The sequence below is a fragment of the Blautia aquisgranensis genome, from assembly GCF_040096615.1.
Classification (GTDB): Bacteria; Bacillota; Clostridia; order Lachnospirales; family Lachnospiraceae; genus Blautia_A; species Blautia_A aquisgranensis.
This window is the reverse complement of the sequence record NZ_JBBMEJ010000015.1, coordinates 1-57,671: the sequence shown is the minus strand read 5'-3', so window position 1 is coordinate 57,671 and position 57,671 is coordinate 1. Positions and strand designations below refer to the sequence as shown.

Below are 57,671 nucleotides of genomic sequence, written 5' to 3'. Positions count from 1 at the left end.
ATATGAAACAGAAAAATGGTGACAAGATCAATAATTCAGTAAATTATATATGGAGGGAAAATCAATGAAGAAAAGAAATCTGATCGCTGCATTACTCTGCAGTGCATGCCTTGTTGCAGGCAGTGTAAATCCTGTACTTGCAGATGCATCAAAGGTTGTAACACTTGGCGCAGACCTTACTGATGCACAGAAGCAGACTATGATGAAATATTTTAATGTAAGTGCTGACCAGGTTCAGGTTATGACGATCACCAACCAGGATGAGCATAACCACCTGGATAATATCGCACCACAGTCCCAGATCGGTACCAGAACCTTAAGCTGTGCATATGTGAAACCGACACAGTCCGGTGGAATTAAAGTGCGTACCGCAAATCTTAACTGGGTAACCGGAAACATGATCGCCACAACACTTTCTACTTCCGGTGTGAAGAACTGCGAAGTTGTTGCAGCCTGCCCGATGGAGGTTTCCGGAACCGGCGCGCTTACCGGTATCCAGATGGCTTATGAGAAGGCCAGCGGACAGAAGCTGGATGAGACCAAGACCAAGCTTGCAAACGAGGAGATGGTAGTAACCGGAAACCTTGCAGACCAGGTTGGCAAGAATGAGGCAACAACGGTTGTGAACCAGTCCAAGATGGATGTGATCCAGAACAACGTACAGAACGCAGATGAGATTCAGAACATTGTTGTGAATGTTGCAGAGCAGAATAACGTATCTGTAAGCCAGGAGGAGATTGACAAGATCGTTTCTCTTCTTGAGAAGATCGCAGAGCAGGGTTATAACTACGACGATGTAAAAGATACTCTGGAGCAGGTAAATGCCAACACAACCGGTCAGGCTGATGAAGCGCTTGACGGAGAAACCAGTGATGATACGGTAGAGGTTGACGGGGACTCTTCAGACGATATTGTGAATAATGTAGATGACAGTGTACTTGGTGATGATGTCATCCAGAGTTCTACAGAGGATCCGACACTTGAGGAGGAGACTGGCGATTCCACAGACGGCAGTGATAATAATGAAACCGGAATCCCGGAAGCAACCGATGACGGAACATATAGTGAGAGTGGCACGGATGAGTCAGCAGGAGATGAGAGCAGCACAGAGGAATCCGCATCAGATGAGAGTGGTGCAGAGGAATCCACAGGCGATGAGAGTGCATCAGATGAGAGCGGTGCAGGGGAATCCACAGGAGATGAGAGCACAGCAGATGAGAGCGGTGCAGAGGAATCAGCAGGAGATGAAAGCAGCTCTGATGAGGCATCAGATGCAGCGGCATCTGACGAGACCGGAATTCCGGAAGCAACAGAGGATGCAGATTCTTCTGAGAACGAGAGCACAGATGAGTCCGCAGCTGCTGACAGCACTGAGATCGATACTTCCGTACTCAGTGAGGATGCAAAGAACAATTACGATAAGCTGGCACTTTTTGCAAAGGGAGAATATCAGGGTGATGCAGATTCTCTCCTGGCAGCAACAGAAGATACCGAAAAAATGGCAACTGTAACACTGGATGAGCAGACAGGAAAGGATCTGGCACAGATCGTTGAGAAGGACTACTATGATATTCTGAAAGACGGAACAGATTCCTATGTAGCAGACGGAACCGAAAGCTTCCAGAGTACTGAGCTGAATATGATGGATAAGAAGCTTAAGAAGCTGTTCGGTATTGACGAAGCAGACAGCACAGAGGACAGCAATGGAGAAGTTGATGAGACAGCAACACTTCTTGCGGATGTTCCACAGGAGGATAAGCAGACCTTATACAGTGATACTATGCAGTTCCTTGCCGGACTTTACGGTGAGAATACAGCTTCTGCAGATGAGTCTGCAGCAGAATAAGCTTCAGATACGATCTTCATTCTGCAGTCAGCAGATGGAAGAATGTGAAGCAGAACTATGATGAATACTTAACTGAATGATAAGAGAACCAGCACAGCAGAGAATTTGTGTATATCTTTGCTGTGCTGTATTTTTTGAGGATTTTTATAAAAATTCTGTGATTTATATTAAGGATTCGGGTAAGCACTGGAAAAATGATTTCTTCTGTGATAGAATTGTGTTTAAATCGGTTTATGAGAAGACAGCGGAAGACGGTGAGAAATAGCCGCTTTTGTCTGTCATGGGAAATGAGAAAGGGAAAAGGTAGAATTTATGAGCCTGGCAGTAGTAACATTAAAAAAAGGCGAAGGCAGATTCCTGAAATCAGGAGGACTCTGGGTATATGACAATGAGATCGCAAGCATCATGGGAAGCTTCAACAACGGAGATATCGTGCTGGTTCACGATTTTGACGGCTATCCTATGGGAAGAGGTTTTATCAATACCAATTCCAAGATCTCAGTCCGTATGCTGACCAGAGATGAACATACAGAGATCAATGAAGAATTTATCAGACAGCGCGTTCGTGACGCATGGGATTACCGCAGGAAGGTGGTAGATACCGGAAGCTGTCGTATTATTTTCGGCGAAGCAGATTTTCTCCCGGGACTTGTTGTGGACAAGTTTTCGGATGTACTGGTTGTGCAGTCTCTGGCTCTTGGAATCGACCGCCTGAAAGAAACTATCATTCGTGTACTGAAGGAGATTCTTGAAGAAGACGGAATCCATATCCGTGGTGTATACGAACGAAGTGACGCAAAGGTACGCCGCCAGGAAGGTATGGAACTTACCAAGGGATTTATCGGAGAGGAATTTCCGACGATCGTCCAGATCGAAGAGAACGGTGTCAAATATGAGGTGGATATCAAGGACGGACAGAAGACAGGATTTTTCCTGGATCAGAAATATAACCGTCTGGCGCTCCAGAGACTTTGTAAGAATGCAAAAGTTCTGGACTGCTTCACACATACAGGATCTTTTGCGCTTAATGCAGGAATTGCAGGCGCCAAGAGTGTTATCGGTGTAGATGCGTCTGAGACAGCTGTTAAACAGGCCAGACGCAATGCAGAACTTAACGGACTGGACGGAAAAGTGAAATTCATCTGTGAAGATGTTTTCGAACTGCTTCCGGAGCTGGAAGAAAAAGGTGAGAAGTTTGACGTGGTCATTCTTGACCCGCCTGCATTTACGAAATCCAGAAGCTCTGTGAAGAATGCAGTAAAGGGCTACAGGGAGATCAATCTTCGTGCCATGCGCCTTGTGAAAGACGGCGGTTTTCTGGCAACCTGCTCCTGTTCTCATTTTATGACATACGAGCTTTTCACACAGACCATCGGCCAGGCGGCGAAGAATGTACACAAGAGACTTCGTCAGGTGGAATACCGTACACAGGCACCGGATCATCCGATCCTCTGGTCTGCTGATGAATCCTATTATCTGAAATTCTACATTTTCCAGGTCTGCAATGACCGATAGTAGTTATCGGAAAAAAACAGCTGAACTTATAGCTGTGGCCGGTAAATGAAAAGGAGACAGATATTATGCGAGACAAATTTAATAAATTCATGCAGGGACGTTATGGAGTGGATGAATTTTCCAGATTTACCATGGGACTTGCTCTGGTTCTGATCATACTGACCATGTTTGTCAGCATGGTGAACCGCAGCCTTGGAAGCATTCTCGATTTTCTTGGAATCGCAGCGATCGTTTATGCATATTTCCGGATTTTTTCCAGGAACATCCAGCAGCGTTATGCAGAAAATCAGAAATATCTTCAGATGACATCGAAGCTCCGTCTTCGTTTCAATAAAGAAAAAAATCTGATGCAGCAGAGAAAAACGCACCATATTTACAGTTGTCCCGGCTGTGGACAGAAGATCCGTATTCCGAAAGGAAAAGGTAAGATCGAGATCGAATGTCCGAAATGCCACACAAAATTCGTAAAGAGGAGCTGACATGTTCGGATATGTGACAGTCAATAAGCCGGAAATTAAATTCAAGGATTTTGATATGTACCGTTCTTTTTACTGCGGTCTCTGCCGTGAACTGCGGGAACGTTACGGAATCAGTGGACAGATTTCCCTGACCTATGATATGACGTTTGTGGTTCTTCTTCTCAGCGGACTTTATGAGCCGCCGACCAGAAAAGGAAAATCCCGGTGCGCGGTACATCCGCTGAAACCACAGCCGGTTCGCAAGAATGCTGTGACAGAGTATTGTGCAGATATGAATGTGATCCTTTCTTATTATAAATGCATGGACGACTGGAAGGATGAACGGAAATATCTTCGCTATGCCTATGCCACACTTCTGAAAAACAGTGGAAAAAAGCACATGTCTGCTTATCAGGAGAAAATGCGCCGGATCAGGGAAGCCCTTGAAGAACTTTCCAGGCTGGAAAAGCAGGGGGAGACGGATGTGGATCTGGTTGCCGGCTGTTCCGGAAGGATCATGGAAGAGGTTTTTGCATTTCACGAGGATGTGTGGGAGGCTTCGTTGCGCCGAATGGGCTTTTATCTGGGGAAATTCATCTACATCCTGGATGCCTATGATGATGTGGAAAAAGATGCAGAAAACGGAAATTACAATCCGTTTCTTGAAAAATATAAGATGGAAGGGTTCGAGGCGGAGGTGCGCGGAATGCTGATTATGATGCTTTCCGAGGCATGCAGGGAGTTTGAGAAGCTTCCGATCATTCGCTATGGAGATATCCTTCGAAATATTTTGTATTCCGGCGTATGGTGCCGCTTTACAGCAATCGGTGAGAAACGCAGGGGAGAACGGGAGAAAGAAAGACAATGTTAGATCCATACAGTGTGCTGGGAGTTCCCAGAAGCGCATCAGATGATGAAATAAAAAAAGCATACCGGAAGCTCAGCAGAAAATACCATCCGGATGCCAATATCAATAATCCGAATAAGGATCAGGCTGAGGAGAAATTCAAGGAAGTCCAGCAGGCCTATGAGCAGATCATGAAGGAAAGAGAGTATGGCGGAAGTTCCGGCGGCGGTTATGGAAGCTATGGAGGCTTTGGTAATTATGGCGGTTATAGTGGTGCCGGACAGAGCACATACCAGGATGAGGAGAGCATGCGAAGGCGTGCGGCAGCCAATTATGTGCAGAGCGGCCACTATCAGGAGGCTATGAATGTGCTGAACTCTCTTGGACAGAAGAATGGCGAATGGTATTACCTTGCAGCCATGGCCAATATGGGACTTGGAAACAATGTGACAGCACTGGATCAGATCCGGGAGGCGGTCAGACAGGAACCGAATAACATGCAGTACCGTATGTTACTTCAGCGTATGGAAGGTGGCGGCGGCTGGTATCAACAGCAGCAGGATCCTTTCGGCGGAATGCCTTCCGCGGGTGGTGATATGTGTGATGCATGCTGCAGGACTATGGCCTGCGCCATGTGCTGGCCGGGTGGAATTTTCTGCTGCTGATAAAAAATGCCTGTAAGACAGATCAGGAAGATCTGTTTTGCGATATAGAGTGCAGAGGGGATTTTTCCTGTCTGCAGAAAAAAAAGAGGAGGAAATCGTTATGAGCATAAGAATTGGAATTTTAGGTTATGGTAACCTGGGACGAGGCGTAGAGTGCGCCATCAAACACAACCCGGATACAGAGTTGGTTGCAGTATTTACCAGACGTGATCCTGAAACTGTAAAGATCCTTACAGAGACCGCAAAGGTTTACTCTGTAAAAGACGCTGAGCAGCATAAAGATGAGATCGACGTTCTGATCATCTGCGGAGGAAGCGCAACAGACCTTCCTGTACAGACACCGGAGTATGTGAAATATTTCAATGTTGTGGACAGCTTTGACACACATAAGAGAATTCCGGAGCATTTTGCAAATGTTGACAAGGCAGCAACAGAGACTGGCCATGTGGGAATCATCTCCGTAGGCTGGGACCCGGGAATGTTCTCTCTGAACCGTATGTACGCAAATGCGATTCTTACAGAAGGAAACGACTACACATTCTGGGGCAAAGGTGTAAGCCAGGGACATTCTGATGCAGTCCGCCGTATCAAGGGCGTAAAAGACGCAAAACAGTACACAATTCCTGTAGAGGCAGCATTGGAGTCTGTAAGAAACGGAGAGAATCCGGAGCTTACCACACGCCAGAAACACACAAGAGAGTGCTTTGTAGTTGCTGAAGAGGGAGCTGATCTTGCCCGCATCGAGGAAGAAATCAAGACTATGCCGAACTACTTTGATGAGTATGATACAACCGTACATTTTATCTCTCAGGAAGAGCTTGACCGTGATCACAGCGGAATCCCTCACGGTGGTTTTGTGATCCGCAGCGGAAAAACAGGCTGGAACAATGAGAACAGCCATGTGATCGAGTACAGCCTGAAACTGGATTCCAACCCGGAATTCACATCCTCTGTTATCGTTGCCTATGCAAGAGCTGCATACCGTATGAACAAAGAAGGACAGAAGGGCTGCAAGACTGTATTTGATGTTGCACCTGCATATTTAAGTGCACTTGACGGAGCAGAGCTTCGCAAAAAATTCCTGTAAGAGGCAGAAGCGAAACCATTGTAAATGCTGATACAAATGCATTAATGATCATATCCCCGGAATATCTGTAAATCGCTTGGATGTTCCGGGGATATTTCTGTATATCACGGAGCGTGGCACTGGTCACAAAATGAACAGTACCCCTGGTTATAGTTATGTGGAAACTGGAAAAAAAGCGGAAAGAGTTGACGGAACGTAAAGAATGTTATATAATATGGACGTAAATTTGTAACAAATTTGTAATGAATGCTGACCGAGAGGTTGGCAGAAGCGAACGATCAGCCGGACTTCAGAAATAGTAAATATCAATTATCTATCAAAGGAAGGTATGTATGCGAAAATTAAGCAGAAATTGGAAACTTTGGGGACTTTTTTTGATCTTGATGCTTTTTGCAGCGGGCGCGACTGTACACACAACAACTACAGAAGTACAGGCAGCGACTAAGAACGGTTTCAAGATAGAGAATGGCAAGTCCTATTATTACAAGAGCGGTAAGAAAGTAAAAGGCTGGCTTACTCTCAATGGCAAGAAGTATTACTTTAATGCGTCCACAGGAGTACAGGTAAAGGGCTGGGTAAAGGATAGTAAGGGCAAACGTTATTTCTATAATGCCAACGGGGCGAAAGGTTATATGGCTACCGGATGGATTACTGACAGCAAGAAGAATACCCGTTATTTTAACAAAAGTACCGGTTATATGACGACCAAGTGGGCTACAATCAGTAAGAAGAAATATTATTTTTACAATGGTTCCGGTATTGCGGCCAAGAGTAAATTTCTTACAGATTCCAAGCAGGTGACCAGATATTTCACAAGTAAGTGTTTTATGGCTACCGGTTGGGCAACAAATTCCAAGTCACAGAAACGTTATTTTGATCCGAGCACAGGTGCGATGTATAAAGGCTTCAAAAAAATTGGCAGCAATACATATTATTTTTACAAAGGAAGCGGATATATGGCCACCGGCTGGGTGGAGAATGAAGCCAAAGGACATAAATATTATTTTGATACTTCTACCGGTGTGATGGCGACAGGTACGAAGACGATTGGCGGAAAACAGTATACATTCAGCAGCAGTGGAATTCTTCAGGTGAATAATAACCCGGGTACGGCGACTTCCACAGGAACAAAGACGATCAAAAATTTCCTGGCTAATGCGCTGAAGCCTGTGGGACAGACCTTGTATGTATGGGGTGGCGGACATAACTGGTCTGATGCGACCCGAAAGGGTGTAAGTTCCAGATGGAAAGAATGGTATAACAGCAATTCCAGTTCCTATAATTACAGATATTATATGGATCTCAGCGAGAGTACAGAGCAGAAAGGTCTTGACTGTTCCGGATATGTAGGCTGGTCTGTTTATCAGATTATGCAGAACAAATCCGGTGGAGTAATGTACACAACAGTTTCAGGAGATATCGGATCGCTGTACACAGGAAAGGGATTGGGAACTATTGTTTCCCAGGCATCGCTTGCAAGCTCAGGATATAAGCTTTATCCTGGAGATATCGGATATAATGATGGTCATACATGGATGGTTCTCGGACAGTGTGCAGATAAGAGTGTTGTAATTCTGCATTGTACACCGAATGCAGGTGTTCAGATTTCCGGTACACCGACACCAAATGGAACCTATGGAAGCCAGGCAATCAAACTTGCAGAACTTTACATGGCCAAGTATCCGGGCGCAGCTAAATATGATTATCATGAGTCAAGCGGCAATTACATTCGTAACGGAGCATATTTCAGATGGAACAGAAACACACTTTCTGATCCGGACGGATATCTGAATAAAACTGCGAATCAGATTCTTGCAGATCTGTTCTGATCTGTACAGATCTTGTGAAAAAATGAAAAAAATATGTAACAAACAAAATGGGAAAATCCTTGAGAAACAGGATTTTTCCATTTTTAATGTCGAAAACATTAATAAATGTTACAAAATTTTAAACTAAATAATAGAAAATCCTTGCAATCCAAATAACACTGTGTTAATATATACAAAGATTGAAACAAGATATTTCAGAAATATTACATGAACTGCTGACAGATGAAATAACAGCAGACATGAATAGGTAGTAGAGCGGATCAGGAATATCCGCCATATAATCAGAATTCAGAATCAGATTGCGAGGGTGAACAGTCATGAAGAAAAGAATATTATGTTTGACACTGGCGCTCATCATCAGCGGAGCACAGGTAGTCAGCGTAAGCGCAACAAGAGAAGATGAAGCAGCACTTCAGCAGGAGATGGATGCAACCAACGAGCAGTTGAATGCAACATATTCCAGACTGGATGAGCTTTCTGCACAGAAATCGCAGATTGAAGGCGAAATTTCAACTCTAGACGCGAATCTTGTAAACGTGATGGTTTCGATTCAGACGCTGGAAGGAGATATCTCCAATAAAGAAGCCGACATTGCATCTACACAGACTAACCTTGAGAAAGCGAAGAATGCTAAGGAGAAGCAGTATGGGGCGATGAAGAAACGTATTCAGTACCTTTATGAGAAAGGTGGAGATGATGCGTGGTTTCAGATGATGCTCAATGCCGAGAATCTGTCTGAGCTTCTTACGAGAGCTGAGTATACACAGAAGACATATGAGCAGGACAGAAAGAGCCTTGAGAAATATTCCAACACAATCGAGCAGGTAGCCAGCCTGGAAGCACAGTATACACAGGAGAAGGCTGAACTCGAGGGAATGAAGCAGGAATATGAGGCAGAGTCCCAGAATCTTCAGGCACAGCTGGATGAGAAACGTGCAACATCTGCAGATTATGATAATGAGATCGCTTATGCACAGCAGCAGGCTACTGATTATGCGAATCTTCTTGCAGAGCAGACAGCAGAGCTTCAGAGATTAGAGGCAGAGCGTATTGCTGCTGAGGAGGAAGCGAGACGTCAGGCAGAAGCTGAAGCGGCTGCAAGAGCACAGGCAGAGGCTGAGGAAGAAGCAAGACGTCAGGCAGAGGCTGAGGCGCAGCAGAATGAAGCAGATGCGAGCGAAGATGTTCAGTACGATGAGGACGGCAATGTGATCGAGAACACAGATGAAGATACGGATGCCGGGGAAAATGAAGATGTTCAGTATGATGAGGATGGCAATGTGATAACAGATGAGTCCGGTAATACTGATGGTGATAATACAGATACAGCAGAAGACAATGCTGATTACGATGAAGGCGGAGAAACAGCAGCAGATGCGTCAGAGGATAATTCAGAAGATACTTCTTCTGACAGCGAAAGCTCTTCTTCCTACAGCAGCGGATCCGGTTCATCTGTTGTAGATTATGCAACACAGTTTGTAGGTAATCCGTATGTATGGGGCGGAACAAGCCTTACCAACGGTGCAGACTGCTCCGGTTTTGTGCAGAGCGTATATGCGAACTTTGGCGTAAGCCTTCCGAGAACATCGTATGAGCAGCAGAATGCAGGTACAGAGGTATCTTACGCAGATGCACAGCCAGGAGATCTGATCTGCTACGGCGGACATGTTGCTATCTATATGGGTGACGGTCAGATTGTTCATGCTTCCAATTCCCAGGATGGTATCAAGGTCAGCAATGACGCTACATACAGAACAATCGTATCTGTAAGACGTCTCGTATAAGAAAAAAGAGACAGATAAATATCAGCCTGAATTAAGAAATACAGCAGCCCGGTGAAAAGCCAAAGCAATTCATCGGGCTGTTTTTGCGTGATTTTATATATTGTTGAAAAACTTCAAAAAAATAAGCAAATGGTATTGACACAGAATTAACATGGTGTTATTATAATGTCAGTATAATTCCATATTGAACATAGCAAGTGCTGAGGGTGTCTGACAGTTATCTGATAATTATCAGAGACCAGCAGAAAAGGGAATCAGGTGAGAAACCTGAGCGATCCGGTCACTGTAACGGAGGAGCGAATCTCAGAATCCATTGTACGTAAGTATGAGAAGGAGAGAGGAGCGATGATCCCGGAGCCAGGAAACCTGCTTGTTATGGCGAGGTTAAACTTCCGTGTAAAGTGTAACAACCATTTCAGGGACTCCGCACCCCTGGAACGTTGTCTACTTTTTTACGAGAGTAGGCATTTTTTTATGGAATGCGCCTGTTCATATGAATTATACATGATTAAATGGCAGGCGATACTACTCCGGATACATTCGTTCCCTCCGCGCACTCATGAACGGATTATATTTCTACCCCGGGGTGGCATCGCTACCTCTTTTTTTATGGGAAAAATCATGAGTGCATAACCTTGGGAGGAGGTTGTGGTCATGGCAAAACCATATTGGGAGGGCAAGGAATTTTCTTATTACAGTCATAAGAAATGTGAGTATTTTCCATGCCATACGGGAGCAGACCCGGACAATTTTAACTGCCTGTTCTGCTATTGCCCGTTATATGCGCTGGGAGATAAATGCGGCGGTAATTTCCGGTTCCTGGACAGCGGCATCAAGGACTGCTCCAGATGTAAGCTTCCACACAGAAGAGAAAATTACGGATATATTACAGGTAAGTATAAAGAACTTGCAGATCTTGTGCGTAAGCAGAGAGAGAATACGGAAGAGAATGTGAAGAAACCGTATTAAGGTATGATAAATATAAGAAGTGGGTATATAAAAGCCAGTGTTGACGAGGAAAAATGTCGACCTGGCTTTTTTGATGCGTTAAAGAATACGAAATATGCTGCAGCATCAAATGAAAAGAGCCGGTACTGACAAAAAAATGTCAGCCTGGCTCTCACAGGACTATTGGAAAATCAGTACAGGAAGCTGCTGAAATTTTTTGCAGAGATTTACAATTGTGAAAGAACAGAATCTTCATGCGTCTGCAAAAATACCTTCAGCCGTGGAAGTTGATTGTTCAGGATCAGACGCTCCGGAAACATGGCCTGATGAACAAAATCAGCAGCATATGTAAAGTCGCCGATGTGTTCCGGCCCGTGGCTGTCACTGGAAAGAAGCAGCGGGAGATCATATTTGCGGCAGCAGCGCAGGATCTCGAAACAGTTTTCTCTGGTATCCCCGCGATATCCGTAAGGCGCCAGGGATGCTTCGTTGATCTCAAAGATCGTGCCGGTTGCTTTTGCGGCTCTGGCAAGGATATCATAATTAACAGGATAATGAGTATTATCACTATGTCCCAGGATCTTGACACAGGGATTTTTCATTACATTGATAAAAGCTTCAGTGTTCTCGTTACGGGTACCACAGCGGTAGTTCCAGCTGTGCATGCTGGCGATTGCATAGTCAAGTTTACCTAATAATTCCTGATTCAGATCTACGGTGCCATTCCGGTCAAGAATGTTCAGCTCGATCCCGTAGAGAAGCTCAACTCCGAAATGCTCCTTCGGAGAGTAGGTGAGACTGCGGAAATAAGAAGAAGTTCCGGCAGCCAGCGTTCCGGGACCGTGATCCGTGATGCCAAGAAGACGGAGCCCTTTTTTTGCGGCAGCCCGCGCCATGTTGGTGATCGTGCATTCCGTGCCATGTCCGCTGGCAATGGAATGGGTGTGCATATCGGAAAGATACATAAAAATACACCTCTTTTACAGTTCGTTTCCTGTATTGGGAACGGATATGTTTTCTAATGAATTCTGATAAAACAAGTATGGCAGAGTGGAAAAATAAAGTCAATAGAAAAAATCTCAATTACACGAAAAACAAATAAAACTCACAGAATTCAACCTACAAAAACCACAAAAACGGCAAGGAATACATGTTGGATTTCGTTGACATCAAAGTGGGGGTAAGGTATAATGAAAGTACATGAGCACATAGCCGGACAGGAGCGGTTCTGGAAGCGTGGAGGCAGACAGATCACCAGAAACAGCCGGTTGTGAGAAAGGAGAATCATGGAGAAATTTCATATAGCAGATATCCCGAAAACAGACAGGATCACGCATCTTGTTGATAATCTTTATGCGAAGATGCCGGTGATCGAATCTGCCAGAGCGAAACTTGTCACAGAGTCTTACAAAGAAACTGAAGATGAGCCGATCATTACGAGAAGGGCGAAAGCTTTTGCTCATATTCTGCGTAATATTCCGATCATCATCCGTGATGAGGAGCTGATCGTCGGAAGTAGTACTATCGCACCGAGAGGATGTCAGACATTCCCGGAATATTCTTTCCAGTGGCTGGAGGATGAGCTGGATACAGTAGCTACACGAACAGCAGATCCATTTTATATTGCGGAGGAGACCAAGGCAGAGCTTCGCGAGGTACATAAATACTGGAAGGGTAAGACTACAAGTGAACTTGCAACTTCCTATATGGCACCGGAAGCGATCCGTGCGATCGATCACAATATTTTTACACCGGGAAACTATTTCTACAATGGCGTTGGCCATGTAACAGTCAAATATGAAGAGGTTCTGGCTATCGGTTATGAGGGAATCATTGCCAAGGCGCAGAAGGAACTGGATGAGTGCAATGTGGGAGATGGAGATTATGCGAAGAAATCACGCTTCCTCAATGCAGTGATCTTAAGCTGTCAGGCTGTTATCGATTATGCACACCGCTATGCGGAGCTTGCAGAGAAGATGGCATATGAGACTCAGGATCCGACCAGAAAACAGGAGCTTCTTCAGATCGCATCCAACTGTACACGTGTACCGGAGAAGGGCGCCCGTAACTTCTATGAGGCATGCCAGTCCTTCTGGTTTGTACAGCAGCTGATTCAGATGGAGAGCAGCGGACATTCTATTTCACCGGGACGTTTTGACCAGTATATGTATCCATATTATAAGAGTGATATGGAGGCAGGTAATCTTACCAGAGAGTTTGCTCAGGAGCTTATGGACTGTATCTGGGTTAAATTAAATGACCTGAATAAATGCCGTGATGCTGCATCCGCAGAAGGCTTTGCCGGCTACAGCTTATTCCAGAACCTGATCGCAGGCGGACAGAATAAGGATGGCGAGGATGTGACCAATGATCTCTCCTTTATGTGTATCCAGGCATCCATGCATGTACATCTTCCGGCACCGTCACTTTCTGTAAGGGTATGGAACGGATCTCCTCATGAATTCCTGATCAAGGCAGCCGAGCTTACCAGAACAGGAATCGGACTTCCGGCTTACTATAACGATGAGGTTATCATTCCGGCACTGCAGAGCAGAGGTCTGACTCTTGCTGATGCCAGAGAGTACAATATCATCGGATGTGTTGAGCCGCAGAAAGCCGGTAAGACAGACGGATGGCATGACGCAGCATTCTTTAACATGTGCCGCCCGCTGGAGCTTGTTTTCTCCAACGGTATGGATAAAGGCGTTCAGGTCGGTATCCAGACTGGTGATGTTACAGAGATGAAGACATTCGATGAGTTTTACGATGCTTATAAGAAACAGATGGAATACTGCATCTCACTTCTTGTAAATGCAGATAATGCCATTGATGTGGCCCATGCTGAGAGATGTCCGCTTCCTTACCTTTCCTGTATGGTGGATGACTGCCTGAAACGTGGCAAATCTGTTCAGGAAGGCGGAGCTGTATACAACTTTACAGGCCCTCAGGGATTTGGTATCGCTAACATGGCTGACTCCCTGTATGCGATCCGCCAGCTCGTATACGAAGAGAAGAAGATGACCATGGAAGAGCTGAAGGAAGCTCTGGCATGGAACTATGGTAAAGGTATTGATGCACAGTCAGCAGCCGATATCACTACCATTGTAATGCAGAAGCTTCAGGAGAATGGCATCAGCGTAAATGCAGACATGGCTAAAGCTGTTATGACAGCAGCTATGGGAACAGAGCCATCTCCGGAGAAGAAAGCAAGATTCGAAGAAATCCACAAGATGATCGACGAGGTTCCGAAATTTGGTAACGATATTCCGGATGTGGATTATTTTGCAAGAGATGTGGCTTATACCTATACAAGACCGATCCAGAAATATATGAACCCGAGAGGCGGCCATTACCAAGCAGGACTTTATCCGGTATCAGCCAATGTTCCTCTTGGCGGACAGACAGGTGCCACACCGGATGGACGTTATGCACATACACCGGTTGCAGATGGCGTTTCTCCATCAGCAGGCAAGGATGTGAAGGGACCGACAGCGGCAGCTACTTCTGTATCCCGTCTGGATCATTTCATCGTATCTAACGGTACACTGTTCAACCAGAAATTCCATCCGTCAGCACTTGCCGGAAGAGAAGGCCTGGAGAAATTCGTGGCACTGATCCGTGGATACTTCGATCAGAAGGGTATGCACATGCAGTTTAACGTTGTCGACAGAGAGACACTTCTGGATGCACAGAAACATCCGGAGAAATATAAACATCTGGTCGTACGTGTTGCAGGTTACAGTGCATTGTTTACAACTCTTTCCCGTTCTCTGCAGGATGACATCATCCGCCGTACAGAACAGGGATTTTAACCGGATTTAAGAGGTAAATTATGGACTATTTGGATACAAAGGGCAGGATCTTTGATGTTCAGAAATATTCGGTGCATGACGGTCCGGGAATCCGTACTATCGTATTCCTGAAAGGCTGTGTCCTTCGCTGTCGCTGGTGCTGTAATCCGGAATCGCAGGAGTACAGGATCCAGAACATGAAAGTACTGGGAGAGGACAAGGTGATCGGCCGTGATGTGACAGTCCGTGAAATGATCGAGGAAGTAGAAAAAGACCGTGCATATTATTACCGTTCAGGAGGGGGAATCACCCTCTCCGGCGGTGAATGTATGTGTCAGGCAGATTTTTCCAGAGATCTGCTACGGGCAGCCAAAGAACGCGGTATCAATACAGCCGTAGAAAGTATGGCCTGTGCCCCGTGGGAAAAGATCGAGCAGGTTCTTCCGTATCTGGATGTATATCTGATGGATATCAAGCACATGAATCAGGAGAAACACAAGGAATTCACAGGACGCGCCAACGGACTGATGCTGGAGAATGCAAGAAAAGTTGCCCTCTATGGAAAAACAAAGCTTGTGATCCGTGTCCCGGTTATTCCTACATTTAATGATTCTGTTGAAGAGATCCAGGCAATCGCCAGATTTGCGGATTCTCTTCCGGGCGTAAATAAGATTCATCTGCTTCCTTATCACAGACTTGGACAGGATAAGTATGAAGGCCTTGGAAGACCCTATTTAATGGAAGGAATTCTTCCACCGACTGCCGAACATATGCAGATGCTTAAGGGTGCTGTGCATGCTGTATGCGGCCTGGACTGCCAGATCGGAGGCTGAAAAACAGCACTTTATAAAGAATGAGATCCTTTTTCAAAAGAAAACATAAAAAACAATAAAAACAACATAAAAAGCAACAAGAAACCAACATAAAACAACGGATTGCCCTTGACTTATTCTGTGGTATGGAGTAAAATATTGACAGAAACAAAATAGTGCAATCCAATGCTCAAGGAGGAAATTAAGCATGGTAAACGAGTTTGAAATCAAAAAACAGCTTTGTGACATCGGTAAAAGAATCTACAACCGTAACATGGTTGCAGCAAATGACGGAAACTTTTCTGTTAAGATCGCAGAGAACGAGTATCTTTGCACACCAACAGGTGTATCTAAAGGTTTCATGACACCAGAGTTCATCTGTAAAGTAGATGGCAAGGGTAATGTAATCCAGGCTAACCCGGGATTCAAACCATCATCTGAGATCAAGATGCACATGAGAGTATATGAGAAGAGACCGGACGTAGGATCTGTTGTACATGCTCATCCGATCTATGCAACATCTTTCGCAATCGCAGGAATTCCGCTTACACAGCCGATCATGCCAGAGGCAGTTATCGCTCTTGGATGTGTTCCGATCGCTGAGTACGGTACACCTTCCACAATGGAGATTCCGGATAACCTTGAGAAATACCTTCCATATTTCGATGCAGTACTTCTTGAGAACCACGGAGCACTTACATGGAGCACAGACCTTAACGCTGCATACATGAAGATGGAGTCTGTAGAGTTCTACGCACAGCTTCTGTATCAGACAAAACTTCTTGGTGGCCCGAAGGAATTCGACAAAGAGAACATCGAGAAACTGTACGCTATCCGTCGTAAATTCGGTATGCCTGGTAAACATCCGGCAAGCCTTTGCCTGAACAAAGACGGAAAGAACTGCCACAACTGCGGCGGCGCATGCCACAATGATGATTACAAACAGTTCCCAGGATATCAGTATGATTTCGTTGGAAAAGACTGTGATAAAGAAGCTGCTCCAGCAGAAGCACCGGCTAACAACGATGCAGAGCTTGTTGCTCAGATCACAAAACAGGTTATGGCTCAGCTTGGCCTGAAATAATCTTTTGACGGAATAATTAAGGAGGACAATCTCATGCCAATAAGTGAGAATATGGTACAGGAAATTGTACAGGAAGTTATGGCAAAGATGCAGATTGCAGATGCTCCGGCCGGAAAACATGGCGTTTTCAAGGATATGAATGATGCTATCGAAGCAGCCAAGAAGGCTCAGTTGGTAGTTAAGACAATGTCTATGGACCAGAGAGAAAAGATCATCACCTGCATCCGCAAGAAGATCAAAGAAAATGCGGAAGTACTGGCACGTATGGGTGTTGAGGAAACTGGTATGGGTAATGTGGGAGATAAGATCCTGAAGCATCACCTGGTAGCAGACAAGACACCTGGAACAGAAGACATTACAACAACTGCATGGTCCGGAGACAGAGGACTGACTCTGATCGAGATGGGACCGTTTGGTGTTATCGGTGCGATCACACCATGCACTAACCCAAGTGAAACAGTTCTCTGCAACACAATGGGTATGCTGGCAGGCGGAAATACAGTAGTATTCAACCCACATCCGGCAGCAGTTAAAACTTCTATTTACGCAATCAATCTTTTAAATGAGGCTTCCCTGGAATCAGGCGGCCCGGATAATATCGCTGTCACAGTTGAGAAACCAACCCTTGAGACAAGCAATATTATGATGAAACATAAAGATATCCATCTGATCGCAGCAACAGGAGGCCCTGGTGTTGTGACAGCAGTTCTTTCCTCTGGTAAGAGAGGAATCGGTGCAGGAGCAGGAAACCCGCCGGCACTGGTTGATGCTACTGCTGATATCCGTAAGGCAGCTCAGGATATCGTAAACGGATGTACATTCGATAACAACCTTCCATGTATCGCAGAGAAGGAAGTTGTTGCAGTATCTTCCGTAGTTGATGAGTTAATGCACTACATGCTTACAGAAAATGACTGCTACCTTGCATCCAAGGAAGAGCAGGATAAGCTTGTTGAAACTGTACTTGCAGGCGGCAAGCTGAACCGTAAATGTGTAGGACGTGATGCGAAGACACTTCTTTCCATGATCGGAGTTCAGGCACCGGCAAACACCCGCTGCATTATCTTCGAGGGACCGAAGGAGCATCCGCTTATCACAACAGAGCTTATGATGCCGATCCTCGGAATCGTAAGAGCAAAGGATTTTGATGACGCTGTAGAGCAGGCTGTATGGCTTGAGCATGGCAACCGTCATTCCGCACATATTCATTCCAAGAATATTGATAACATTACAAAATATGCGAAAGCAATCGACACAGCAATCCTTGTAAAGAACGGCCCGTCCTATTCCGCGCTTGGATTCGGTGGAGAAGGCTTCTGTACATTTACCATTGCAAGCCGTACCGGTGAGGGACTTACAAGCGCAAGCACATTCACCAAGAGAAGACGCTGCGTAATGACAGACAGCCTTTGCATTCGTTAATCAGGAGGAACATAAACAATGGATATGAACAATGTAAATATCGAAGAAATCGTTAAACAGGTTCTCTCCGGCATGACAGGAAACGCTCCGGCTGCAACACCAGCTGCAAGCGCTCCGGCTGCTCCGGCAGGAAATGCTATTCCTAAAAAAGCAAGAGTAGCAATGATGACAGAGAAGAAACATTTTGAGCTTCAGGAGTATGACCTTCCGGAAGTTGGAGATGACGACATCCTTGTAAAAGTTGAGGGATGCGGTGTCTGCGGAACAGATGCTCATGAGTACAAAAATGATCCGTTTGGTCTTATTCCGGTAGTTCTCGGACATGAGGGAACTGGTGAGATCGTAAAAATGGGTAAGAACGTTACCGTTGATACAGCTGGTAAACCAGTTAAAGTCGGCGATAAGATCGTTACATGTATGATCTTCAAAGATGATCCGGAAATCACAATGTTCGACCTCAACAAGAAAAACGTAGGCGGCGCTGACGTATACGGACTTCTTCCGGACGATGATGTTAAATTCAACGGATGGTTCGCTGATTACATCTTCATCAGAGGCGGAAAATTCGGTTCTACATTCTTCAATGTAAGCGACCTTGATCTTGATTCCCGTATCCTCATCGAGCCATGTGCAGTACTTGTACACGCAGTAGAGAGAGCAAAAACAACAGGAATCCTGAAATTCAACAGCAGAGTTGTTGTTCAGGGCTGTGGACCGATCGGTCTTATCTGCATCGCTGTTCTTCATACAATGGGCGTTCATAACATCTGTGCAGTAGATGGAAATGAGAAACGTCTTGAGTTTGCCAAGAGAATGGGTGCAAACACAACAGTTAACTTCATGAACTTCAAGGGTATCGAGGCACTTACTGAGGCTGTTAAAGAGGCTCAGGGTGGACATCTTGCAGATTTCGCTTTCCAGTGCACAGGAAACCCGAAAGCACATGCAAACATTTACAAATTCATCCGCAACGGCGGCGGCCTTTGCGAGCTTGGCTTCTTCATCAATGGTGGAGATGCAACAATCAACCCGCACTTCGACCTCTGCTCCAAAGAGATCAACCTTGTTGGTTCCTGGGTATACAACCTCAGAGATTATGCAACAACATTTGATTTCCTTAAGAGAGCAAAAGCAATCGGACTTCCAATGTCTGAGCTGATCACTGACAAGTATCCGCTGGAAGAGATCAACGAGGCACTTGAGAAGAACCTGTCAATGACAGGTCTTAAGATTGCGGTTGTTAACAAATAACCTTAACGGGAAAGGAGAAGCAACATGGCAGAAGCTGTAGGAATTCTGGAGGTCTTCGGACTTGCGACAGCCTTTGTGGCAGCTGACGCCGGGTGCAAGGCTGCAAATGTCCACCTGGAGGTATTCGATAAGAATAAACCGGCGAATGCGGACAGCCTGCCAGTACCGCTTCTTGTCTGCATCAAGTACCGCGGAAGCGTGTCAGATGTCACGGCAGCGGTAGAAGCCGGCATGAAAGTCGCAGAGAGCATGACAGGTGTGGTACAGCATTACATAATCCCCAACCCGGAACCAGGTACACAGAAGATGCTGAAGATCAGCGCCCTGGATAAAGATTAAAGGATTCCCCTAAGTACACTTTACAAAAGTGTCGGAATCATATATGATAAAAAAGTAACGAATGTAAGATTCAGGAGGATAGAATCATGGCACAGGAAGCATTAGGAATGGTTGAGACAAGAGGCCTCACAGCTGCAATCGAAGCAGCAGATGCAATGACAAAAGCAGCAGAGGTTGCTCTGGTAGGAACAGAGAAGATCGGTTCCGGTCTTGTAACTGTTATGGTTCGTGGAGACGTAGGCGCTGTAAAAGCAGCAGTAGAGAGCGGAAGCGCAGCAGCATCCAGACTTGGAGAGCTCGTAGCTACACACGTAATCCCGAGACCTCATACAGATGTTGAGAAGATTCTTCCGAAGCTCTAATTCAGGCTTTGAGAGAAACAGAAATTAGTTAAGGAGTTCGCTCATGGGAAAATCATATGGATTTATAGAAATCACTGGTGTGGTTGCGGCAATCAATGCCCTGGACATCATGTGCAAAACGGCAGACGTTGAGCTGGCGTCATGGGAGCGTAAGCTGGGCGGACGACTGGTGACCCTGATCGTACAAGGCGATGTATCAGCAGTTACAGCAGCTGTAAATGCAGCGGTTGAGCAGGCCATCAAGAAGCCTGCAAGCTATGCGGTAATTGCGAATCCTCACGAGGAGATCGTCAAACTGGTTGAGCTGAGTGCAAGCCGGTGGAAGAAGAAACAAGAGAAGCCGGAAGCTGCACCGAAGAGCAAAAACAGCAGCAAGAAATAAGCGGCTGCACCAGATCAGAAGTAAATACGAAATAAAAACAATGCATTAGCAATCCATAAGGAGGATATAATCATGACACAGGAAGCATTAGGAATGGTTGAGACAAGAGGACTTACAGCAGCTATCGAGGCAGCTGACCAGATGTGCAAGGCAGCTAACGTTGCACTTGTAGGAACAGAGAAGATCGGTTCTGGTCTTGTAACTGTTATGGTTCGTGGAGATGTAGGAGCTGTTAAATCTGCAGTAGAGAGCGGAAGCGCAGCAGCATCCAGACTTGGAGAGCTCGTAGCTACACACGTAATTCCGAGACCTCATACAGATGTTGAGAAAATCCTTCCGGTTCTTAAATAATCTAGCTGATTAGTACTGATATGCACCGGCCGAAGGGCCATTAAGGCTTACGGCCGGTGCTTTTCAGTTTGAAACGGGAAGAAAGCAGGTGTACTCTTGGAAACGAATAACATTGAAATGATCACAAAAATGGTGATCGATGCGATCAACAAGAACGAAGATAAGGGCAATGGTTTTGTTGTACCTATCGGAGTTTCCGCAAGACATATTCACCTGACACAGGAGCACGTTGAGGCACTGTTCGGAGAAGGCTATCAGCTCACAAAGAAAAAAGATCTGATGGGTGGACAGTTTGCATCAAACGAGACAGTTACTATCGTAGGACTGAAGCTCCGTGCTATCGAGAATGTGCGAATCCTCGGACCTGTCCGCAGCAAGTCTCAGGTTGAGGTTTCAGCTACGGATGCGATCAAGCTTGGAATGAAGGTTCCGGTACGTATGTCCGGTGACCTTGCAGGAAGCGCACCGATCGCGATCGTGGGACCGAAAGGTGCCATCTATCTGAAAGAGGGATGTATTGTGGCTATGCGTCACATTCACATGGCTCCGAAGGATGCCCAGGCTGCGGGTGTACATGATGGTGATATTGTTTCCGTTAAGGCTGATAACGAGCGCGGAACGATCTTTAATCAGGTTAAGATCCGTGTGGACGACAGCTTTACACTGGAAATGCATATTGATACAGATGAAGCAAATGCAGCAAGAATTGCCACAGGCAATACAGTTACCATAATCAAATAATATTCCTCCTTCGGGGATGCCTGATTCTGGCATCCCTATTGGAGAATATGGAGAAAAACGGAGGCTCATATGATCGTAGGCAAAGTAGTTGGAAGCATTGTTTCCACACGAAAAAGTGAAAAACTGATAGGAAATAAATTCATGATTGTAGAGCCGGTGCATCATATGAAAGCCGAGCATAGCCAGATTGTTGCTATCGATATCATCGGAGCAGGAATCGGCGAGTATGTATTGGTGGCACAAGGAAGCGCAGCAAGAATTGGCTGCGGCGTAGAAACAGCACCGGTGGATGCCGCAATTGTCGGAATCGTAGATGACGGTGCAGGATTGGAGTAACGCCATGGATATCAAAGAATTACAGAAAATTATGCAGGAGAATGGTGTTGTCGGAGCAGGTGGAGCAGGTTTCCCTACATACATGAAACTGACCGACAAGGCTGACACGATTCTCATGAACTGTGCAGAGTGCGAACCTTTACTTAAGCTACATAGACAGCTGTTGGAGAAGCACGCATACGAGATCATGAAAACATTCGATATGGTTGCGGAGACGGTAGGAGCTTCACAGGCCATCATCGGAATCAAAAAATCTTATGTACAGACAATCAATGCCTTAAATCAGCATATCGAAGAATTCCCGAGGGTTAAGATCCATCTTCTTGATGAGGTTTATCCTATGGGTGATGAGGTTGTTCTTATTTATGAGGCAACCGGACGCGTGGTACGGCCGGGAGGACTGCCAATCGAGCAGGGAGTAGCCGTATTCAATGTAGAGACTCTTTACAATGTATACCGCGCAGTAGAAGAAAAGAAACCGGTAACAAGCAAATATGTTTCTGTTGTCGCAGAGGTTGAGAATCCTGTCACAGTGAAAGTTCCGTTAGGATGCACACTGGACGAGGTTGTAGCTCAGGCCGGCGGTACAACAGTGAAGGAGCCTGTATATTTCGTAGGCGGACCTATGATGGGACGTATCGGAAAAGGTTCCGACCCGGTAACAAAAACAACGAACGCAATCCTGGTTCTTCCAAAGGACCATGTTATTGTCATGAAGAAGCAGCGGACTTCTTCTATAGATCTGAAGAGGGCAGCATCTATCTGCTGCCACTGCCACACATGTACAGATCTTTGCCCGAGACATAATCTGGGACACCCGATCGATCCGGCAATGTTCATGATGGCAGCATCCAATCAGGATTTCAGAAATGTAAATCCTTATATCAATTCTGCATTCTGCAGCTCCTGTGGTGTCTGCGAGATGTATGCGTGTCCGCAGAGCCTGGCTCCGAGAACACTGCTTGCAGATATGAAGGGCGGACTTCGTAAAGCCGGAATCAGACCACCTCAGGGTGTTCAGCCGAAACCGGTACAGGAGTCAAGAGAATATCGTAAGGTTCCAGAGGAGCGCCTGATGGCTCGTCTCGGACTCACAAGATACGACAAGGATGCACCGCTTCAGGAAGACCTTGTAAATGTATCCAAAGTAAAAGTTCTCTTAAGCCAGCATATCGGTGCACCGGCACAGGCAATCGTAAAAGTAGGCGATATGGTAACAGAAGGTCAGATGATCGCACAGCCTGCACAGGGATTGAGTGTTGGAATCCATGCAACTATCAGCGGTAAAGTAACAGAAGTAACAGACCGCCATGTTGTAATTGCAAGAAATTAGAAAGGACGTGCACAAAATGAGTAGAGCAATCGGAATGATTGAGTTTAAAACCACACCAGCTGGTATCACTGCAGCAGATGCCATGGTTAAGACATCTGAAGTAGAGATCGTGGAGGCGCAGACAGTATGTCCGGGAAAATATATTGCAATTATCACCGGAGACTTAAGCGCGGTTAAAGCTGCTGTAGATGCAGCGGTAACAACATATGAGGACAAATGCATTGACAGTTTCGTACTGGGTAATCCACATGAGTCCATTTTCCCGGCTATCTACGGAACCACACAGGTTGAGGAGATCAGCGCACTGGGAATTCTTGAAACTTATGATGCAGCATCTATTATCGAGGCAGCAGATCAGGCTGCAAAGACAGCAATCGTTGATCTGATCGAGCTTCGTATTGCAAAGGGTATGTGCGGTAAATCCTACATGCTCCTTACAGGTGAGGTTTCTGCAGTAGAGGCTTCAATCGAAAGAGCAAAAGAGCTCGTAGCTGAAAAAGGAATGTACATGGATTCCTCAGTGATCGCTCATCCGGACAAGAGAATGATCGATACGATCCTTTAATATTGTCTGTTTAACCGGGATATCCTGTAATGGGATATCCCGAATGACATCCGAAAAAGGAGGCATTTTATGCTAGCGTTAGAAAGAAGAAATCTGATTCTCGAAAAATTACAGGAAGAGAAAAGGGTTGTTGTAAGTGAACTAAGCCAGCTTTACAGTGTCTCAGAAGAAACCATCCGCCGTGATTTGGACAAGCTGGAAAAAGAAGGACTTGCCACGAAGAGTTACGGCGGTGCGGTGATCAATGAAGATGTCGGCATTGACTTACCATTTAACATTCGTAAAAACCAGAATGTACAGGGAAAACAGAAGATGGCGGAGCTTGCAGCTTCCATGGTGAATGACGGAGACCATATTTTTCTGGATGCCAGTACCACAGCAGTGTTTGTGGCAAAGGCTCTCAAAGAAAAAGAACGCCTTACAGTTGTGACAAATTCCATGGAGATCCTGCTTGAGCTTGCAGATGTGTCCGGATGGAACATCATTTCCACCGGCGGCGTTATGAAAGAGGGCTATCTTGCATTTCTTGGCGCACGGACGGAGGAAGTCATCCGTTCCTATTATGTGGACAAGGTTATTTTTTCCTGTAAGGCATTAAACGAGGAAATGGGGATCATGGAGTCCAAGGAAGCCTTCGGAACAACAAAGAAGGCCATGATCGGTTCCGGAAAAATGCGTATTCTGGTGGTAGACAGCACAAAATTCGATCAGACTGCTTTTTCCGTGGCAGGACAGCTGCGGGATATAGAGATGGTGATCACAGACAAAAAACCATCTGAGAAATGGCTTCGCCGTTTCAGCGAGCATAAGATCGAGTGCGTTTATCCGAAATAGGTTGAACGTAGATCCGGTCACAGGCAGACAAAAGAGTCCGGTGATCCGGTATGACGAGAGGGAGCAATTTCTATGAATACATTTGAAATGAAGACAGCCATCCATTTTGGAGACGATGCCCTTGGACGACTGAAAGAGATTCCATACAAGAGAGTTCTTGTTATCACAGATCCGTTCGTAGTAAAAAGCGGAATGATCGATATGATCACAAAGCCTTTACAGGCCGGCGGAAAAGAATTTGATATTTTCTGTGATGTAGTTCCGGATGCACCGGTAGGAAAGATTGCAGAGGGAGTAAAAAAATTCCTTCAGTATCAGCCGGAAGCAATCGTTGCAGTTGGTGGCGGTTCCGCCATTGACTCTTCAAAAGCAATCCGTGAATTTGCACTGAAGATCAATAACTACGGAAAAGTAGGCCTTGTTGCCATTCCGACAACAAGTGGTACAGGCTCAGAGGTTACATCCTTTGCTGTTGTAAATGATACAGAGGCACATGTAAAATATCCTCTGATCTCAGAGAGCCTGACAGCAGATGAAGCGATTCTGGATGCAGAGCTTGTAAGAAGCGTTCCGCCTGCTATTACAGCAGATACAGGTATGGATGTTCTGACACATGCAATTGAGTCTTATGTCAGCATCAACCATAACGAGTTTACTTCCGCGCTTGCAGAGAAGGCAATCGAGATCTGTGGTGTATATCTGTACCGTGCATATGTTGACGGAAATGATATGCATGCAAGACAGAAAATGCATGTAGCATCCTGTCTGGCAGGACTTTCTTTCAATGCAGCTGGTCTTGGAATCACACACAGCATGGCGCATCAGCTGGGTGCTATTTTCCATATTCCTCACGGAAGAGCAAATGCGATGTTACTGCCGCATATTGTTGAGTATAATGCGAATATCAATAAACGCAGCAGAAGCCAGAAAGAATATCTTCCGGCTGTAAAGAGATATTCCAATATTGCACATCTTCTTGGACTGAGCAATTATAATGAGGTTATGAGCGTAAGATCTCTTGTAAACTGGATCCAGTTTATGCAGAAAGAGATGAATATTCCTCTTACTATCGAAGAGATGAAGGCTATCACACCGGATGCTTATTTTGCAGCGGTTGATAAGATGGCAGATATGGCGTTAGCTGACGCTTGTACTGTCGCTAATCCTCGTGTGCCTAAGAAAGAGGATATTGTTAAGATTTACACGAAGTTGTGGTCTTTCTAAGAACTGGTGTAGGTTTTGGGAAGATTTGAAACCGCAGAGGAGAGCAAAGGGTCCGAAGCCCCGGACCCTCTGCACACCCTTCGGGCTTTTTTTAGAGTGCCTGACAGTTGTGGACGGTAAGTTGTTGACTTGTGTCTGTATGCTTCGTTTGTTGAAGACTGGACGTTGTGCCGAGGTGGCGCCGTTGGCGCCTTGGCTGTGTAGCGTTATTGGCTGGGGCGCGTTTGTAAACGTCGCGCCTGGTTTGACGAGCGTATTGTGGATGTGTGACGCTGTATGTAGTTAGGTGGAGCGTATTTAGATGTGAGAGGTTGTGTGCAACACGTCAGTCGGGGATTGTGAAAAGGGATCGAGAGGATTTTTACTGGGAGGTTGAACTGTGATGGAGGTTTATACCGGGTATGGTGATAAGGGGATGACGGATCTTTCCCATACGAAGAATGTGTCTAAGTCGGATGACAGGATTTGTCTGATGGGGTCTGTGGAGGAACTTTGCAGTCATATCGGGCTGATCCGGGTTCTGGTTAAGGATGGGGATATTATCCGGATGCTGGAAAAGATCCAGGATACGTTAAAAAAGATCATAGATGGCGTTTCGGATCCTTATAACCGGGAGTTTAAGATCAGTGAAGACAGGACGGAGCTTCTGGAGGAGGAGATCCGGCGTATGGAGGAGGTTTTTCAGGGGGCCAGGCTTCCGATTCTGCCGGGGGATTCTCGCGCTGCTGCTGAGATTGATGTGACCCGGGCAGTGGCACGGAGGGCTGAGAGAGAGCTTGCACTGGTCAGTGTGAAATTTGGATCGGATACCGGAGCCAAGAAATATATGAATCGTCTGTCAGATTATTTTTATGTGCTGGCGAGATATGTGGATGTTGTGAAAGCTTCAGAGAAGAAAGAAGATCTGGCCGAAGAACAGAAAACTGTGGTGGAGTCAGAAACAGCCGCAGCAGAAAATTCTGGAAAAACAGCCAATGATCTGAATGCAGAGAATGTACATACACAGAACGCAGCGCCATCATTTACAGCGGCTCAGAGTCAGCAGATGCCGGTACAGCAGGAAAACGTACCGGAACAGCAGGCGGTAACAGCGACAGCAGGAGGAAGTACAGCTATGGCACAGAATGACAGTATGGCAGTGAATACAGCGATGATCCAGGAAGTGCTGAGACGTATGGGAATTCAGGGACGTATCACACTGGATTCGGCCAAGCGTCTGATCGAGAAGATCGAGCAGGAAGCACTGCGTAGGAATAAGCCTTCTGTGATCGCGGTATGCGGACCTGACGGAAATCCTGTTGCAGTCCATGTGATGGATGGTTCTTATCTGGTAAGCTTTGATGTGGCTATGAAGAAGGCTTACACATCGGTTGCAGTGAAGATGTCCACTATGGAGCTTTCCAGGCTCACACAGCCGGGTCAGACATTTTACGGGCTTGGTAAGATGAGTGATAACATTGTGATCTTCGGAGGTGGCGTTCCTCTGAAAGTCGGTGATACGATCATTGGTGGTCTTGGTATCAGCGGTGGTACAGGAGAAGAAGATAACAGCCTTGCGGAGTATGGACTGCAGATTCTGAAGGATGTACTGTAAGATCAGATAAGCGGATAATAAAACAGACAAGAAAACATGAATATAAAAAGAACAGGTTATGAAGGCGTGTGATATTCATAACCTGTTCTTTTTTTAGAGAATCAGGCAAGTCCTATGAGAGACTGCGAAGAGCAATGAGCAGTGTTTCAGGGACTTGCCTGTATCAGGAGGACATAAATGTTTCCTGATAAAATGCGAAGCAGTTATTTACTTAAGGATAAATAGCGAAAATTCGCTTCTGCTCGTACTTTGATCACATGATCTTTCTGAACAGAGCTTTCAGATCCTCTACGCTTGCATCCTTCGGGTTTCCAGGTGCACAGGCATCTGCATGAGCGGATTCTGCAAGGAATGTAAGATCCTCTTCTTTGATAGCTTCCAGTTTGGTAGGAATTCCCACATCAACAGAAAGTTTTCTGACAGCATCAATAGCTGCTTTTCTGTATTCTTCCTGTGCCATGGAATCTACATTTTCAACACCCATTGCACGTGCAATCTCACGGTATTTCTCACCGGTGCATTCCTGATTGTACTCCATAACGATCGGAAGCATCATAGCACATGCAACACCATGTGGAGTATCGTAAACAGCGCCCAGAGTGTGAGCCATGGAATGTGCAATACCAAGACCTACATTAGAGAAGCCCATACCTGCGATATACTGTCCAAGAGCCATTCCCTCACGTCCTTCTTTGGTGTTTTCAACAGCACCACGAAGAGATTTGGAGATCAGCTCGATTGCTTTCAGATGGAACATATCTGTCATTTCCCATGCTGCTTTTGTTGTATATCCTTCAATAGCATGTGTCAGGGCATCCATACCTGTGGAAGCGGTCAGACCTTTTGGCATGGAGGACATCATCTCCGGGTCAACAACTGCGATGATCGGCATATCATGTGGGTCAACACATACAAATTTACGTTTTTTCTCAACGTCTGTGATAACGTAGTTGATCGTAACCTCAGCGGCTGTACCTGCTGTTGTAGGAACTGCAATGATCGGAACACAAGGATTCTTTGTAGGAGCAGTACCCTCAAGACTTCTTACATCCTCAAATTCCGGGTTTGCGATGATGATTCCGATCGCTTTGGAGGTATCCATGGAAGAGCCACCGCCGATTGCGATGATATAATCTGCACCGGATTTTTTGAAGGATTCTACGCCGTGCTGTACGTTCTGAATAGTAGGATTTGCTTTGATATCAGAGTAGATCTCGTATTCCAGTCCGTTTTTCTCGAGAATATCAGTTACTTTGCTTGTAACATGGAATTTGATCAGATCAGGGTCGGAGCATACAAATGCTTTTTTGAATGCATGTGCTTTTGCTTCGTTTGCGATTTCGGCGATCGCACCTGCTCCGTGATAGGAAGTTCCGTTTAAATTGATTCTGTTTGCCATGATTGTGACATTCCTTTCTGCGTTTCATACGCCATATCTTTGTTATTATATTAACAATTTTGCACGAAAAAAGAAAGTTACAGAAGTCGTTAAGTGTAACGTTTTCTGTAACTTTCTGAATTTATTAAAGTATGACCCGGGAAAAATCAGCTCAGAATCTCAAGAGAGATAAAAAGCTCCGAAAGCTTTGCAGGCATTGCATCTACCAGAACAGAGGCAAGCTCAGTAGGAGAAAAGCTTAAGGCACCGGTCACCCACCGGACTGTCATATAGATAGAACTCTGGCAGTACATCTCCAGAAGATAATGGATATTTTTGTCGGGAAGTTTGCCAGTTTTTTCACAAATCAGATGCTCATAAAACTGAAGAATCAGTTCAAAATCATGCTGGCGAAGAGAATTCTGCTCATCATAGCGGAAAGCGGCTGCGAAAAAATTACGTTCTTCTTCGATGTAAGAGAATTTCTTGACCAGAGCGTCATAAACCGTTTTTCCCTGCCCCATATGTTCAAAAGATTTCGCGAGAAGTATATCAAAATACCAGTTGATGAGATCATATTTATCCAGAAAGTTCCGGTAAAAAGTCTGTCTGGTAATGCCGCATTTTTCAGTGATCTGTTTCACGGTGATATTTTCTACGGAAGTGGTTTTCATACATTCCTTCATGGCGTGCGCCAGGCGATATTTGGTTTTGGTACTTTTAGATAGCTGATTCAGATCAAGACTTTCGGCCATTTTCAACCTCGTTAGTTAAAAGTTAAATGATATAAGATTACAGATATTTATAAATTATGGTAAGTGGAAAATGTCTGTTTGTCAATCGGAAAAAATACTAAGCCGGAAAGGAAATTGGAAATTGCTGTGAAAATATGATAAAATAAAATATTCAGAAAACACTGGGGATTTTTATAAAAAGAAAACAGGCGGATCCGAATATCCGCACACAGAAAAGGAAAGGATCATGTCGATATATGACGAAACAGGAACTTTTAAAGACCCATTTCGGGTATGATACTTTCAGAGAAGGTCAGGAGACAGTGATCGATGCACTTCTGGAGGGAAGAGATGTTCTGGCTGTAATGCCGACGGGAGCAGGAAAATCTATCTGCTATCAGGTACCGGCGCTGATGATGAAAGGGATTACACTGGTGATCTCACCGCTGATCTCTCTTATGAAGGATCAGGTGCGAAGCCTGAATCAGGCGGGTATCTCGGCAGCGTATCTGAACAGCTCGCTGACACAGGGACAGTATTTCACTGCTTTGCGCTATGCAAAAGCTGGCAGGTATCCTATTATTTATGTTGCTCCGGAACGTCTTACCACGGAGGCATTTCTGGATTTTGCGCGAAATGTGGAAATTTCCATGATCGCAGTGGATGAGGCACACTGCGTGTCGCAGTGGGGACAGGATTTCCGGCCAAGCTATCTCAAAATCGCTGAGTTTATAGAACTGCTTCCTAAAAGACCGGTGATCAGTGCATTTACGGCAACTGCAACCAAAGAGGTCAGAGAGGATATTGCAAGACTTCTGGGACTTCAGGATCCTTTTTGCACGACAACAGGATTTGACCGGGAGAATCTTTACTTTGCGGTAAAAACGCCGAAGGATAAATATAAAGAAGTTCATGACTATGTAATGGAGCATCCGGATGATAGCGGCATTATCTACTGCCTGACGAGGAAACTTGTAGAGGAGGTTTCGGAGAAGCTGATCCGTGATAGAATCTCCGCCACCAGATATCACGCCGGACTTTCGGATGAGGAGCGCCGGAATAATCAGGATGATTTTATTTATGATCGGTGTCATGTGATGGTAGCAACCAATGCTTTCGGAATGGGAATCGACAAGTCGGATGTGCGTTATGTGATCCACTACAATATGCCAAAAAACATGGAAGGCTATTACCAGGAGGCAGGCCGCGCAGGGCGTGACGGAGATCCGGCAGAGTGTATCCTGCTCTACAGCGGAAAGGATGTGGTGACGAACCAGTATCTTATTGAGCGAAGCCAGGACAATCAGGAGATGGATGCAGCCACCTGGCGTCTTGTCCGGGAACGTGATCAGGAGCGGTTAAAACAGATGACTTTTTACTGCTTTACTCATGACTGTCTCAGAGAATACATTCTGAAATATTTTGGAGAATATGGAAAAAGCTACTGCGGAAACTGTCTGAACTGTCAGACTGAATTCGAGGAGTACGATGTGGCAGAAGAAGCGGCGGCTATGGTGCGTTGCGTGGAGAACTGCGGGCAGCGGTATGGGATCAATGTGATCCTGGATACGCTGCGTGGAGCCTCTACGGCAAAGATCCGTCAGTATCATATGGAAGAAAATCCTTCATACGGTGTCTGTGCGAAGATGCCGGCACATAAGCTGAGACAGATCTTTAATTATCTGGTGCTGAGAGGATATCTGCATCTATCGGACGACGGATATACGATCGTGAAGCTTACTATTTCTTCAAAAGAGTTGCTGGAGGATAACGCTCACATCACCATGAAGCTTCCGAAAGAACAGGAGGTCCGCAAAAAAGAAAAACGCAGCCGTCTTTCAAAGGCAAGTGCAGGAGAGCTTGGCGAGCAGGATGAACCGCTTTTCCAGAAGCTTCGTGCCCTCCGCCTGGAGATCGCCAGAGAGGAAAAAATCCCTCCCTATATGGTATTTTCCGACAAAACCCTCGTACACATGTGTATCCTGAAGCCGAAAAACGAAGAAGAAATGCTGAATGTGACAGGAGTAGGTGCACATAAATACGAAAAATACGGAAAAAGGTTTATTGATGCGGTGCAGAATATGTAGGAAATGGGATTTTGCCGTCGGAATATGGAGAGCGAAATGTTCTGAAATTTCTTGCATATTAAGTTGAATTTTGTTAGAATAAGACAAACAGAAAAGATTTGGATGGCTTTGCGGCCGGAATGTTTTCTGTATTATCATATTGTCTGCTGCATGTTCCGGTGCAGCGCACAGGCATTTCGTAAGCAGAGTTCTATGCAACCGTGGAATCCCTTTGATAGTTAGAGCTTTTTCATGTAGAAGATCTGTCATGCCGACTTTTTTCTCATACAGAAGAGTAGCGTGTATTCTTAAGACATGAACGTAGCCCGTGAAAAACGGGAAGCAATTCTTTAAAAAAGCAGGATATCCGCGAATGAGGAAAATCCTGCTTTTTGTCATATTCAGCGCCTTTTATATTTACCAGGTGTAACACCTTTATATTTCTTAAAAGTACGGATAAAGTAACTCAGGTCATTAAATCCGTTCCGGTATGCGATCTCAGTGATGGAATCGTCGGTGGTAGCCAGCTGGCAGCAGGCCTGTTCGATCCGCTGACGGTTCAGATAATCCATAGGAGTCTGATGTGTCATTTCAGAAAAAAATCTGCAGAAGTATTTCGGCGACATGGATACAGAGGCGGAAAGCTCCTGGAGGGTGATGGGATTTGCATAGTTCTTTTCGATGAATTCCACAACCTGCTTCAGCTGGACGATACGCTTGTAATCACGGCGTGTTTTCCGGAGACTTTCAAGGTAGTAATGATTACCAAAAACCAATCCGAAAAAGTGGTAAAATTGTCCAAATACGATCAGCTCGTATCCTGGTTTCTTTTGCCAGAAGGAGTCAAAAAGAGAGTTGATCGCACGCTGGATATCCGGCTGTTTTTCTGTAAAATGATGATAAATAAGAAGCTCCTGGTGACTGATCTTCTGCATGTATTCCGTACACACAGAATTAAATTTCAAAAACATGTTCATATCGAAAACAATGCACTGATAGATACAATCATGAGGAATTCCGGAATGAAGAACTCCGCTGTTGATAAAAATCACATCTCCGGCTTTTGCTGTGAAACTTTTTTCGTCTAAAGTGACGGTAAGAGTGCCCTGAATGATCCGCATGATTTCACACTCCACATGCCAGTGGTATGACATTACATAACGGGGATGGGAGCTGTCGATATGATGAAACTCAAAAGGAAATTCATAGGTACCTCTGAGACGGTCCTCATTTCTTCCAAGATCGTGCAAAATAAAACCCTTCTTTCATAAATTTTATAGTTTTTTAAGGAACTTGTATAAAAAAGTGAATATTGTACTGTTTTTTGCTATTATAACACAAGTAATTTGTAAGATGCAATCGTATAATAAAATCAACGGTCAGACATACGTTGTCTGACAGCATGAAGTAAGTTTATATTAATAACGAATATATATATGTAGGAGGTAATTGTTACTATGGCAAAGAGCAGATTAGTAGGCAGCTATCCGGTTATCGGTATCAGACCAACCATCGACGGACGTAGAGGAGCCCTCGATGTAAGAGGATCTCTGGAAGATCAGACAATGAACATGGCGAAATCCGCAGCCAAACTTTTCGAGGAGAATTTAAGATACTCCAACGGTGAGCCGGTTAAAGTTGTTATCGCTGATACAACAATCGGACGTGTTGGTGAGAGTGCTGCATGTGCTGACAAATTCCGTAAAGAGGGTGTAGATATCACTCTTACAGTTACACCATGCTGGTGCTACGGTGCTGAGACAATGGATATGGATCCGCAGACAATCAAGGCTGTATGGGGATTCAACGGAACAGAGAGACCTGGTGCTGTATATCTGGCATCTGTTCTTGCTACACATGCACAGAAAGGACTTCCGGCATTCGGTATCTATGGACATGACGTTCAGGAAGCTGACGACACATCTATTCCGGAAGACGTTAAAGAAAAACTGTTAAGATTCGGACGTGCCGCAGTTGCAGCAGCATCCATGAGAGGTAAATCCTACCTGCAGATCGGTTCTGTAACAATGGGTATCGGCGGATCTATCATTGATTCTGATTTCATCGAGTCCTATCTTGGAATGAGAGTTGAGTCTGTTGATGAGGTAGAGATCATCCGTCGTATGACAGAAGGCATCTATGATCACGCAGAGTTTGAGAAAGCTCTCAAATGGGCAAAAGAGACCTGCAAGATTGGCTGGGATAAGAACCCGGAGGAGCTTCAGTTCTCACCGGAGAAGAAAGAAGAGCAGTTTGAGTTCGTTGTTAAGATGGCAGTTATCATCAAGGAACTGATGAACGGCTGTGATAAACTTGATCCGAAATTCTCTGAGGAAGCAATCGGACACAATGCTCTTGCAGCCGGATTCCAGGGTCAGAGACAGTGGACAGACTTCTATCCGAACGGTGACTTTGCAGAGGCTATGCTGAACACTTCCTTTGACTGGGAAGGTGCTCGTGAGCCGTACGTACTTGCTACAGAGAACGATGTTCTTAACGGACTTGGAATGCTGTTCATGAAACTCCTTACAGGACGTGCTCAGATCTTCGCTGATGTTCGTACATACTGGAGCCCTGAAGCAGTTAAGAAAGCTACAGGATATGACCTTGAAGGCGTTGCAAAAGAAGCTGGCGGATTCCTTCATCTGATCAACTCCGGTGCTGCCTGCCTGGATGCTAACGGACAGGCTAAAGATGCTGATGGCAACCCGGTTATGAAACAGTGGTGGGATGTTACAGAAGAAGACCAGAAAGCAATCATGGATCATACAGAGTGGTGTATGGCCGACAACGGATACTTCCGTGGAGGCGGATACTCCAGCCGTTATGAGACACGTGCTCAGATGCCTGCAACCATGATCCGTCTGAACCTTGTAAAAGGCCTTGGACCGGTTCTCCAGATCGCAGAAGGATGGACAGTAGAGCTTCCGGAAGAGGTATCTGATAAACTTTGGAAACGTACAGACTATACATGGCCATGCACATGGTTCGCTCCAAGATGCGATGGCAAAGAGGGACCGTTCAAGACAGCTTACGATGTAATGAACAACTGGGGTGCTAACCACGGTGCAATCTCCTACGGACACATCGGTGCTGACCTGATCACAATGTGCTCTATGCTGAGAATTCCGGTATCCATGCACAACGTTCCTGAGAAAGACATCTATCGTCCGGCAGCTTGGAATGCATTCGGTATGGATAAAGAGGGTGCAGACTTCCGCGCTTGCAAGAACTATGGACCACTTTACAAATAATAAACGATCATACTGTTGAGATAACAGGATATATCCCCTGGCAGAGTTCTCTGCCGGGGGATTTTTTATATCACAGGAAATTACTACGGGAACAGAGAAATACACTGTTCGGATTTCGGGAAAAAAGTTATAATAGAAAAAGATATAAGAAAAAAGATAGGAGGTTGACGAGATGAAATATGTACAGCTGAATAATACAGATCTTAATGTCAGCAGGATCTGCCTTGGGACAGCCGGATTCGGAGATAAATTAGGCCAGGAAAAAAGCTTTGAAATTCTGGATGCTTTTGTACGGGCAGGAGGCAATTTTATTGATACAGCCAATGTGTACTGCAAATGGCTGGAAGGACATGGGAACTGCAGCGAGCAGATCATAGGTAAGTGGATCAAGGAACGTGGAACTCAGGGAAAAGTGATCGTGGCAACAAAAGGGGCTCACTATTCCTTTAAGGATCCTGGGCGAAGCAGAGTAAACCGTGAGGATATCCGCGCAGATCTGGATGAGAGCTGCCGGACTCTGGGAACTGATACGATCGATTTTTACTGGCTTCACAGAGATGATCCCAAGAAACCGGTGGAAGAGATCGTAGATATTCTGGAGGACCTGCAGAAAGAAGGAAGGATCCGGTATTTCGGATTTTCCAATTACAGGACAGACAGGCTGAAAATGCTGGATAAATGCCTGAAAGAGAGAAAAAAAGAGGGGGTTGCAGCAGTATCCAATCAGTGGAGTCTTGCAGGAATTAATCCGGGCGTGAATACCAATCCAGACCCTACACTTGTAGAATTTTCCAAAGAGGAATATAAGTGGCACTGTGAGACAGGAGCTGCATCCGTTCCGTTTTCATCTACAGCGCTGGGATTTTTCTCCAAGCTTGAGAAAGCAGGACAGACAGGCACTCTTCCGGAAAGCATGAAGAAAGCATACTGGAATGAAACGAATCTTCGCACATACCAGAAGCTGTTAAAGCTTCAGAAGGAAACCGGATACAGCCTGCAGGCGTTATCCCTGGCATATTTTTTCAATCAGCCATTCCAGGCAGTGCCGGTAACCGGTGTCAGCAATCTTATGCAGTTAAAGGATGCTCTTGATGCCTGTGAGATCGACATGCAACCGGAACTGTTTGGTGGATGGGTAACAGCAGGAGGCGATCAATGAAGCTGATCCATTTATCGGATCTTCATCTTGGAAAAAGAGTGAATGAGTTTTCCATGATCGAAGACCAGAAATATATTTTAGATCAGATACTTACTGTTATTGATGAAGAGCGACCGGATGGCATTCTTCTTGCAGGGGATCTCTATGACCGGCCTGTTCCTTCTGCGGAAGCTGTGCAGCTTTTTGACAGCTTTCTTACCAGACTGGCACAGCGGAAGCTTCCGGTTTATGCAATCAGCGGCAACCATGACAGTGCGGAGAGGATCGCTTTTGGCGCGCATATTATGAGCAGCAGCGGGATCTGTATGTCTCCTGTATATGATGGAAAAACAGCAAAGTACTGTTTAACGGACAGTTACGGAGAAGTATGGATTCATCTTTTACCGTTTATCCGTCCTTCCGTTGTGCGCCATGCACTTGCCGGGGAAGAAGGAACAGAGGAAATCCGGACTTACCAGGAGGCCGTGCAGGCAGCAGTGGAACATATGGACATTGATATAGAAAAACGAAATATTCTGGTTGCCCATCAGTTTGCAGTGGGAGCTGTGAGCTGTGATTCCGAGGAAATCACAGTTGGAGGAATCGATCAGATTGAAGTGTCCGTTTTTCGGGACTTTGATTATGTGGCACTTGGCCATATTCATAGTCCCCAGAATGTGGGAAGTGATCATATCCGTTACTGCGGAACACCTCTGAAATATTCTTTTTCTGAAGCAGGACAGCAGAAATCAGTAACTGTAGTGGAACTGAAGGAGAAAGGAAATCTGAAGGTACGGGAGATTTCGCTGAAGCCTAAGAGGGATATGCGTAAGCTGAAAGGTTCTTACATGGAAATCACATCACTGTCCAATTATCAGGACACTAACACAGAGGACTATGTACAGATCACCCTGACTGATGAGGAAGATATTGTGGATGGAATGCAGAAGCTTCGGACTATATATCCGAACCTGATGCGACTGGAATATGACAATCGCAGAACAAGGGAGAACCAGAATGTTGCCGGAGCAGAAACTGTACAGAAAAAATCAGAGCTGGAATATTTCGAGGAGTTTTTTGAGCTGCAGAATAATCAGCCTATGAATAAAGAACAGCGGAAGTTTTCGGAAGAACTGATGCAGAAGCTTAAGGAGGTGTGAGCTTGAGACCGGAAAAACTGACGATCAGTGCCTTCGGGCCATATGCAGACAGAACAGAGATCGATTTTTCCAGGCTTGGAGAAGGCGGACTTTATCTGATCACCGGCGATACGGGAGCAGGAAAGACTACCATATTTGATGCCATCACTTTCGCTCTTTATGGCCAGGCAAGCGGTCAGGTGAGAGATTCAGCCATGTTTCGCAGCAAGTATGCAGATGACGCGGCGGAGACTTTTGTGGAGCTTGTTTTTTCCTATCAGGGAAAAAAATATCAGGTTTTTCGAAGCCCGGAATATATGGCGCCAAAGAAGAGAGGCACAGGACTGACTCTCCGGAAGGCAGAAGCACAGCTGATCTATCCGGATGAACGCCAGCCTGTAACAAAAGCCAGGGATGTGACCAGGGCGGTTGAGGAGCTGCTGGGGCTTGATTATGAACAGTTTACCCAGATTGCCATGATCGCGCAGGGAGATTTTCAGAAGCTGCTTCTGGCGGGAACAACGCAACGGGGGGAGATTTTCAGGCAGATCTTTCACACAGGGCTTTATCAGCAGTTACAGATGAAGCTGAAGGATGCCGCCAGATCCAGATATAAGGATTATGATGAGATGCGCCGCAGTATCGCCCAGTATCTAGACGGAGTGAAATATGAGGAAGCACAGAGTGGTGCGGAAGAATTTGCACAGTTGAAAAAAGCGAAATTTGAAGGAAAGCTGGAGCGGAGCCTGGAGCTTCTTAAACAGTTTATTGATGAGGAAGAGCAGAAAGAAGCAGCTCTTCAGAAAAAAGAAGAGATAACAGACCAGAAGCTGTGGGAAACAGAAAATCTTCTCACGAAGGCAGAACAAAAGAAAGGACTGGAACAAAAAAAATCAGAAGCGGGCCAAAGTCTGAAAACGCTTTTTCCGGTACTGGAAGCTGCACAGAAGGAAGCAGGGAAATACAGTGATGCAGACGAGAAATGCGAAAAGCTGGCAGGTTCCATTCGGGAAAAAGAGGAAAAACGGAAACGATATCAGGAGCTGGAAACTACAGAGAAAGAGTTTGCCAATACTGTAAAAATGCTGGAAGAAATCAGGAAAAAGGTCGCAGAATATGAAGAACAGGAAAATTCTGCCTTGAAGAAACAGAAGGAAGAAAAAGAACTTCTGAACAGGCTTTCCGGGGCGGGAGAAGAACTGAAAGAGCTTCAGTTCCAGTACGATAAACTGGACACTCAGAAACAGCAGTATGATTCCTGTATTCAGGCAGAGAAATCTTTCGAAGTACGCGGACAGGAGCTCGCCGGGCTGACGGAGCAGACTGAGAAGCAGGAAAAGGAACTTTTGGAAAAACAGGAGCAGATGAAAACGGAGAGAGTCCGACTGGAAAATGCAGAACTTCTTCTGCAGAATGCACAGACAGAAAAGGAAAAGCATATACAGCGAAAAACAGCACTTGGAAGTATTGGATCTATGATCGTGGAGTTTCGGAAACTTCATGAAGAAACCGGAAAACAGCAGAAAAAATATCTGGAAGCAGCAGGAAAGGCAGAACAGCAGAGAAATGCTTATCAGGAAATGTTTCACAGCTTTCTGGATGCACAGGCCGGAATCTTGGCAGAACAGCTTGAGGAAAATAAGCCCTGTCCGGTGTGCGGTTCCTGTGAGCATCCGCATCCCCGGGCACTTTCTTCAAAGTCTGTGAATCAGGAAACATTGAATCTGGAAAAAGAAAAACTGGACGTTTTGGAGAAAGCTGTGTCAGAACAGAGTCTGGAAGCAGGAAAGCTGAATGAACGAAGAACCGTTGCCTGGGACCAAATCATTGCCAGATCCCTGGAACTTGAGGTGCAGCTTCCGGAAGGAAAGACAGAAACTGATCTGAGAGAGGGAAAATTTTCGGAAAGATGGAACCTGCTGGTTCCCTCTGTAAAGCAGGAAATGTCACAGTGTCAGGCAGCACTGGAAGAGACAGAGACGAAGATCAGAGAAGCACAGAGCGGGAAAAACAGAAAAACAGAGGTGGAAAAGCTTCTGGAGAAGCTGGATGTTTGGCGGGAAGAACTCCTTCAGAAAAAGAATGCCTGTGCAAATCAGATAACAGAGCTTAAGACGAGAAAAGAAGAAAATGATAGACTGCGGAAGAACGCTGAGAAGGAAATGCGGGAGCTGCTTGCTGATGAAGGCTTAAAAAATGTACTGTCTGAAATGCCGGAAATCAGAGCTGCTATGATATCAGGAATCAAAGCATCTGAAACGAAAGAGGAGGCTGGACGAGAGAAGGACTTACAATCAGAACAGGAATGTTCTTTGATTCAGGTGGCAGGAGATCAGCTTGAATTTCTGGCAGCCTGTATTTACAGGAAACAGTCCGACCTGTCCAGAAAACAAATCCTGGAGCAGACCATTGCAGAGCGCGAAGAGAAGATTTCCGCTATACGCGATCTCTGTACGAGAAACGCTCAGGAAGCAGTACGCCTGGAAACAGAGAGGAAAAACCAGTCCAATAAAGTGGACAGTCTGCGATCCGAGCTTGGTGAAGGTGGAAAAATACTTCTGGAAAAAGAAATTCAGGAGCAGCGTCAGCAGTATCAGGATCTGAAAGAAAAACAGAAACAGGCAAAGGATACCCTGCAGAAATTACAAAGTGAAAAAGAAAGTCTCGTTTCTGCAGTAAAAACCATGGAAGAGCAGCTGAAAGAAATCGGAGATATTCCGGAAGAAGAGCTCCGGGAGCAGCATGCGAGACTTAAAGTACAGAAATCTGAAATCACAGAAGAGCGAAAACAGGTATTTTCTATTCTGAATGCGAACAGAGAAATTTTTCAGAAGGTGCAGACTGGAAGAGAAGAAATGTCCAGAGCAGAGAAAGAATATGTATGGATGAAAAATCTTTCAGATACAGCCAATGGAAGCCTGAACGGCAAGGCCAAGATCGAACTGGAAACCTATATCCAGATGGCTTATTTTGACAGGATACTCCGACGCGCAAATATCCGCCTGCTGACCATGAGCAGCGGTCAGTATGAACTGAAACGCCAGGAGCAGAGCGAGAACCGTAAGGAAAAGGCAGGTCTTGATCTGAATGTGATCGATCACTACAACGGAACTGAACGAAGTGTAAAAACTCTTTCCGGAGGAGAATCCTTCCAGGCATCCTTATCCCTTGCACTTGGACTTTCCGATGAGATACAGGCCAGTGCCGGTGGTATCCGTCTGGATTCCATGTTTGTGGATGAAGGATTCGGTTCTCTGGATGAGGAAGCTCTTGCCCAGGCAGTCAAAGCCCTGAATGGCCTTGCAGACGGGCACCGTATAGTGGGAATCATCTCTCATGTGGCTGAGCTGAAAGAACGCATTGAAAACAAGATCATCGTCACAAAACAGTGCAGTGGAAAAGGCGTGGGCAGCAGCATAAAGATTCAGTAGTATACAGAAATATAAAAACATAAAAATCCCCCGTGTTGTTTCAGAAAATGTGAGAACAATACGAGGGATTTTTTAGTGAATTTCTTTATTAGAAAGATCAGTCTTTCTGATATACTTTATTTTTTTCTGCTTTTGCTTCGCAGGTGAGTTCGATACCCAGCTTACGGAAGCTGATCACATCTACATCAGAGAGCATGACAGAGGTATGAGCTTGGCAGCCGTGAAGCTTCGGAATCTGCTCCAGTGCAAGGCGGGCAGCGTCGCTTGTAGCAGCGCTGATGGACAGGGCGATCAGAATCTCGTCGATGTGAAGACGAGGGTTTTTGCTTCCAAGGTATTCGGTTTTGAGCTGCTGGATCGGACGGATGGCATCCGGTGAGATCACATGCAGTTCATGGTCGATTCCGGCAAGCTCTTTCAGTGCGTTCAGAAGAAGAGCTGCGGATGCTCCGAGAAGGCTGGAAGTTTTTCCACATACGATCCTTCCGTCCGGAAGTTCCAGTGCAGCAGCCGGACCGTTGGTTGCTTTCTCTTTCTCGAGAGCAGCAGGAACAACTTTGCGATCCTTGAGCTCTGCGTGAGCCTGCTGGAGAAGAAGCTCGATCTTGCGAACCTCATTCTCTGTGCCGGAGCCGGAAACAAGGGCATCCATACTCTTATAATAACGGCGGATGATCTCCTGGCGGGAAGCCTCCTGGCATACTTCATCATCAATAATGCAGTTACCAGCCATATTGACACCCATGTCTGTAGGGGATTTGTACGGGCAGCTGCCCATGATCTTCTCGAACATAGCCTGTACAACCGGGAAGACTTCCACATCACGGTTATAGTTGACTGTTGTCTTGCCATAAGCTTCCAGATGGAACGGGTCGATCATGTTCACATCGTTAAGGTCAGCTGTGGCAGCCTCGTAAGCAAGGTTTACCGGATGTTTCAGAGGAAGATTCCAGATTGGGAAGGTCTCGAATTTCGCATAGCCGGCTTTTACGCCGCGTTTGTATTCGTGGTAGAGCTGGGACAGACAGGTAGCCATTTTTCCGCTTCCAGGTCCCGGTGCTGTGATCACTACCAGAGGTCTGGTAGTTTCGATATAGTCGTTCTTTCCATAGCCCTCGTCACTTACGATAAAGGAAGTGTTGCTTGGATAACCAGGGATCAGGTAAAGCTTGTATACACGGATTCCCAGTTTCTCCAGGCGTTTCTTGAAGAGATCGGCACTTTCCTGGCCGGAGTACTGTGTGATGCAGACGCTTCCTACATACAGGCCACGGCTTGTAAACTCATCCATAAGACGGAGTACGTCTTCGTCATAGGTAATGCCAAGGTCGCCGCGTACTTTATTCTTGTCAATGTCATTGGCACTGATAACAATAACGATCTCCGCCTGATCAGAAAGCTGCATCAGCATACGGAGCTTGCTGTCTGGTTCAAAACCCGGAAGAACACGGGAAGCATGGTAATCGTCAAAAAGTTTGCCGCCGAATTCAAGGTAAAGCTTGTTTCCGAACTGCCCGATTCTTTCGCGGATGTGTTCTGACTGCATTTTCAGATATTTGTCATTATCAAAACCTATTTTCATTTGTCTGATTTCCTCTCCTATTTCATTTTTTCTAAATCACTGGGAATAGTATACTACAAATTTACATTCGCTGGCAATATCCAAGTGAGTGGTTTTTAACTGGTATTTTTACAATCTCGCGGTTGATTTATACGAGTTTTATCTTTATAATAAAGGAATGACAAGAGGAGGAAAAAAATGAATAATCAACTGAATAATGATCAGGATGGTAAAAGACCTGATAACAGGGATCCGAAGAAACAGGGACCCAATAAGAATCATCAGTCGATTCTGGCTTTTCTGATATGTCTCTTGGTCACACTGGTCTGCTTCGCATTGTTTACCAACATGCTGAAGGACAACAGCAGTGAGATCTCCTATGATAAATTTATCGATATGGTGGATAAGGACCAGGTTAAGGAAGTAACGATCCAGTCCAGTACTTTAACGATCGTGCCCAAGAAGCAGAACTCCAAGTATGAGGATGTAAGCTACTACACGACGAAGACAGAGGACAGCACGGCACTTACCAAGAGACTGGAAGGTAAAGGAATCAAGTTTGAGACAGACCCGCCGGATGCATTCGGAGAGTTTATTGCCATGATTCTCAGTGTGGTACTGCCGACACTTCTTCTTTTCGGTCTTCTGATGTTCTCCATGCGCCGTATGAACAAAGGCGGCGGAATCATGGGAATGGGCGTTGGCAAGAGCAAGGCCAAGGCTTATGTACAGAAAGAGACAGGCGTTACCTTCAAGGATGTGGCAGGTCAGGATGAGGCCAAGGAATCACTTCAGGAGGTTGTGGATTTTCTTCATAATCCGGAGAAATATACAGCCATTGGAGCCAAGCTTCCCAAGGGAGCACTTCTTGTAGGCCCTCCGGGAACCGGTAAGACACTGCTTGCCAAGGCAGTTGCCGGTGAAGCGCAGGTACCGTTTTTCTCCCTTTCCGGTTCGGAATTTGTGGAGATGTTTGTTGGTGTGGGCGCATCCCGTGTCCGTGATCTTTTTGAGGAAGCCAAGAAGAATGCTCCGTGTATCGTGTTCATCGATGAGATCGATGCAATCGGTAAGAGCCGTGATTCCCGCTATGGCGGTGGGAATGACGAGCGTGAGCAGACCTTGAACCAGCTGCTTGCAGAAATGGATGGTTTTGATACTTCCAAGGGCCTTCTGATCCTGGCAGCGACCAACAGACCGGAGGTTCTTGACCCGGCACTTCTCCGTCCGGGACGTTTTGACAGACGCGTTATCGTAGACCGTCCGGATCTTAAGGGACGTGTGGATATCCTGAAAGTACATGCCAAGAATGTGCTTCTGGATGATACCGTGGATTTTGAGGCGATCGCTCTTGCAACTTCCGGAGCCGTAGGTTCTGATCTTGCAAACATGATAAACGAAGCTGCCATCCTTGCAGTTAAGAAAGGACGTAAGGCAGTATCCCAGAAGGATCTTGAGGAATCCGTTGAGGTGGTTCTGGTAGGTAAGGAGAAGAAAGACCGCATCTTAAGCAAGCAGGAACGCCGTATTGTTTCCTATCATGAGGTGGGACATGCACTGGTAAACGCATTGCAGAAAGATGCAGAGCCTGTACAGAAGATTACCATCGTACCCCGTACCATGGGAGCTCTCGGCTATGTTATGCAGGTGCCTGAGGAGGAAAAATACCTCAACACCAAGAAAGAGCTGGAAGCTATGCTGGTAGGATATCTTGGCGGACGTGCTGCGGAGGAGCTTGTTTTTGATACGGTGACTACCGGTGCAGCCAATGATATTGAGCAGGCCACCAAGGTGGCAAGAGCCATGATCACACAGTATGGTATGTCCGAGAAATTCGGACTGATGGGACTGGCGACCCAGGAGAATCAGTACTTAAGCGGAAGAGCTGTATTGAACTGTGGTGACGATACAGCAACCGAGATTGACCATGAGGTTATGAAACTTCTCCATCATTCCTATGAGGAAGCCAAGAGGATTCTCGGAAGCCACAGGACCGAGATGGATAAGATCGCAGAGTATCTGATCCGCAAGGAGACCATCACCGGAAAAGAATTCATGAAGATCCTCCGTGCAGTACAGCATGGACTGGATATTCCGGAGAATCTGGATGATCTGGTACTTTCTGAGGATGAAAAAGAAGTATCTGTTAAACAGCCGGTTCTGGAAGCAGAGAATTTAGCAGCAGATACAGAAGATAAAGCATCCGTAGCACCTGAAGAGAAAACCGAATCGAAATCAGACTCAGCAGATGCACAGGCAGCAGAAGTGAAAACCGAAGCAAAACAGCCGGCAGAGGACAGTGCTGACACAGAAACAGAAAAACAGCCGGGATCAGAGGCATAAAACAGATCAGAGAAAAACCGGGAGAGATCCCGGTTTTCTCAATATCCGGGTAACAGGAATGTCATATACTTACCGTATCAGGAGAAAATTTATGTTTATAATCGAGGAAGAATTAAAAAAGCTTCCGGCAAAACCGGGAGTTTATATCATGCATGGCGAGAAGGATGAGATCATCTACGTTGGAAAGGCAATCAGCCTTAAGAACAGGGTGCGACAGTATTTTCAGAGCAGCCGCAACAAAGGTGCCAAGATCGAACAGATGGTTACACACATAACCAGGTTTGAGTACATTATTACGGACTCTGAACTGGAGGCACTGGTTCTGGAATGCAATCTGATCAAGGAACATCGGCCGAAATATAACACGATGCTAAAGGACGACAAGAGCTATCCGTTTATCAAGGTAACGGTTCATGAGCCGTATCCCAGAGTACTTTTTGCCAGGAGGATGAAAAAAGACAAGGCCAGATACTTTGGTCCTTATACAAGCGGCGGTGCGGTGAAAGACGTGATCGAGCTTGTGCGAAAGCTGTATCAGGTGCGCTCCTGCAACCGGAATCTGCCAAGAGATACCGGAAAAGACAGGCCCTGTCTGTACTATCATATGAAGCAGTGCAAGGCTCCCTGCCAGGGATATATCAGCCAGGAAGAATACCGAGGAAATATCAACCGTGTGATCCGTTTTCTGAATGGTGATTTTCAGGACACTATTGATGAACTTATGGAAAAAATGCAGAAAGCTTCGGAGGAGATGAGGTATGAAGATGCCATGGAGTGCCGCGATCTGATCCGCAGCATTCAGAAGATCGGCGAGCGTCAGAAGATCACCGGTTACGGCCAGGAGGATCGGGATATTATCGCAGTGGCCATGGACGACAGTGAGGACCTCAGGGATCAGGATGCAGTTGTGCAGGTGTTTTTTATCCGGGATGGCAAGCTGATCGGGCGGGATCACTTTTATCTACGTGTGGCGAAGGGGGACACAAAAGCCCAGGTGCTGTCAAGTTTTTTGAAACAGTTTTATGCAGGAACACCGTTTATTCCTTCTGAGATCATGCTGCAAAGTGAGATCGAGGATGCAGATATCATCGAAGAATGGCTGACTTCCAGGCGGAAACAGAAGGTTCATATCCGTGTTCCGAAAAAAGGAACAAAAGAGAAGCTTGTGGAGCTTGCTCTGGAAAATGCCCGCATGGTTCTCTCAAAGGATCGCGAGCGGATTAAAAGAGAGGAAGGCCGTACCATCGGAGCCGTTCATGAAGTGGAAGAATGGCTTGGCCTTAAGGATGTGGTACGAATGGAGGCTTACGATATCTCAAACATCAGCGGTTTTGAGTCTGTAGGCTCCATGGTGGTTTACGAAAAAGGACGCCCGAAGCGCAGCGATTATCGTAAATTCAAGATCAAATGGGTGCAGGGACCGAATGATTACGCCAGCATGGAAGAGGTGTTGACAAGAAGATTCACCCATGAGAGCAACGGAGAGTTTGACAGCTTTGCAAGGCTTCCGGATCTGATATTGATGGATGGTGGAAGAGGTCAGGTAAACATAGCCCTGAAAGTGCTGAACGAGCTTGGAATCAGCATTCCTGTGTGTGGCATGGTAAAGGATGATCACCACAGGACAAGGGGCTTATATTTTGATAATGTGGAGATTCCCATTGATACATCCAGTGAAGGCTTCAGGCTTATTACAAGGATCCAGGATGAGGCCCACCGATTTGCAATTGAATATCACCGTTCTCTTCGAAGCAAGGAGCAGGTGCATTCCATTCTGGATGATATCCCGGGAATCGGCGATACAAGAAGAAAAGCTCTCCTGCGTAAATTTAAATCTGTGGAAAATATCCGGGATGCGTCCGAGGAAGAACTGGCGCAGACAGAGAGCATGAACGCGGGAAGCGCCCGCCAGGTTTACGAGTTTTTTCACAGGGCAGGAGAAACGAAAGAAACTGGGGCAAAATCCTGATGCTGCATTGAAGTTTTAATGGCAATTGTGTATAATTATAAATAAGGTGTCTCACGCCGGAACAGGTGGTGAGAATGCAAACTTTCAGCGAAAAGGAGACAAAAAAGTATGAAGGGTGTACAGTTGACAAAGATGGCACAGGAGCTGGAGCTTACCAATCTGACTCCGGAGATCGACCTGTCCGACATTGTGATTAAGACTGCAGAGATCAACAGACCTGCGCTTCAGCTTACCGGATATCTGGAGCATTTTGCAAATGAGCGTGTACAGATCATCGGATATGTAGAGTATACGTACCTGATGCAGCTTAATGAGGAAGAGAGACGTTTTAAATATGAGCGTTTTATCTCCAGCAAGATCCCATGTGTTATTTTCAGTACTATGACACGTCCGTCACAGGACATGATCGATCTGGCTGTTAAATATAATGTTCCGACATTCGTGACAGAAAGAACAACTTCAAGCTTTATGGCAGAGATCATCCGCTGGCTTGGTGTGCAGCTTGCGCCGTGCATTTCCATTCATGGTGTGCTGGTAGATGTTTACGGTGAGGGAATCCTGATCACAGGTGAGAGCGGAATCGGTAAGAGTGAGGCTGCTCTGGAGCTGATCAAACGTGGACATCGTCTTGTCAGTGATGATGTTGTTGAGATCCGTAAGGTCAGTGATGTTACGCTGGTAGGTTCTGCACCGGATATCACACGACATTTTATCGAGCTTCGTGGTATCGGCATCATTGATGTAAAGACCCTGTTTGGTGTAGAGAGCGTTAAGGATACCCAGTCTATTGACCTTGTTATCAAGCTTGAGGAGTGGGACAGAGATAAGGAGTATGACCGTCTTGGGCTTCATGAGGAATATACAGAATATCTTGGAAACAAGGTCGTATGCCATTCCCTTCCGATCCGTCCGGGCCGTAACCTGGCGATCATCGTTGAGGCAGCAGCTGTCAACCACAGACAGAAGAAGATGGGCTACAATGCAGCAGAGGCACTTTATAAGCGTGTTCAGGCAAACCTTGCCAAAAAAAGAGAAAATCCAGAGGAAGAGTAAGAGAGGATAAGAGATGGGAACATATTGTTTTGGAATTGATGTAGGCGGAACAACTGTAAAATGCGGACTTTTCCGCACAGATGGTACACTTCTTGAGAAATGGGAGATCCCTACCCGTAAGGAGAATAACGGAGACCAGATCCTTCCGGATGTGGCAGCAACCGTAAATGCCAAGATCGAAGAAAAAGGCATTTCAAAAGATGATGTGGAAGGTGTTGGAATCGGTGTTCCGGGACCGGTCAATGCAGCCGGTGAGGTTCCGTGTGCAGTAAACCTTTACTGGGGATATAAGAATGTTGTCAAGGAACTGGAAGATCTCACAGGCCTTCATGCAAAAGCCGGCAACGATGCCAATGTTGCAGCTCTTGGTGAGGCATGGAAGGGCGCAGCAGCTGGTTCTTCTGATGTGATCATGGTTACTCTGGGAACTGGTGTCGGCGGTGGAATCATCGTTGACGGAAAGATCGTAACCGGTCATCACGGAGCCGGTGGAGAAATCGGACATGCCAATGTGGATCATCACGAAAAAGAAGCCTGCAACTGTGGAAACAAAGGATGCCTTGAGCAGTTTGCCTCAGCAACAGGAATCGTCCGTATGGCAAAGAGAGAGCTTGCTGTATCTGACGCAGACAGTGTTCTTCGTAATAAAGAGAATATTTCCGCGAAATCCGTTCTGGATGCCTTTAAGGCCAATGATCCGGTAGCAGTTGCAACCATGGAAAAAGTCGGCGAGCAGCTTGGCGGTTCCCTGGCAATCTTTACCAGTATTGTAGATCCTGAGACTATCGTAATCGGCGGTGGTGTTTCCAGAGCAGGACAGCCGCTCATTGACTGTATTCAGAAATATTATAAAGAGTATGCTTTCACAGCATGCAAGGATACTCCGATCGTGATCGCAACACTTGGCAATGATGCCGGAATTTACGGCGCAGCCAAGATGGTGCTCTGATAAAAGAATAAGTTTTCCGATGTGATATACATCAGATAATCAGACAAATAAAAAGTGTGAATTCCAAAAATGAAAAATGGAATTCACACTTTTTGTAATTTTGAAGACTTTAATATGATCAATAGTATTCTATCGGATCATCGCTTTCACCGGTGTCGTCACCGCCGTTATCACCGTTGTCGGTGCCGGAATTCTCACCGGCATCGTTGTTCTCGCCGTTATCAGCATTGTTATCACTGCCATTATCGCCTTCCACATTGTCAGTGTTATCGTTGGTATTATCATTGTTGTTATCGCCGGAACCATTGTCGGTATTGTCTCCGTTCTCCGTGTTTTCTGTACTGTCCGGAGCTGCGGATGGAATTACGTCTGTATCTGAGTCGGAATCCTCATTATAATAATAGTCTTCATCATAATTGTAGTCATAATTATAATCATCATCATTTCCGTAGAAATGCTGGTCACAGTATTCTGTAGGAAGACTGGAGATATCGAAGTATTCTGTAATGGTTGGGCAGCCTGCACGTGGCAGAAGACCGGTTTCCGAGCAGATGCTGGCTTTTTCCACACTGGAAGGCATTTCGAAATCTTTATTTTCCAGACCTTCATGGATACGGCTCATAACTTTTTGCCAGAGTGTTTTGTGGAAGTTACGGGCATCTTCAGGAATCTTTTCATTATTATCGTATCCGGACCATACAGCACATGTATAATATGGTGTATAACCAACAAACCAGAGATCATTATAATCTTCGGTTGTACCGGTTTTTCCGGCAACTGTCATATTGTCAAGCTGGCAGGCTGTACCGGTACCTTTTGTGACAACATCTTCCATGGCACTTGTAAGAAGAAAAGCAGTGCTGTCCTTGATTACGGACTTGGAAACAGAGGAGTTCTCAATCAGTACATTGCCATCATGGTCAAGAATCTGTGTATAGTAAATTGGCTTGATATAATTTCCATTGTTTGCAATGGCCGCGTATGCAGCACAGAGCTCAACATTTTTGACACCTTTGGTGATTCCGCCAAGAGCGGTTGCCAGGTTGGCGTCGCTCCAGATATTTCCGTTGTTATCTTTGTCAGCTTCTGTTCCGTGGGCAAGTGTGGTAAATCCGAAATCATCCAGATATTTAAGACCAAGGGCTGGTGTTACCTGTTCCAGACATTTAACAGCTACGACGTTAATGGAATTCTGGATGGCTTTGCGGATGGTTGTTTCACCACCGTAGCTCCGGGATGCATTGTTGACAGGAGAACCGTCTGGGTATTCGTATGGTTCATCCATAAAAGTAGTTGCCAGTGTATCCCCTTTCTCATTAAGAGCCGGTGCATAGGTAGATACGATCTTAAAAGTTGAACCGGGCTGTCTGGTAGTATCTGTTGCACGGTTCAGGGTAAGGCTGGCTGTTTTTTCACCACGGCCACCGATCAGGGCTTTTACATAGCCGGTGTGCTGATCAATCACAGTCATGGAGGACTGTGGCTGTGGTGCGAAGTTTACACGTTCGGAAACGACAGTACTTCCATCAGCAAGAATATTAGCCTTATATTGATCAACATATTGTTGACCTTCCTCTGGAGAGCTGAAGAGAAGATCGAATTCAGGATCCTGGTCACGGAAGTAGAGCTGCAGCATTTCTTTGCTGTAATTGACCTGTTCACCCTGAGGATTTTGTACAGTCAGTGCATAATCAAGTTCATACTGCACATCAGATGGATAATTATCAGGATTTGAATATTCTTCGTCAAGAATATTCTGAATATTGGAATCCAGTGTGGTCATGATCTTCAGTCCGCCACTGTAAAGAAGGTTGGTAGCCTGAGTTTTGGTGTATCCCTTGATATTCATGAGATCACTGATAACCTGATTGGTAACTTCATCTTCAAAATAAGTGTAGACAGTACTTTCTTCTTCGGTATTTTCCATCTGAGCAAGCTGAATGCGGGAATAAACATCGTCATTCAGTGCTTCGTTGTATTCATCCTGAGAGATATATTTCTGATCCAGCATATGATCAAGAACTTCTTTCCGTCTCTTAGCGTTAGATTTTGGATTGGTAATAGGATTGAATTTGGTAGGGTTCTGAGTGATACCGGCAAGAGTTGCACACTCGGAGAGATTCAGATCCCATACATCTTTGTTAAAATATTTCTTAGATGCAGCCTGTACACCGTAGGAACCAGCTCCGAGATTGATGGTGTTCAGGTAATTTTCAAGAATCACATCTTTGTCATATTTTTTTTCAATCTCTACAGCAAGGTACTGTTCCTGAAATTTACGGGTGAAACGTTCCAACTGTGTGGACTCGCTGGTCCAGTCTGTGAAAACATTGTTCTTCAGAAGCTGCTGTGTGATTGTACTGGCACCTTCCGAAAAATTACCGGTTGTAAGTGCCTTCATGGCAGCACGTGCGATACCACGGACATCAATACCGTTATGTTCGTAAAAACGCTCATCCTCAATTGCCACGACAGCATGCTGCAGACTTACCGGAATCTGTTCCAGAGATACGGGAAGACGATTGGATGTAGGTGCTGAAAGCTGTCGGAGCTGAGTGCCCTGATCGTCATACAGGAAGGTTGCATATCCGAGAGGTGAAATATCCACATTGTTGACATCGGGTGCACCGGCAATCACGCCCCGGAAAGAGCCGATGCCAAGGCAGACAACCATGACGCAGACAGCAATCAGAGCTGTAAATAAAACCCGGATAAATGAAACGTGAGCTCTTTTTCCCATCATGGAAGTACGGGAGATCAGAGCGTTCCGCTTCTTTGAAGTGGATCTTTTTCCGTAGTTCATGTTATTCCTCCTTTATAATCCGTTCCATTATATCAAATCTGCAATACTAAATAAACCCTTAAAAAAAATTTCACAATTCACGATATCTTATACATTGTGCAATGAAGATAATTATTATACAATAAGAAAAAGTCTGAAAAATGGAGGCATGAATTATGCTGGAACATTATAAAACCATATATGAAGGCGGAGAAGGCGAGCTGGTGGAGAAGAAGTCCCGTTTTATCGCAACTGTCCGTCCTGTAGAGACAGAAGAAGAGGCGCTTGCTTTTATAGAAGAAATGAAGAAGAAGTACTGGGATGCCAGACATAACTGTTATGTGTATTCTGTAGGAATGAACCGGGAAGCGACCAGATGCAGCGATGACGGGGAACCGTCCGGAACAGCCGGAAGACCGATGCTGGATGTGTTGCTGGGGGCAGGGATCTATAATGTGGCGATCGTCGTGACCAGATATTTTGGCGGAGTACTTCTGGGAACCGGCGGACTTGTACGTGCATATTCGGGCGCTGTGCAGGCAGGACTGGCAGCAAGTACCGTAATCGAGAAGCATCATGGAATTTCCCTGGAGGTAACAACTGATTATACAGGAATCGGAAAGATCCAGTACATAGCAGGAGAGAGAAATCTTCCGATCCTGGATTCGGAATACACGGACAAGGTAGTGCTGAAGCTTCTTGTGCCGGATGACCAGATTGAGGAAGTGAAGAAAGCGATCACAGAAGGAACGAACGGAAGAGCAGGTCTTCACAAAGATGCAGAGCTTTATTTTGCAAAAGTAAACGGTGAAGTAAAAACTTTTGATGCGTAACAGATTATAAAAATCCCCGGAAAGATCAGATGTCAGACATTTATATAGAAATATATCAGTCTGGGAAATCTGCCTTTCAGGGGACTTTTTTATGCTTTTTAACTTATCAGCATTTCTCCGGTTCCGGATAATCAACACCAAAAGTATCTACTGTCATGGATTTGATTTTCTGCTCGTCAAGAGGACGGTCACTGTAATCTGTGTCTGTCTCAGCAATCGCATTCACAACATCCATTCCCTCGATGATCTGACCAAAAGCAGCGTAGCTTCCGTCAAGATGCGGAGCAGCCTTGTGCATGATGAAGAACTGGCTTCCCGCAGAGTTCGGATGCATGGCTCTTGCCATGGAAAGAACGCCTGGTGTATGCTTCAGATCGTTCTTGAAACGGTTCTGGGAAAACTCACCCTTGATGCTGTATCCAGGGCCGCCCATACCGGTTCCGTCCGGGCATCCGCCCTGGATCATGAATCCGTTGATAACACGGTGGAAGATGAGACCATCATAAAAGCCTTTTTTAATAAGGCTGATGAAGTTATTTACTGTGTTCGGGGCAACTTCCGGATATAATTCGGCTTTCATTACATCGCCATTTTCCATTGTAATGGTAACGATAGGATTTGCCATAGTTTTCGCACTCCTTTTCAAAAAGTATTGTATTTCGCTGTTCGCTCTATTATAATATGCAAAGAATAATTGTGCAAGAAAAAGGTGGAAAATATGATCATAGAAACACACAGTCCCAGGGAAACCTTCGAGGTGGGAAAGAAGATAGGAACGAATGCAGAACCGGGTCAGATCTATACACTGACAGGCGACCTTGGTGTCGGAAAAACCGTGTTTACGCAGGGTGTGGCAGCGGGCCTTGGAATCACAGAGCCTGTGAACAGTCCTACGTTTACCATTATTCAGGAATATGAAGATGGGCGGCTGCCGTTTTATCATTTTGATGTATACCGTATCGGTGATATCGAAGAAATGGAAGAAATCGGATACGACGATTACTTTTTCGGAAAAGGAATCTGCCTGATCGAATGGGCAGAGCTGATCGAAGAGATACTTCCGGAAAAAAGAATCGAGGTTACGATTGAGAAAGACCTTGAGAAAGGCTTTGATTACAGAAAGATCACCATCAGGGAGAGAGGAGAAGAGACAGAATGAGAGTTTTAGCACTGGACAGTTCCGGAATCGTGGCATCCGTAGCAGTTGTGGAGGATGATACACTGGTGGCGGAATATACCGTTAATTATAAGAAGACACATTCACAGACACTTCTCCCAATGCTGGATGAGATCGTGAAGATGACGGAGCTGGATTTGAAAACAATTGATGCCATTGCGGTAGCCAAGGGACCGGGATCTTTTACCGGACTTCGTATCGGTTCAGCAACAGCCAAGGGACTTGGCCTCGCACTTGATAAGCCGCTGGCAGCGATTCCGACGGTGGAGGCACTGGCATATAATCTTTATGATGTGAGTGGATTGATCTGTCCGATCATGGATGCCAGAAGAAAACAGGTCTACACAGGTATTTACCGTTATGAGAACCATAAGCTTGTAATTGTGAAAGATCAGATGGCAGTGGGAATCGAAGAGCTTCTTTCCATGCTGGATGAGATGAAAGAGCCGGTAACTTTCCTGGGAGATGGTGTTCCTGTTTTTAAAGAGATCATAGCGGAGAAGCTGCAGGTACCGTTTTCATTCGCACCTGCACATCTTTCCAGACAGAGAGCTGGCGCGGTGGGAGCACTGGGTGTTATTTACTGTAAAGAAGGCAGAACAGAAATAGCATCTGAGCACAAACCGGACTACTTACGTGTGTCACAGGCTGAAAGAGAGCGTGCCCAGAAGCTGAAGGCCGAAGAGGAAAAAGCATGATCTTACGGGAGATGCTGGTAGATGACCTGGAACAGGTCATGGAGATCGAAGAAGAACTTTTTTCTGTTCCCTGGACAAAAGAGGGATTTCTGACTTTCCTTATGAAGGATAATGCCATGTTTCTTGTTGTGGAAGAAAAAGGGCAGATTCTGGGGTACTGCGGGCTTCTTACTGTTCTGGATGAGGGCGATGTGACGAATGTTGCCGTCAGAAAAGAACGCCAGCGGGAAGGAATCGGAAACTTTCTTATGGAAAGCATGGCACGCCTGGCGGAAGAACGGGGAATCACCATGATCCATCTGGAGGTACGGGCCGGCAACGAAACAGCGATCCGGCTTTATGAGCGGCAGGGCTTTGTAAGAGACGGACTGCGAAAAGCATATTATACGGACCCTACAGAGGATGCCATTCTTATGACGCGTACAGCCGGCAGATAGTTATTGTTCACTGGTAATATTCCGCGAGGTGTTTTTGTGACGCTTGTTTTGGATGGATAATTGTGCTAAACTTTGCCACAGAACAGGAAAAGAGGAAAAATATGTTAGATGTTTGTTTACTTGGCTGCGGTGGAATGATGCCACTACCGCGAAGGTGGCTTACAGCTCTGATGACCCGCTATAACGGCAGCAGTCTGATGATCGACTGCGGAGAGGGAACGCAGGTAGCCATCAAGGAAAAGGGATGGAGTTTCAAGCCCATCGACGTGATTTGTTTTACGCATTATCATGGGGATCACATCAGCGGACTTCCGGGGCTTCTTCTGACTATGGGAAATGCGGACCGTACAGAGCCGCTGACCCTGATCGGCCCAAGAGGACTGGAACGTGTGGTAAACGCACTTCGTGTTATTGCACCGGAACTGCCTTTTGAACTCCGTTTTATTGAGATTACGAAGCCGGAAGAGGTTCTGGAGCTGAATGGCTACCGGATCACTGCGTTCCGGGTAAATCATAATGTTGTATGCTATGGTTATACACTTGAGATATTGCGCCAGGGAAAATTTTCTCCGGACAGTGCCAGAGAGCATGAGATACCGCTGAAATTCTGGAATCCGCTTCAGAAGGGGCAGACTGTAGAAGCTGAAGGCAGGGTCTATACTCCGGATATGGTACTTGGTCCTCCACGAAAAGGAATTAAGCTTACCTATACCACAGATACAAGACCGACAGAATCGATTCTGCGAAATGCCAAAGATTCCGATCTTTTTATCTGTGAGGGAATGTACGGAGAAGACGATAAGATCGAAAAAGCAAAAGGCTATAAGCACATGACATTCCGTGAGGCTGCAACTCTTGCCCGTGATGCGGGAGTTGGTGAAATGTGGCTCACACATTATAGTCCGTCACTGGTAAGACCGGATGATTACATGGATACAGTCCGTGAGATTTTTCCAAAGGCATGGCCAGGTAAGGATGGAAAAAGTGTGGAACTGAATTTTGAAGAGGACTGAAAAATGAAAGATACATTAATTCTTGGTATTGAGAGCTCCTGTGATGAGACCGCAGCCTCTGTTGTAAAAAACGGCAGGACTGTTTTGTCCAATGTGATCTCATCCCAGATCGAGATTCATAAACTGTATGGAGGCGTAGTTCCGGAGATCGCTTCCAGAAATCATATAGAAAGAATCAATGAGGTGATCCAGGAGGCATTGGATGATGCTGGTGTGACTCTGGATGATATTGACGCGATCGGTGTAACATACGGACCGGGTCTTGTAGGTGCGCTTCTTGTAGGCGTTGCAGAGGCTAAGGCCATCGCTTATGCCAGAAATCTGCCGCTTGTGGGTGTACATCATATTGAAGGACACGTTTCCGCTAACTATATTGAACATCCGGATCTGGAACCGCCGTTCCTCTGTGCAATCGTATCCGGCGGACATACACATCTTGTAATTGTAAAGGACTATGGACAGTTTGAAATCCTGGGACGTACCAGAGATGATGCGGCAGGAGAAGCCTTTGATAAGGTTGCACGTGCCATTGGGCTGGGATATCCGGGCGGTCCGAAGATTGATAAACTGGCGAAAGAGGGAAATCCGGATGCTATTGAGTTTCCACGTGCCAAAATTGACGGAAATCCATATGATTTCAGCTTCAGCGGCGTGAAATCCGCAGTGCTGAATTATCTGAACGGTGCAAAAATGAAAGGTGAGGAAGTGAACCGTGCTGATATCGCGGCATCCTTCCAGAAAGCGGTTGTTGACGTGCTGGTGGAGCATACCATGCAGGCAGCAGCTGATTTTGGCATGAAAAAAGTAGCAATCGCAGGTGGAGTGGCTTCTAACGGAGCACTTCGGGCTGCCATGGAAAAGGCATGTGAAGAGCATGGCTATAAGTTTTATCGTCCGTCACCGATTTTCTGTACGGATAATGCAGCAATGATCGGAGTAGCAGCATACTATGAATATATTAAGGGAACACGGCACAGTTGGGATCTGAACGCCGTACCGAACCTGAAACTCGGAGAAAGATAAAAACGAGGTAAAGCAGATGAAAGAATGCAGAAATACAGCCATTGTCCTGGCAGCAGGCCAGGGAAAAAGAATGCACAGCAAAATACAGAAGCAGTTTATAGAGCTGGGCGGAATGCCTGTACTCTGCTATTCTCTGCGCTGTTTCCAGGAAAGTCCGCTGATCAGAAATATTATCCTTGTTACAGGAGAAGAGCATATTGACTGGTGTAAGGAAGAAATTGTGAAAAAATATGGTTTCACAAAGGTTTCTGCTGTAGTCAGCGGTGGAAAAGAGCGGTATGATTCCGTTTATGAGGGGCTTAGTGTGTGCCGGGATACGGACTATGTACTGATCCATGACGGAGCCAGACCGTTTATTGATAATGCTATCATTGAAAGAGGACTTGCTGCAGCTGCTGAGACAGGGGCAAGTGTTGTTGGTATGCCTTCCAAGGATACTGTTAAGATCGCAGATGATGAGGGTAATGTAAAAGAGACTCCGGATCGCAGTAATGTATGGATTGTTCAGACCCCTCAGATATTCAGATATTCTCTGATTTATGACGCATATACCAGTATTCGTGAAAAGAATATGACAGGAATTACAGATGATGCCATGGTGGCAGAGCACGAAACAGGGGTAAAAATCCGTTTTTCCGAGGGCTCCTATCGAAATATCAAGATCACAACACCGGAAGATCTGGCTGTTGCGGAGGCATTTCTCAAATTGTTTTGATTTTTTGAAAAAAATATCAAATTTGTTATTGACATGTGGAACCTTTGATGATAGAATACAACATGCGCTGACAAAACAGCACAAAAAATGTTGAAAACAACATATGGAGAGATATCGAAGTGGTCATAACGAGGCGGTCTTGAAAACCGTTTGTCCGCAAGGGCGCGTGGGTTCGAATCCCACTCTCTCCGCTAGTCAATACATAATAAAAACTTTTGAAAAAAGTTGAAAAAAGTACTTGACAACATAAAATATACGAGATATAATATCACCTGTCGCTGAGAACGACACAGATAAATATCGAAACTACTTAGTGAGTAGGACAATTTGGAGAAGTACCCAAGCTGGCCGAAGGGGCTCCCCTGGAAAGGGAGTAGGTCGTTAACGCGGCGCGAGGGTTCAAATCCCTCCTTCTCCGCTTTTGATTTGAGAAGTTAAAAAAACTTCAAAAAAATCAAAAAAAGTTCTTGACAAATAGTTAAGAACGAGATAAAATAAACAAGCTGTCTGAGAAACAGACAAGCGGAAAACCTTGATAACTAAACAGTGAAACACATACGATTCTCGAAAATTTCTTT

At 45.6% G+C, this 57,671-nt stretch carries 48 protein-coding genes, 2 tRNA genes and 1 riboswitch; of the genes, 43 read left to right on the top strand and 7 right to left on the bottom strand.

What is annotated here, in order from left to right:
- Positions 1 to 64: 64 nt before the first annotated feature.
- The 9 genes from WMO28_RS12445 (at position 65) to WMO28_RS12405 (ending at position 11,000) form a co-directional block, all read left to right on the top strand.
- Positions 65 to 1,846 carry a DUF1002 domain-containing protein gene (locus WMO28_RS12445; protein ID WP_349057153.1) on the top strand — a complete coding sequence of 594 codons (1,782 nt, stop codon included), beginning with the start codon at positions 65 to 67 and terminating at the stop codon, positions 1,844 to 1,846.
- A gap of 312 nt (positions 1,847 to 2,158) precedes the next feature.
- A complete protein-coding gene (locus WMO28_RS12440) occupies positions 2,159 to 3,361 on the top strand; it encodes a class I SAM-dependent rRNA methyltransferase (RefSeq protein ID WP_349057152.1) in 1,203 nt (400 codons plus the stop codon).
- Between the two features lie 65 nt (positions 3,362 to 3,426).
- On the top strand, positions 3,427 to 3,840 hold the full coding sequence (locus tag WMO28_RS12435) for a hypothetical protein (protein ID WP_178645495.1): 414 nt from the start codon (positions 3,427 to 3,429) through the stop codon (positions 3,838 to 3,840).
- A gap of 1 nt (position 3,841) precedes the next feature.
- Positions 3,842 to 4,690 carry a DUF5685 family protein gene (locus WMO28_RS12430; protein ID WP_178645496.1) on the top strand — a complete coding sequence of 283 codons (849 nt, stop codon included), beginning with the start codon at positions 3,842 to 3,844 and terminating at the stop codon, positions 4,688 to 4,690.
- Positions 4,684 to 5,331: a DnaJ domain-containing protein gene (locus WMO28_RS12425; RefSeq protein ID WP_178645497.1), complete on the top strand. Its 648-nt coding sequence runs from the start codon at positions 4,684 to 4,686 to the stop codon at positions 5,329 to 5,331. The genes WMO28_RS12430 and WMO28_RS12425 overlap by 7 nt, the downstream gene beginning before the upstream one ends.
- Before the next feature lie 100 nt (positions 5,332 to 5,431).
- A complete protein-coding gene (locus WMO28_RS12420) occupies positions 5,432 to 6,418 on the top strand; it encodes a diaminopimelate dehydrogenase (protein ID WP_178645498.1) in 987 nt (328 codons plus the stop codon).
- Between the two features lie 332 nt (positions 6,419 to 6,750).
- On the top strand, positions 6,751 to 8,247 hold the full coding sequence (locus WMO28_RS12415) for an N-acetylmuramoyl-L-alanine amidase family protein (protein ID WP_349057151.1): 1,497 nt from the start codon (positions 6,751 to 6,753) through the stop codon (positions 8,245 to 8,247).
- Between the two features lie 317 nt (positions 8,248 to 8,564).
- Positions 8,565 to 10,031, top strand: a complete 1,467-nt coding sequence (locus tag WMO28_RS12410) for an NlpC/P60 family protein (protein WP_178645499.1) — start codon at positions 8,565 to 8,567, stop codon at positions 10,029 to 10,031.
- A 183-nt stretch (positions 10,032 to 10,214) separates the two neighbouring features.
- Positions 10,215 to 10,419, top strand: a riboswitch (cobalamin riboswitch).
- A gap of 266 nt (positions 10,420 to 10,685) precedes the next feature.
- Positions 10,686 to 11,000: a cysteine-rich small domain-containing protein gene (locus WMO28_RS12405; RefSeq protein WP_178645500.1), complete on the top strand. Its 315-nt coding sequence runs from the start codon at positions 10,686 to 10,688 to the stop codon at positions 10,998 to 11,000.
- 206 nt (positions 11,001 to 11,206) lie between these two features.
- Here the strand turns inward: WMO28_RS12405 and WMO28_RS12400 are convergent, their stop codons facing one another.
- Complete coding sequence (locus WMO28_RS12400) at positions 11,207 to 11,944, bottom strand: PHP domain-containing protein (protein WP_178645501.1); 738 nt, start codon at positions 11,942 to 11,944, stop codon at positions 11,207 to 11,209.
- A gap of 321 nt (positions 11,945 to 12,265) precedes the next feature.
- On the opposite strand from WMO28_RS12400, the gene WMO28_RS12395 reads away from it, so the two are divergent.
- The 16 genes from WMO28_RS12395 to WMO28_RS12320 all read left to right on the top strand — a co-directional run bounded on the left by WMO28_RS12395 (position 12,266) and on the right by WMO28_RS12320 (position 27,400).
- Positions 12,266 to 14,791, top strand: a complete 2,526-nt coding sequence (locus WMO28_RS12395; protein WP_178645502.1) for a glycyl radical protein — start codon at positions 12,266 to 12,268, stop codon at positions 14,789 to 14,791.
- A gap of 20 nt (positions 14,792 to 14,811) precedes the next feature.
- The gene (locus WMO28_RS12390) at positions 14,812 to 15,603 is read left to right on the top strand and encodes a glycyl-radical enzyme activating protein (protein WP_119238996.1); all 792 of its coding nucleotides are present in this window, start codon (positions 14,812 to 14,814) and stop codon (positions 15,601 to 15,603) included.
- Between the two features lie 187 nt (positions 15,604 to 15,790).
- Positions 15,791 to 16,666 (top strand): class II aldolase/adducin family protein, encoded by an 876-nt coding sequence (locus WMO28_RS12385; RefSeq protein ID WP_178645503.1) that lies wholly within the window; start codon positions 15,791 to 15,793, stop codon positions 16,664 to 16,666.
- Between the two features lie 33 nt (positions 16,667 to 16,699).
- Positions 16,700 to 18,088 carry an aldehyde dehydrogenase family protein gene (locus WMO28_RS12380; RefSeq protein ID WP_021651547.1) on the top strand — a complete coding sequence of 463 codons (1,389 nt, stop codon included), beginning with the start codon at positions 16,700 to 16,702 and terminating at the stop codon, positions 18,086 to 18,088.
- An 18-nt stretch (positions 18,089 to 18,106) separates the two neighbouring features.
- Positions 18,107 to 19,339, top strand: a complete 1,233-nt coding sequence (locus WMO28_RS12375) for a zinc-binding dehydrogenase (RefSeq protein WP_349057150.1) — start codon at positions 18,107 to 18,109, stop codon at positions 19,337 to 19,339.
- A 24-nt stretch (positions 19,340 to 19,363) separates the two neighbouring features.
- Positions 19,364 to 19,678, top strand: coding sequence for a BMC domain-containing protein (locus WMO28_RS12370; protein WP_015525953.1), 315 nt, complete (start codon positions 19,364 to 19,366; stop codon positions 19,676 to 19,678).
- A gap of 86 nt (positions 19,679 to 19,764) precedes the next feature.
- Positions 19,765 to 20,040 carry a propanediol utilization microcompartment protein PduA gene (pduA, locus tag WMO28_RS12365; protein WP_015525952.1) on the top strand — a complete coding sequence of 92 codons (276 nt, stop codon included), beginning with the start codon at positions 19,765 to 19,767 and terminating at the stop codon, positions 20,038 to 20,040.
- 43 nt (positions 20,041 to 20,083) lie between these two features.
- Positions 20,084 to 20,422, top strand: coding sequence for a BMC domain-containing protein (locus WMO28_RS12360; RefSeq protein ID WP_178644776.1), 339 nt, complete (start codon positions 20,084 to 20,086; stop codon positions 20,420 to 20,422).
- Positions 20,423 to 20,494: 72 nt separating this feature from the next.
- Positions 20,495 to 20,773, top strand: coding sequence for a BMC domain-containing protein (locus WMO28_RS12355; RefSeq protein WP_005427721.1), 279 nt, complete (start codon positions 20,495 to 20,497; stop codon positions 20,771 to 20,773).
- Between the two features lie 129 nt (positions 20,774 to 20,902).
- A complete protein-coding gene (locus WMO28_RS12350; RefSeq protein ID WP_370816971.1) occupies positions 20,903 to 21,514 on the top strand; it encodes a phosphate propanoyltransferase in 612 nt (203 codons plus the stop codon).
- A 69-nt stretch (positions 21,515 to 21,583) separates the two neighbouring features.
- Positions 21,584 to 21,850, top strand: a complete 267-nt coding sequence (locus tag WMO28_RS12345) for a EutN/CcmL family microcompartment protein (RefSeq protein WP_015525950.1) — start codon at positions 21,584 to 21,586, stop codon at positions 21,848 to 21,850.
- Between the two features lie 4 nt (positions 21,851 to 21,854).
- Entirely contained in the window at positions 21,855 to 23,183 is a 1,329-nt protein-coding gene (locus tag WMO28_RS12340) for a 4Fe-4S dicluster domain-containing protein (RefSeq protein ID WP_349057149.1), read from the top strand.
- A 16-nt stretch (positions 23,184 to 23,199) separates the two neighbouring features.
- Entirely contained in the window at positions 23,200 to 23,748 is a 549-nt protein-coding gene (locus tag WMO28_RS12335) for a BMC domain-containing protein (RefSeq protein WP_178641822.1), read from the top strand.
- A gap of 69 nt (positions 23,749 to 23,817) precedes the next feature.
- Positions 23,818 to 24,582, top strand: a complete 765-nt coding sequence (locus WMO28_RS12330; RefSeq protein WP_178641819.1) for a DeoR family transcriptional regulator — start codon at positions 23,818 to 23,820, stop codon at positions 24,580 to 24,582.
- A gap of 72 nt (positions 24,583 to 24,654) precedes the next feature.
- The gene (locus WMO28_RS12325) at positions 24,655 to 25,806 is read left to right on the top strand and encodes an iron-containing alcohol dehydrogenase (protein WP_178641816.1); all 1,152 of its coding nucleotides are present in this window, start codon (positions 24,655 to 24,657) and stop codon (positions 25,804 to 25,806) included.
- Between the two features lie 382 nt (positions 25,807 to 26,188).
- On the top strand, positions 26,189 to 27,400 hold the full coding sequence (locus WMO28_RS12320; protein WP_178641814.1) for a cob(I)yrinic acid a,c-diamide adenosyltransferase: 1,212 nt from the start codon (positions 26,189 to 26,191) through the stop codon (positions 27,398 to 27,400).
- Between the two features lie 253 nt (positions 27,401 to 27,653).
- On the opposite strand, the gene fucO is transcribed toward WMO28_RS12320, so the two are convergent.
- Both fucO and WMO28_RS12310 read right to left on the bottom strand, forming a co-directional pair.
- Positions 27,654 to 28,799: a lactaldehyde reductase gene (gene fucO, locus WMO28_RS12315; RefSeq protein ID WP_178641811.1), complete on the bottom strand. Its 1,146-nt coding sequence runs from the start codon at positions 28,797 to 28,799 to the stop codon at positions 27,654 to 27,656.
- 146 nt (positions 28,800 to 28,945) lie between these two features.
- On the bottom strand, positions 28,946 to 29,533 hold the full coding sequence (locus tag WMO28_RS12310) for a TetR/AcrR family transcriptional regulator C-terminal domain-containing protein (protein WP_178641808.1): 588 nt from the start codon (positions 29,531 to 29,533) through the stop codon (positions 28,946 to 28,948).
- A gap of 236 nt (positions 29,534 to 29,769) precedes the next feature.
- Here WMO28_RS12310 and recQ point away from each other — a divergent pair, with 236 nt between their 5' ends.
- Positions 29,770 to 31,599 carry a DNA helicase RecQ gene (gene recQ / locus WMO28_RS12305; RefSeq protein ID WP_349057148.1) on the top strand — a complete coding sequence of 610 codons (1,830 nt, stop codon included), beginning with the start codon at positions 29,770 to 29,772 and terminating at the stop codon, positions 31,597 to 31,599.
- Between the two features lie 380 nt (positions 31,600 to 31,979).
- Here recQ and WMO28_RS12300 read toward each other — a convergent pair whose 3' ends face one another.
- On the bottom strand, positions 31,980 to 32,828 hold the full coding sequence (locus WMO28_RS12300) for an AraC family transcriptional regulator (RefSeq protein WP_349057147.1): 849 nt from the start codon (positions 32,826 to 32,828) through the stop codon (positions 31,980 to 31,982).
- Between the two features lie 207 nt (positions 32,829 to 33,035).
- On the opposite strand from WMO28_RS12300, the gene WMO28_RS12295 reads away from it, so the two are divergent.
- From WMO28_RS12295 to WMO28_RS12280, 4 genes are all read left to right on the top strand, one after another.
- Positions 33,036 to 34,832 (top strand): L-fucose isomerase, encoded by a 1,797-nt coding sequence (locus WMO28_RS12295; RefSeq protein WP_349057146.1) that lies wholly within the window; start codon positions 33,036 to 33,038, stop codon positions 34,830 to 34,832.
- Between the two features lie 172 nt (positions 34,833 to 35,004).
- Positions 35,005 to 35,991: an aldo/keto reductase gene (locus tag WMO28_RS12290; protein ID WP_349057145.1), complete on the top strand. Its 987-nt coding sequence runs from the start codon at positions 35,005 to 35,007 to the stop codon at positions 35,989 to 35,991.
- On the top strand, positions 35,988 to 37,130 hold the full coding sequence (locus WMO28_RS12285; RefSeq protein ID WP_349057144.1) for an exonuclease SbcCD subunit D: 1,143 nt from the start codon (positions 35,988 to 35,990) through the stop codon (positions 37,128 to 37,130). Before WMO28_RS12290 ends, WMO28_RS12285 begins: the two co-directional genes overlap by 4 nt.
- Positions 37,131 to 37,132: 2 nt before the next feature.
- Entirely contained in the window at positions 37,133 to 40,540 is a 3,408-nt protein-coding gene (locus WMO28_RS12280) for an SbcC/MukB-like Walker B domain-containing protein (protein ID WP_349057143.1), read from the top strand.
- Between the two features lie 97 nt (positions 40,541 to 40,637).
- Here the strand turns inward: WMO28_RS12280 and WMO28_RS12275 are convergent, their stop codons facing one another.
- On the bottom strand, positions 40,638 to 42,122 hold the full coding sequence (locus tag WMO28_RS12275; protein ID WP_178643348.1) for a DUF1846 domain-containing protein: 1,485 nt from the start codon (positions 42,120 to 42,122) through the stop codon (positions 40,638 to 40,640).
- 177 nt (positions 42,123 to 42,299) lie between these two features.
- Between WMO28_RS12275 and ftsH the strand changes: the two genes are divergently transcribed.
- The 4 genes from ftsH to WMO28_RS12255 all read left to right on the top strand — a co-directional run bounded on the left by ftsH (position 42,300) and on the right by WMO28_RS12255 (position 48,415).
- Positions 42,300 to 44,444, top strand: coding sequence for an ATP-dependent zinc metalloprotease FtsH (gene ftsH / locus WMO28_RS12270; protein ID WP_349057142.1), 2,145 nt, complete (start codon positions 42,300 to 42,302; stop codon positions 44,442 to 44,444).
- Positions 44,445 to 44,535: 91 nt separating this feature from the next.
- A complete protein-coding gene (gene uvrC / locus WMO28_RS12265; protein WP_178643351.1) occupies positions 44,536 to 46,413 on the top strand; it encodes an excinuclease ABC subunit UvrC in 1,878 nt (625 codons plus the stop codon).
- A gap of 108 nt (positions 46,414 to 46,521) precedes the next feature.
- Positions 46,522 to 47,466 carry an HPr(Ser) kinase/phosphatase gene (gene hprK / locus WMO28_RS12260; protein WP_178643353.1) on the top strand — a complete coding sequence of 315 codons (945 nt, stop codon included), beginning with the start codon at positions 46,522 to 46,524 and terminating at the stop codon, positions 47,464 to 47,466.
- Between the two features lie 13 nt (positions 47,467 to 47,479).
- Positions 47,480 to 48,415 carry an ROK family glucokinase gene (locus WMO28_RS12255; RefSeq protein ID WP_349057140.1) on the top strand — a complete coding sequence of 312 codons (936 nt, stop codon included), beginning with the start codon at positions 47,480 to 47,482 and terminating at the stop codon, positions 48,413 to 48,415.
- A 118-nt stretch (positions 48,416 to 48,533) separates the two neighbouring features.
- Here the strand turns inward: WMO28_RS12255 and WMO28_RS12250 are convergent, their stop codons facing one another.
- On the bottom strand, positions 48,534 to 51,218 hold the full coding sequence (locus WMO28_RS12250; RefSeq protein WP_178643357.1) for a PBP1A family penicillin-binding protein: 2,685 nt from the start codon (positions 51,216 to 51,218) through the stop codon (positions 48,534 to 48,536).
- 155 nt (positions 51,219 to 51,373) lie between these two features.
- Here WMO28_RS12250 and WMO28_RS12245 point away from each other — a divergent pair, with 155 nt between their 5' ends.
- Entirely contained in the window at positions 51,374 to 52,030 is a 657-nt protein-coding gene (locus WMO28_RS12245; protein WP_349057138.1) for a YigZ family protein, read from the top strand.
- 106 nt (positions 52,031 to 52,136) lie between these two features.
- On the opposite strand, the gene WMO28_RS12240 is transcribed toward WMO28_RS12245, so the two are convergent.
- The gene (locus tag WMO28_RS12240) at positions 52,137 to 52,655 is read right to left on the bottom strand and encodes a peptidylprolyl isomerase (RefSeq protein ID WP_178643361.1); all 519 of its coding nucleotides are present in this window, start codon (positions 52,653 to 52,655) and stop codon (positions 52,137 to 52,139) included.
- A gap of 93 nt (positions 52,656 to 52,748) precedes the next feature.
- On the opposite strand from WMO28_RS12240, the gene tsaE reads away from it, so the two are divergent.
- The 8 genes from tsaE to WMO28_RS12200 all read left to right on the top strand — a co-directional run bounded on the left by tsaE (position 52,749) and on the right by WMO28_RS12200 (position 57,511).
- Positions 52,749 to 53,189, top strand: a complete 441-nt coding sequence (gene tsaE, locus WMO28_RS12235; protein ID WP_349057137.1) for a tRNA (adenosine(37)-N6)-threonylcarbamoyltransferase complex ATPase subunit type 1 TsaE — start codon at positions 52,749 to 52,751, stop codon at positions 53,187 to 53,189.
- Positions 53,186 to 53,905, top strand: coding sequence for a tRNA (adenosine(37)-N6)-threonylcarbamoyltransferase complex dimerization subunit type 1 TsaB (tsaB, locus tag WMO28_RS12230; protein WP_349057136.1), 720 nt, complete (start codon positions 53,186 to 53,188; stop codon positions 53,903 to 53,905). The genes tsaE and tsaB overlap by 4 nt, the downstream gene beginning before the upstream one ends.
- Positions 53,902 to 54,342, top strand: coding sequence for a ribosomal protein S18-alanine N-acetyltransferase (rimI, locus tag WMO28_RS12225; RefSeq protein WP_178643367.1), 441 nt, complete (start codon positions 53,902 to 53,904; stop codon positions 54,340 to 54,342). Before tsaB ends, rimI begins: the two co-directional genes overlap by 4 nt.
- Positions 54,343 to 54,443: 101 nt before the next feature.
- Positions 54,444 to 55,355, top strand: coding sequence for a ribonuclease Z (locus WMO28_RS12220; protein ID WP_178643369.1), 912 nt, complete (start codon positions 54,444 to 54,446; stop codon positions 55,353 to 55,355).
- A gap of 3 nt (positions 55,356 to 55,358) precedes the next feature.
- Positions 55,359 to 56,378, top strand: a complete 1,020-nt coding sequence (tsaD, locus tag WMO28_RS12215; RefSeq protein WP_349057135.1) for a tRNA (adenosine(37)-N6)-threonylcarbamoyltransferase complex transferase subunit TsaD — start codon at positions 55,359 to 55,361, stop codon at positions 56,376 to 56,378.
- 16 nt (positions 56,379 to 56,394) lie between these two features.
- On the top strand, positions 56,395 to 57,093 hold the full coding sequence (ispD, locus tag WMO28_RS12210) for a 2-C-methyl-D-erythritol 4-phosphate cytidylyltransferase (protein ID WP_178644913.1): 699 nt from the start codon (positions 56,395 to 56,397) through the stop codon (positions 57,091 to 57,093).
- Positions 57,094 to 57,198: 105 nt separating this feature from the next.
- Positions 57,199 to 57,284 (top strand) — tRNA-Ser (locus WMO28_RS12205).
- A 138-nt stretch (positions 57,285 to 57,422) separates the two neighbouring features.
- A tRNA-Ser gene (locus WMO28_RS12200) sits at positions 57,423 to 57,511 on the top strand.
- Positions 57,512 to 57,671 lie beyond the last annotated feature (160 nt).

Bases quoted from the DNA above. Each gene is read 5' to 3' on its own strand.
- WMO28_RS12285 (WP_349057144.1), top strand. From the start codon at position 35,988: ATGAAGCTGATCCATTTATCGGATCTTCATCTTGGAAAAAGAGTGAAT.
- WMO28_RS12350 (WP_370816971.1), top strand. From the start codon at position 20,903: ATGGTGATCGATGCGATCAACAAGAACGAAGATAAGGGCAATGGTTTT.
- WMO28_RS12245 (WP_349057138.1), top strand. From the start codon at position 51,374: ATGCTGGAACATTATAAAACCATATATGAAGGCGGAGAAGGCGAGCTG.
- WMO28_RS12325 (WP_178641816.1), top strand. From the start codon at position 24,655: ATGAATACATTTGAAATGAAGACAGCCATCCATTTTGGAGACGATGCC.
- uvrC (WP_178643351.1), top strand. From the start codon at position 44,536: ATGTTTATAATCGAGGAAGAATTAAAAAAGCTTCCGGCAAAACCGGGA.
- hprK (WP_178643353.1), top strand. From the start codon at position 46,522: ATGAAGGGTGTACAGTTGACAAAGATGGCACAGGAGCTGGAGCTTACC.
- WMO28_RS12345 (WP_015525950.1), top strand. From the start codon at position 21,584: ATGATCGTAGGCAAAGTAGTTGGAAGCATTGTTTCCACACGAAAAAGT.
- WMO28_RS12445 (WP_349057153.1), top strand. From the start codon at position 65: ATGAAGAAAAGAAATCTGATCGCTGCATTACTCTGCAGTGCATGCCTT.
- WMO28_RS12255 (WP_349057140.1), top strand. From the start codon at position 47,480: ATGGGAACATATTGTTTTGGAATTGATGTAGGCGGAACAACTGTAAAA.
- tsaD (WP_349057135.1), top strand. From the start codon at position 55,359: ATGAAAGATACATTAATTCTTGGTATTGAGAGCTCCTGTGATGAGACC.
- tsaE (WP_349057137.1), top strand. From the start codon at position 52,749: ATGATCATAGAAACACACAGTCCCAGGGAAACCTTCGAGGTGGGAAAG.
- tsaB (WP_349057136.1), top strand. From the start codon at position 53,186: ATGAGAGTTTTAGCACTGGACAGTTCCGGAATCGTGGCATCCGTAGCA.
- rimI (WP_178643367.1), top strand. From the start codon at position 53,902: ATGATCTTACGGGAGATGCTGGTAGATGACCTGGAACAGGTCATGGAG.
- ftsH (WP_349057142.1), top strand. From the start codon at position 42,300: ATGAATAATCAACTGAATAATGATCAGGATGGTAAAAGACCTGATAAC.
- WMO28_RS12425 (WP_178645497.1), top strand. From the start codon at position 4,684: ATGTTAGATCCATACAGTGTGCTGGGAGTTCCCAGAAGCGCATCAGAT.
- WMO28_RS12335 (WP_178641822.1), top strand. From the start codon at position 23,200: ATGAGTAGAGCAATCGGAATGATTGAGTTTAAAACCACACCAGCTGGT.
- WMO28_RS12360 (WP_178644776.1), top strand. From the start codon at position 20,084: ATGGGAAAATCATATGGATTTATAGAAATCACTGGTGTGGTTGCGGCA.
- WMO28_RS12250 (WP_178643357.1), bottom strand. From the start codon at position 51,218: ATGAACTACGGAAAAAGATCCACTTCAAAGAAGCGGAACGCTCTGATC.
- WMO28_RS12355 (WP_005427721.1), top strand. From the start codon at position 20,495: ATGACACAGGAAGCATTAGGAATGGTTGAGACAAGAGGACTTACAGCA.
- WMO28_RS12415 (WP_349057151.1), top strand. From the start codon at position 6,751: ATGCGAAAATTAAGCAGAAATTGGAAACTTTGGGGACTTTTTTTGATC.
- recQ (WP_349057148.1), top strand. From the start codon at position 29,770: ATGACGAAACAGGAACTTTTAAAGACCCATTTCGGGTATGATACTTTC.
- WMO28_RS12320 (WP_178641814.1), top strand. From the start codon at position 26,189: ATGGAGGTTTATACCGGGTATGGTGATAAGGGGATGACGGATCTTTCC.
- WMO28_RS12380 (WP_021651547.1), top strand. From the start codon at position 16,700: ATGCCAATAAGTGAGAATATGGTACAGGAAATTGTACAGGAAGTTATG.
- WMO28_RS12440 (WP_349057152.1), top strand. From the start codon at position 2,159: ATGAGCCTGGCAGTAGTAACATTAAAAAAAGGCGAAGGCAGATTCCTG.
- WMO28_RS12435 (WP_178645495.1), top strand. From the start codon at position 3,427: ATGCGAGACAAATTTAATAAATTCATGCAGGGACGTTATGGAGTGGAT.
- WMO28_RS12330 (WP_178641819.1), top strand. From the start codon at position 23,818: ATGCTAGCGTTAGAAAGAAGAAATCTGATTCTCGAAAAATTACAGGAA.
- WMO28_RS12295 (WP_349057146.1), top strand. From the start codon at position 33,036: ATGGCAAAGAGCAGATTAGTAGGCAGCTATCCGGTTATCGGTATCAGA.
- WMO28_RS12240 (WP_178643361.1), bottom strand. From the start codon at position 52,655: ATGGCAAATCCTATCGTTACCATTACAATGGAAAATGGCGATGTAATG.
- WMO28_RS12290 (WP_349057145.1), top strand. From the start codon at position 35,005: ATGAAATATGTACAGCTGAATAATACAGATCTTAATGTCAGCAGGATC.
- WMO28_RS12275 (WP_178643348.1), bottom strand. From the start codon at position 42,122: ATGAAAATAGGTTTTGATAATGACAAATATCTGAAAATGCAGTCAGAA.
- WMO28_RS12420 (WP_178645498.1), top strand. From the start codon at position 5,432: ATGAGCATAAGAATTGGAATTTTAGGTTATGGTAACCTGGGACGAGGC.
- WMO28_RS12395 (WP_178645502.1), top strand. From the start codon at position 12,266: ATGGAGAAATTTCATATAGCAGATATCCCGAAAACAGACAGGATCACG.
- WMO28_RS12375 (WP_349057150.1), top strand. From the start codon at position 18,107: ATGGATATGAACAATGTAAATATCGAAGAAATCGTTAAACAGGTTCTC.
- WMO28_RS12220 (WP_178643369.1), top strand. From the start codon at position 54,444: ATGTTAGATGTTTGTTTACTTGGCTGCGGTGGAATGATGCCACTACCG.
- fucO (WP_178641811.1), bottom strand. From the start codon at position 28,799: ATGGCAAACAGAATCAATTTAAACGGAACTTCCTATCACGGAGCAGGT.
- WMO28_RS12400 (WP_178645501.1), bottom strand. From the start codon at position 11,944: ATGTATCTTTCCGATATGCACACCCATTCCATTGCCAGCGGACATGGC.
- WMO28_RS12385 (WP_178645503.1), top strand. From the start codon at position 15,791: ATGGTAAACGAGTTTGAAATCAAAAAACAGCTTTGTGACATCGGTAAA.
- WMO28_RS12410 (WP_178645499.1), top strand. From the start codon at position 8,565: ATGAAGAAAAGAATATTATGTTTGACACTGGCGCTCATCATCAGCGGA.
- WMO28_RS12310 (WP_178641808.1), bottom strand. From the start codon at position 29,533: ATGGCCGAAAGTCTTGATCTGAATCAGCTATCTAAAAGTACCAAAACC.
- pduA (WP_015525952.1), top strand. From the start codon at position 19,765: ATGGCACAGGAAGCATTAGGAATGGTTGAGACAAGAGGCCTCACAGCT.
- WMO28_RS12340 (WP_349057149.1), top strand. From the start codon at position 21,855: ATGGATATCAAAGAATTACAGAAAATTATGCAGGAGAATGGTGTTGTC.
- WMO28_RS12370 (WP_015525953.1), top strand. From the start codon at position 19,364: ATGGCAGAAGCTGTAGGAATTCTGGAGGTCTTCGGACTTGCGACAGCC.
- WMO28_RS12405 (WP_178645500.1), top strand. From the start codon at position 10,686: ATGGCAAAACCATATTGGGAGGGCAAGGAATTTTCTTATTACAGTCAT.
- WMO28_RS12390 (WP_119238996.1), top strand. From the start codon at position 14,812: ATGGACTATTTGGATACAAAGGGCAGGATCTTTGATGTTCAGAAATAT.
- WMO28_RS12430 (WP_178645496.1), top strand. From the start codon at position 3,842: ATGTTCGGATATGTGACAGTCAATAAGCCGGAAATTAAATTCAAGGAT.
- ispD (WP_178644913.1), top strand. From the start codon at position 56,395: ATGAAAGAATGCAGAAATACAGCCATTGTCCTGGCAGCAGGCCAGGGA.